The 56886-nt window shown below is 70.7% G+C and carries 47 protein-coding genes (2 of these 47 only partly in view); 14 read left to right on the top strand and 33 right to left on the bottom strand.

The window, feature by feature from the left end:
* Nucleotides 1–394 carry the 3' end of an HpcH/HpaI aldolase/citrate lyase family protein gene (locus tag ACZ59A_RS26490; RefSeq protein ID WP_470963004.1) on the top strand. 431 nt of this gene lie to the left of the window's left edge, so the window shows 394 of its 825 coding nt (coding positions 432–825); its start codon lies beyond the left edge, outside the window; its stop codon occupies nt 392–394.
* A gap of 11 nt (nt 395–405) precedes the next feature.
* Here the strand turns inward: ACZ59A_RS26490 and ACZ59A_RS26485 are convergent, their stop codons facing one another.
* Nucleotides 406–1362: a LysR family transcriptional regulator gene (locus ACZ59A_RS26485; protein ID WP_470963001.1), complete on the bottom strand. Its 957-nt coding sequence runs from the start codon at nt 1360–1362 to the stop codon at nt 406–408.
* Between the two features lie 107 nt (nt 1363–1469).
* Between ACZ59A_RS26485 and ACZ59A_RS26480 the strand changes: the two genes are divergently transcribed.
* Together ACZ59A_RS26480 and ACZ59A_RS26475 are read left to right on the top strand one after the other, a co-directional pair.
* Complete coding sequence (locus ACZ59A_RS26480) at nt 1470–2117, top strand: LysE family translocator (protein WP_470962998.1); 648 nt, start codon at nt 1470–1472, stop codon at nt 2115–2117.
* Nucleotides 2118–2215: 98 nt separating this feature from the next.
* On the top strand, nt 2216–2626 hold the full coding sequence (locus tag ACZ59A_RS26475) for a hypothetical protein (protein WP_470962994.1): 411 nt from the start codon (nt 2216–2218) through the stop codon (nt 2624–2626).
* Nucleotides 2627–2696: 70 nt separating this feature from the next.
* Here the strand turns inward: ACZ59A_RS26475 and rutA are convergent, their stop codons facing one another.
* Entirely contained in the window at nt 2697–3761 is a 1065-nt protein-coding gene (gene rutA / locus ACZ59A_RS26470) for a pyrimidine utilization protein A (RefSeq protein WP_468051867.1), read from the bottom strand.
* Nucleotides 3762–4098: 337 nt separating this feature from the next.
* Here rutA and ACZ59A_RS26465 point away from each other — a divergent pair, with 337 nt between their 5' ends.
* Entirely contained in the window at nt 4099–5142 is a 1044-nt protein-coding gene (locus tag ACZ59A_RS26465; protein WP_470962991.1) for a cytochrome P450 family protein, read from the top strand.
* Between the two features lie 89 nt (nt 5143–5231).
* Nucleotides 5232–6188, top strand: a complete 957-nt coding sequence (locus ACZ59A_RS26460; RefSeq protein WP_470962988.1) for a cyclase family protein — start codon at nt 5232–5234, stop codon at nt 6186–6188.
* A 22-nt stretch (nt 6189–6210) separates the two neighbouring features.
* Here ACZ59A_RS26460 and ACZ59A_RS26455 read toward each other — a convergent pair whose 3' ends face one another.
* A complete protein-coding gene (locus ACZ59A_RS26455) occupies nt 6211–7596 on the bottom strand; it encodes a serine hydrolase (protein ID WP_470962985.1) in 1386 nt (461 codons plus the stop codon).
* Nucleotides 7597–7776: 180 nt separating this feature from the next.
* Here ACZ59A_RS26455 and ACZ59A_RS26450 point away from each other — a divergent pair, with 180 nt between their 5' ends.
* Nucleotides 7777–8703, top strand: coding sequence for a GbsR/MarR family transcriptional regulator (locus ACZ59A_RS26450; RefSeq protein ID WP_470962982.1), 927 nt, complete (start codon nt 7777–7779; stop codon nt 8701–8703).
* A 46-nt stretch (nt 8704–8749) separates the two neighbouring features.
* Here the strand turns inward: ACZ59A_RS26450 and ACZ59A_RS26445 are convergent, their stop codons facing one another.
* Nucleotides 8750–8968 carry a hypothetical protein gene (locus ACZ59A_RS26445; protein ID WP_470962979.1) on the bottom strand — a complete coding sequence of 73 codons (219 nt, stop codon included), beginning with the start codon at nt 8966–8968 and terminating at the stop codon, nt 8750–8752.
* Between ACZ59A_RS26445 and ACZ59A_RS26440 the strand changes: the two genes are divergently transcribed.
* Nucleotides 8962–9585: a TetR/AcrR family transcriptional regulator gene (locus tag ACZ59A_RS26440; RefSeq protein WP_470962976.1), complete on the top strand. Its 624-nt coding sequence runs from the start codon at nt 8962–8964 to the stop codon at nt 9583–9585. The genes ACZ59A_RS26445 and ACZ59A_RS26440 overlap by 7 nt on opposite strands.
* On the top strand, nt 9480–9872 hold the full coding sequence (locus ACZ59A_RS26435) for a DedA family protein (protein ID WP_470963167.1): 393 nt from the start codon (nt 9480–9482) through the stop codon (nt 9870–9872). Before ACZ59A_RS26440 ends, ACZ59A_RS26435 begins: the two co-directional genes overlap by 106 nt.
* 23 nt (nt 9873–9895) lie before the next feature.
* Here ACZ59A_RS26435 and ACZ59A_RS26430 read toward each other — a convergent pair whose 3' ends face one another.
* Complete coding sequence (locus ACZ59A_RS26430) at nt 9896–10918, bottom strand: zinc-dependent alcohol dehydrogenase family protein (protein WP_470962973.1); 1023 nt, start codon at nt 10916–10918, stop codon at nt 9896–9898.
* Nucleotides 10919–10959: 41 nt separating this feature from the next.
* A complete protein-coding gene (locus ACZ59A_RS26425) occupies nt 10960–12201 on the bottom strand; it encodes an MFS transporter (RefSeq protein ID WP_470962971.1) in 1242 nt (413 codons plus the stop codon).
* Nucleotides 12202–12335: 134 nt separating this feature from the next.
* Between ACZ59A_RS26425 and ACZ59A_RS26420 the strand changes: the two genes are divergently transcribed.
* Both ACZ59A_RS26420 and ACZ59A_RS26415 read left to right on the top strand, forming a co-directional pair.
* Nucleotides 12336–13256 (top strand): helix-turn-helix domain-containing protein, encoded by a 921-nt coding sequence (locus tag ACZ59A_RS26420; RefSeq protein ID WP_470962968.1) that lies wholly within the window; start codon nt 12336–12338, stop codon nt 13254–13256.
* A gap of 142 nt (nt 13257–13398) precedes the next feature.
* A complete protein-coding gene (locus ACZ59A_RS26415; RefSeq protein ID WP_470962965.1) occupies nt 13399–14745 on the top strand; it encodes a S28 family serine protease in 1347 nt (448 codons plus the stop codon).
* A gap of 41 nt (nt 14746–14786) precedes the next feature.
* On the opposite strand, the gene ACZ59A_RS26410 is transcribed toward ACZ59A_RS26415, so the two are convergent.
* The 20 genes from ACZ59A_RS26410 to ACZ59A_RS26315 all read right to left on the bottom strand — a co-directional run bounded on the left by ACZ59A_RS26410 (nt 14787) and on the right by ACZ59A_RS26315 (nt 44625).
* Nucleotides 14787–15668, bottom strand: coding sequence for a peptidoglycan-binding protein (locus ACZ59A_RS26410; protein ID WP_468051863.1), 882 nt, complete (start codon nt 15666–15668; stop codon nt 14787–14789).
* Between the two features lie 104 nt (nt 15669–15772).
* Nucleotides 15773–17311, bottom strand: a complete 1539-nt coding sequence (locus ACZ59A_RS26405; protein WP_470962962.1) for a DUF6519 domain-containing protein — start codon at nt 17309–17311, stop codon at nt 15773–15775.
* Nucleotides 17312–17376: 65 nt separating this feature from the next.
* On the bottom strand, nt 17377–19545 hold the full coding sequence (locus ACZ59A_RS26400) for a hypothetical protein (RefSeq protein ID WP_470962959.1): 2169 nt from the start codon (nt 19543–19545) through the stop codon (nt 17377–17379).
* Entirely contained in the window at nt 19542–23381 is a 3840-nt protein-coding gene (locus tag ACZ59A_RS26395) for a putative baseplate assembly protein (protein ID WP_470962956.1), read from the bottom strand. The genes ACZ59A_RS26400 and ACZ59A_RS26395 overlap by 4 nt, the downstream gene beginning before the upstream one ends.
* A complete protein-coding gene (locus ACZ59A_RS26390) occupies nt 23378–26521 on the bottom strand; it encodes a putative baseplate assembly protein (RefSeq protein WP_470962953.1) in 3144 nt (1047 codons plus the stop codon). The genes ACZ59A_RS26395 and ACZ59A_RS26390 overlap by 4 nt, the downstream gene beginning before the upstream one ends.
* The gene (locus ACZ59A_RS26385) at nt 26518–26895 is read right to left on the bottom strand and encodes a GPW/gp25 family protein (RefSeq protein ID WP_468051854.1); all 378 of its coding nucleotides are present in this window, start codon (nt 26893–26895) and stop codon (nt 26518–26520) included. The genes ACZ59A_RS26390 and ACZ59A_RS26385 overlap by 4 nt, the downstream gene beginning before the upstream one ends.
* The gene (locus ACZ59A_RS26380) at nt 26892–27251 is read right to left on the bottom strand and encodes a hypothetical protein (protein ID WP_470962950.1); all 360 of its coding nucleotides are present in this window, start codon (nt 27249–27251) and stop codon (nt 26892–26894) included. The genes ACZ59A_RS26385 and ACZ59A_RS26380 overlap by 4 nt, the downstream gene beginning before the upstream one ends.
* 34 nt (nt 27252–27285) lie before the next feature.
* Nucleotides 27286–27819, bottom strand: a complete 534-nt coding sequence (locus ACZ59A_RS26375; protein ID WP_470962947.1) for a phage baseplate assembly protein V — start codon at nt 27817–27819, stop codon at nt 27286–27288.
* A 93-nt stretch (nt 27820–27912) separates the two neighbouring features.
* Nucleotides 27913–29052 carry a hypothetical protein gene (locus ACZ59A_RS26370; RefSeq protein ID WP_470962944.1) on the bottom strand — a complete coding sequence of 380 codons (1140 nt, stop codon included), beginning with the start codon at nt 29050–29052 and terminating at the stop codon, nt 27913–27915.
* A complete protein-coding gene (locus ACZ59A_RS26365) occupies nt 29045–29416 on the bottom strand; it encodes a LysM peptidoglycan-binding domain-containing protein (RefSeq protein ID WP_470962941.1) in 372 nt (123 codons plus the stop codon). The genes ACZ59A_RS26370 and ACZ59A_RS26365 overlap by 8 nt, the downstream gene beginning before the upstream one ends.
* Nucleotides 29417–29422: 6 nt before the next feature.
* The gene (locus ACZ59A_RS26360) at nt 29423–30109 is read right to left on the bottom strand and encodes a hypothetical protein (protein WP_470962938.1); all 687 of its coding nucleotides are present in this window, start codon (nt 30107–30109) and stop codon (nt 29423–29425) included.
* Complete coding sequence (locus tag ACZ59A_RS26355) at nt 30106–30807, bottom strand: hypothetical protein (protein WP_470962935.1); 702 nt, start codon at nt 30805–30807, stop codon at nt 30106–30108. The genes ACZ59A_RS26360 and ACZ59A_RS26355 overlap by 4 nt, the downstream gene beginning before the upstream one ends.
* Nucleotides 30808–30824: 17 nt before the next feature.
* A complete protein-coding gene (locus ACZ59A_RS26350) occupies nt 30825–37241 on the bottom strand; it encodes an eCIS core domain-containing protein (protein WP_470962932.1) in 6417 nt (2138 codons plus the stop codon).
* 4 nt (nt 37242–37245) lie between these two features.
* The gene (locus ACZ59A_RS26345; protein WP_470962929.1) at nt 37246–37536 is read right to left on the bottom strand and encodes a hypothetical protein; all 291 of its coding nucleotides are present in this window, start codon (nt 37534–37536) and stop codon (nt 37246–37248) included.
* Nucleotides 37527–39704: an ATP-binding protein gene (locus ACZ59A_RS26340; protein ID WP_470962926.1), complete on the bottom strand. Its 2178-nt coding sequence runs from the start codon at nt 39702–39704 to the stop codon at nt 37527–37529. Before ACZ59A_RS26340 ends, ACZ59A_RS26345 begins: the two co-directional genes overlap by 10 nt.
* A 36-nt stretch (nt 39705–39740) precedes the next feature.
* Complete coding sequence (locus tag ACZ59A_RS26335; protein ID WP_470962923.1) at nt 39741–40727, bottom strand: Pvc16 family protein; 987 nt, start codon at nt 40725–40727, stop codon at nt 39741–39743.
* Nucleotides 40728–40732: 5 nt separating this feature from the next.
* Entirely contained in the window at nt 40733–41458 is a 726-nt protein-coding gene (locus tag ACZ59A_RS26330) for a hypothetical protein (protein WP_470962920.1), read from the bottom strand.
* Entirely contained in the window at nt 41451–42200 is a 750-nt protein-coding gene (locus ACZ59A_RS26325; RefSeq protein ID WP_470962916.1) for a T4 family baseplate hub assembly chaperone, read from the bottom strand. Before ACZ59A_RS26325 ends, ACZ59A_RS26330 begins: the two co-directional genes overlap by 8 nt.
* Before the next feature lie 45 nt (nt 42201–42245).
* Nucleotides 42246–42770: a phage tail protein gene (locus ACZ59A_RS26320; RefSeq protein ID WP_470962913.1), complete on the bottom strand. Its 525-nt coding sequence runs from the start codon at nt 42768–42770 to the stop codon at nt 42246–42248.
* A 7-nt stretch (nt 42771–42777) separates the two neighbouring features.
* Nucleotides 42778–44625 (bottom strand): phage tail sheath C-terminal domain-containing protein, encoded by a 1848-nt coding sequence (locus ACZ59A_RS26315; RefSeq protein WP_470962910.1) that lies wholly within the window; start codon nt 44623–44625, stop codon nt 42778–42780.
* A gap of 962 nt (nt 44626–45587) precedes the next feature.
* On the opposite strand from ACZ59A_RS26315, the gene ACZ59A_RS26310 reads away from it, so the two are divergent.
* On the top strand, nt 45588–46757 hold the full coding sequence (locus ACZ59A_RS26310) for an aminotransferase (RefSeq protein WP_470962907.1): 1170 nt from the start codon (nt 45588–45590) through the stop codon (nt 46755–46757).
* Between the two features lie 12 nt (nt 46758–46769).
* On the opposite strand, the gene ACZ59A_RS26305 is transcribed toward ACZ59A_RS26310, so the two are convergent.
* Nucleotides 46770–48095: an MFS transporter gene (locus ACZ59A_RS26305; RefSeq protein ID WP_470962904.1), complete on the bottom strand. Its 1326-nt coding sequence runs from the start codon at nt 48093–48095 to the stop codon at nt 46770–46772.
* A gap of 136 nt (nt 48096–48231) precedes the next feature.
* The gene (locus ACZ59A_RS26300; RefSeq protein ID WP_470962901.1) at nt 48232–49452 is read right to left on the bottom strand and encodes a PucR family transcriptional regulator; all 1221 of its coding nucleotides are present in this window, start codon (nt 49450–49452) and stop codon (nt 48232–48234) included.
* Nucleotides 49453–49623: 171 nt separating this feature from the next.
* Here ACZ59A_RS26300 and ACZ59A_RS26295 point away from each other — a divergent pair, with 171 nt between their 5' ends.
* Nucleotides 49624–50421: an SDR family NAD(P)-dependent oxidoreductase gene (locus ACZ59A_RS26295; protein WP_470962898.1), complete on the top strand. Its 798-nt coding sequence runs from the start codon at nt 49624–49626 to the stop codon at nt 50419–50421.
* 166 nt (nt 50422–50587) lie between these two features.
* Nucleotides 50588–51199, top strand: a complete 612-nt coding sequence (locus tag ACZ59A_RS26290; RefSeq protein WP_470962895.1) for a hypothetical protein — start codon at nt 50588–50590, stop codon at nt 51197–51199.
* 4 nt (nt 51200–51203) lie between these two features.
* Here the strand turns inward: ACZ59A_RS26290 and ACZ59A_RS26285 are convergent, their stop codons facing one another.
* Nucleotides 51204–52403, bottom strand: coding sequence for an FAD-dependent monooxygenase (locus ACZ59A_RS26285; protein ID WP_470962892.1), 1200 nt, complete (start codon nt 52401–52403; stop codon nt 51204–51206).
* A 115-nt stretch (nt 52404–52518) separates the two neighbouring features.
* On the bottom strand, nt 52519–53211 hold the full coding sequence (locus tag ACZ59A_RS26280) for an HAD family hydrolase (protein ID WP_470962888.1): 693 nt from the start codon (nt 53209–53211) through the stop codon (nt 52519–52521).
* A 168-nt stretch (nt 53212–53379) separates the two neighbouring features.
* On the opposite strand from ACZ59A_RS26280, the gene ACZ59A_RS26275 reads away from it, so the two are divergent.
* Nucleotides 53380–53832, top strand: a complete 453-nt coding sequence (locus ACZ59A_RS26275; RefSeq protein WP_470962885.1) for a nuclear transport factor 2 family protein — start codon at nt 53380–53382, stop codon at nt 53830–53832.
* Nucleotides 53833–53850: 18 nt separating this feature from the next.
* On the opposite strand, the gene ACZ59A_RS26270 is transcribed toward ACZ59A_RS26275, so the two are convergent.
* The 3 genes from ACZ59A_RS26270 to ACZ59A_RS26260 form a co-directional block, all read right to left on the bottom strand.
* Entirely contained in the window at nt 53851–54963 is a 1113-nt protein-coding gene (locus ACZ59A_RS26270; protein WP_470962882.1) for a winged helix DNA-binding domain-containing protein, read from the bottom strand.
* 104 nt (nt 54964–55067) lie between these two features.
* Nucleotides 55068–55697: a sarcosine oxidase subunit gamma gene (locus ACZ59A_RS26265; protein ID WP_470962879.1), complete on the bottom strand. Its 630-nt coding sequence runs from the start codon at nt 55695–55697 to the stop codon at nt 55068–55070.
* A protein-coding gene (locus ACZ59A_RS26260; RefSeq protein ID WP_470962876.1) for a sarcosine oxidase subunit alpha family protein crosses the window boundary here: on the bottom strand, nt 55690–56886 show its 3' end. It continues 1698 nt past the right edge of the window; 1197 of the gene's 2895 nt are visible here — the last part of the coding sequence; its start codon lies beyond the right edge, outside the window; it ends in the stop codon at nt 55690–55692. Before ACZ59A_RS26260 ends, ACZ59A_RS26265 begins: the two co-directional genes overlap by 8 nt.

Genomic DNA, 56886 nt, shown 5'->3' with positions numbered 1-56886 from the left:
CGGCAACGTGGACCTCGCCGCGCAGCTCGGCGTCGCGCACGACGACGCCCTCCCCCTGACCCACGCCCGCTCCCGGCTCGTCCTCGCCTCGGCGGCCGCGGGCATCCGTCCCCCGGTGGACGGCGTCACCACTGCCGTACGGGACGCACAGGCCCTTGCCGCCGACACGGCCCACGCCCGGCGGCTGGGCTACGCGGGCAAGCTGTGCGTCCACCCGGCGCAGCTCGGCCCTGTGGCCGACGGCTTCGCCCCCTCCGAGAGCGAACTCCGCTGGGCACGGGCGGTTGTGGACGCCGGGGAGTCCGTCACGACCGTCGACGGCCACATGGTCGACAGGCCGGTGCTGGAGCGGGCCCGGGGCATCCTGGCGCGGGCCGCCACCCCGCCCCAGTAGTGCGACGACCGTCAGCCCTGGGCACTCGCGCCCTCGGGAAGCTCGCGCCAGGTGGCGGTGTGTTCGCTCGCGACGTCGCGCAGCAGCCCGAGGAACACCTCCACCAGTGGGGTGAGCGTGGTGTCGGCCTGGGTCACCGCATGGATCTCGCGGTGCAGCCTCGGCCGGACCAGTTCCCGGTGGGTCGTGCCCGGGATGCCGGTCAGCGCCAGGCGCGACACCAGGGCCACGCCGCTGCCCGCGCCGACCAGCGCCTGAGCCACGTCGTAGGACTCCGTTTCGAACCGCACCCGAGGGCTGAAGCCCGCCTCGCCCGCCGCCCGGTCGAGCTGTTCACGGGCGGCGTGCCCGGCCATGATGGCGACCCACGACTCGTCCCGCAGCTGCGCCAGGCGCACCGGGCCGCCCGGCGGCGACCCGGTGGCCAGCCGATGGTCGTCGGGAAGGACCACCACCATGGGATCGCGCAGCAGCCGGTGCGTGCGCACCCGCGGGGGCAGATCCGCCGGGGCACTCCAGGAGGCGACGACCGCCAGATCGAGCCTCCCCGCGGTGATCTCGCCGAGTCCTCGCTCCGACGTCAGGTCGACCACGGAGACATCGGCGTCCGGGTGGCGGTAGCGCAGGGCGATCAGCGCCCGTGGCAGCAGATGCAGGGCGGCGGCCTGGAAGGCGCCGACCCGTAGCCGCAGCGACAGGTGGCCCAGCAGCGCCGCCATGTCCGCCGCGGCCCGCTCCGTCGCCTCCTCTACGGTCCGTCCGTGCGCGGCGAGCAACGCACCGGCCTCGGTGAGCGTTGCCCCGCGCGGCCCACGCACCACGAGGGGGACTTGCCACTCGCGCTCGGCCCTGGCCACCTGCTGCGTCACGGCGGCGGGCGTGAGCCGCAGCGCGTGCGCGGCCGCGGTGAGCGAGCCGAACTCCTCGATCAGGGCGAGCAGCCGCAGCTGCCCGGGGTCTACCGGCATGTACTCAGCTTAACGCTGCACCGAAGTCTCTTAACTTCTCTTAAATGTGCTGGTCACGGGAGGCTGGACGGGTCCCGGCAACCGACATCCGCGGAAGGTCCTCCCCCGTGCCCAGCCATCTGCCCGCGTTTCTGCTCACCACATGGCTGCTGGCCATGCTTCCCGGGGCCGGTCAGGCCGTCATGATCCGCCAGGTGCTGACGGGAGGCATGCGGGCGGCGCGGGGCACGATCGCGGGCAACGCGACGGGACTGCTGCTGTGGTCCGTGGCCGCGGCGGTCGGCCTGTCGGCCGTCCTGCTGGCCAGCCCCCGTGCGTACGCCGCTCTCCGGATCGTCGGCGGGCTCGTGCTGCTGACGCTCGGGGTGAAGACCCTGCTGGCCGCGCGCCCGACGGCGCCGCGGGCCGAGTCCCCGGACTCCCCCACTTCCCCGGCCGGCGCCGGGAAGGGCCGTACCGGCTTCCGCGGCGGCTACGCGATGGGGCTCGGCACGAGCCTCGGCAACCCCAAGGCGGGCGTATTCGCCGTGTCGGTTCTGCCGCAGTTCGTCACGTCGGCAGGGCCCGTGCTCCTGTCCAGCACCGCGCTCGGCGGGCTCTGGGCCCTGGTCAACGCCGCCTGGTACCTGCTGTTCAGCTGGCTCGTCCACCGCGGGCGCGCGCTGATGACCCGGCCGGCGGTCAGCAGAAGGCTGGGGATGGCCACCGGAGTTGTCCTGCTCGCGCTCGGTGTGGCGGTGGCGGTGGGCGCCTGACGAAAATTAGTCCTCCCTTAACTGGACGCTGGAGCAACGCTGTCCCTGCCCTGAACCAGTGGCGACTAGCGTGTTGACATCGGCTACCAGGAGGAGATGTGGCACCCGACCCCGGAGCCCGATCACGCGTATGGAGCAGCAGTGACTCCGACGAGGAGAGAGACGACGACGCAGGCGTCCGGGACCGCTCGGGGAGCCGCAAGACCACAGCTCTCACCGCGGTTGCCGCGGCCCTGGTCCTGACCGGGTGTCTGCTGGCCATGTCGACGATCATCGACTCGGCTTCCTCGTCCTCCGGCAGCAGGTGGCCCTCGGGAGGAGGCGCCCCCTCGTACACCCCCGGAGGAACCCCCCCGGCCGCCTCCACCTCCCCGCAGCCGCAGCCCACCAGCGGCACAGCGAGCCCGTCTCAGGACGACGACGAGGACGAACGCGAAGACCGTCACGAAGACGAAGACGATGATGGAGACGAAGAAGACGACGGCTATGAGGACGACGACGGACGGTGATCCGCTGCCACTCCCCGCCGACCAGGTACGTGTTCCCTGGTCAGCGGGGCATGAGCGACCGTTGAGCCGGTCACGACCGGGACTTCATCAGCGGCTGGATGCGCGTACCGAAGTTCTCGATGCCTTCGAGGAAGTCGTCGAACACCAGCATGATCCCCTTGGTGCCGTGGACCCCGGCGACCTCGTCGAGCATCGCCGCGACGGTTTCGTACGAGCCGACGAGCGTGCCCATGTTGAAGTTCACGGCGCCCTCGGGCAGCGAGATGGTCCGGGCGGTCGAGGAGCCGTCGGAGGTCTTGTCCGTGGCCGTCTCGCCCGCCATGTACGCCAGCGCCGCGTGGTCGGCGTTGTCGTGGTAGTCCTTCCACTTCGCCTGGGCGGCCTCGTCGGTCTCGTCCGCGATGACCATGAACAGCGAGAGCGCTCCGACGTCGCGGCCGGTCTCCCGCGCCGCGTCCACGAGCGTGGCCGTGGTGTCCGAGAGCGCGAGCGGGGTGTTGACGCCGCTGCCCAGGATGAAGTTGTACTCGGCGTGTTCGGCGGAGAACTTGATGCCGGTGCTGCTCTGCCCGGCGGCGACGATGTCGATGTGGCCGTTCGTCGGCCGCGGGGACAGCACGCAGTCGTCCATGGCGTAGAACTCGCCCTTGAAGTTGCTGACGCCCTCGTGCCACAGCTCCTTCATCACGGTGACGTACTCCGCGGCCCGGGCGTAGCGGTTGCCGAAGTGTTCGTCGCCGGGCCACAGGTCCATCTGGGAGTACTCGCCGGGCGCCCAGCCGGTGACGATGTTGACGCCGAACCGGCCGGGGGCGATCGAGTCGACCGTCGTGGCCATGCGCGCGGTGATGGCCGGGTGCAGCGCGAGGATCGGTGTCGAGGCGTACAGCCTGATCCGCTCCGTCACGGCGGCCAGGCCCGCCATCAGCGTGAACGACTCCAGGCAGTGGTCCCAGAACTCGGTCTCGCCGCCGAACCCCTTGAGCTTGATCATCGACAGCGCGAAGTCGAGCCCGTGTTCCTCGGCTTTCTGCACGATGGCCTTGTTCAGCTCGAAGGACGGCATGTACTGCGGAGAACTCTTCGAAATGAGCCAGCCGTTGTTGCCGATGGGAATGAAGACGCCGATATCCATGCCGCTCCTGAACGGTCCCGTGGTGTGATCCGGAACAGCCACCGTGTCACGCGATGCCGGGTCATGATCAAGTCTGCCTCGCCGACGGCGGGGTGATTTCTCCTGCTCAGAGCATCTGCCATCCCCGTGGTCCCGTTCATGGCACGATCACGAACGACACCACGGACACGCCGAGTCGGGAGCCGCCATGCCGTCCCCGCAGGATCCCGTCCTCCTCGACGAGTCCTTCTTCGCAGACCCTCATGCCTCCTACGCGGGTTTGAGGTGCGAGGGCACCGTCCACCGGGCCGTCGCGGCGGATGGTGCGCCGCTCCACCTCGTCACCGGATACCAGCAGGTGCGCGACGCGGCCATGAACCCTGCCCTCTCGCTCAACAAGCGGCATTCCCGCACGGGAGGCCGGGACGGCGCCTCCATGCCGCCCGAGCTCAACGACCACCTGCTCAACGCGGACCCCGCGGACCACACCCGGCTCCGGGGTCTGGTCAACGGAACGTTCACGGCCCGCCGCACCGAGCTGCTGCGCGACGACGTTCAGGACATCACCGACCAGCTCTTGCACCGGATGTCGTCCCGGCCTCGCGCTGATGTCGTGGCCGACCTCGCCATGCCTCTGTCCATGGAGGTCATCTGTCGCGTGCTCGGGATTCCCCGAGGAGACCGTCCTGACTTCCGGGAGTGGACGAACACTCTGCTCAGCCCGGCTCCCCGAGCTGCCCAGGAATCCCGGGAAGCCATGCGGCACATGCATCGCTTCCTCGTCGCGTTGATCGACCGCAAGCGGGCATGCCCTGCTGACGACCTCCTGTCGGCACTCGTCCTCGCCCAGGAAAACGAAGACCGCCTCAGCTCCGAGGAGCTGGTGGCCATGGCCTTTCTGCTGCTCTTCGGCGGCTACCACAACACCGGAAGCCTGATCGCCACAAGTGTCATGGCGCTGCTCACTCACCCGGAACACCGCGTCGCCTTCGCCTCCGGGGAGTTGCCCATGCACGCCTTGACCGAAGAAGCGTTGCGCTGGAACTCGCCCACCATGCTCGCTGTCCGCCGCTTCGCCACACAGGACGTGCGGATCGGTGGCACCGGCATCGCTACCGGGGATCGCATCTGGCTTTCGTGGGCATCAGCCAATCGCGACCCGGAACGCTTTGAGAAGCCCGAGGTTTTCGACGCTTACCGGAAGGACAACACCCATCTCGCCTTCGGGCACGGGCCCCACTACTGCCCCGGCGCGGCGCTGGCCCGGCTGGAGAACAGCATCGCCGTGACCTCGCTGATGCGACGGTTCCCCGACGTGTCGCTGATCGGCCCCTCGGACGAGTTGCGATGGTTCGTCTCACCGCGGAGCCGCTGTCTGTCCGAACTTCCCGTATCTCTTTGAGCGTGGGTCACCGGGCGTCAACGGCCTCCGGCGCCACAGGTGTGCCGTACCCTACCTCCTGACCGACCGCCGGAGGAGTCGATGCTGGGATGACGACAGAGCGACCGATGCCCACACAGGACGACGTGCTCGGGTACTTCCACACGCTGTCGAACTGGGGACGGTGGGGCGACGACGACGAGCTCGGCACCCTGAACCACATCACCGACGACGTCCGGGTGGCGGCGGCGCGGGCCGTGCGCCACGGCAGGAGCGTGTCGTGCGCATGGGAGGTCGCCGTACCGGAGGACATGGAGCGGTCGACAACGACGTGCCCGTGCGCCGCCGACATGCCGGGGGCCGAGGACATGCCGGTGCCCGCGTTCCGCGCCGACCGGCGCTGGGGCTTTTCGTCCGAGCGGCTCGGCATCACCTTCCACGGCAACACCCTCACCCACGTCGACTCGCCGTGCCACATCTTCTGGGACGGCACGATGTACAACGGGCGGTCGCACTCGTTGGTCGACGCCGCGACGGGATCGGCGTGGGCGGCCGTCACGGCGGCCGCGAACGGGATCATCACGCGTGGTGTCCTGCTGGACATCGCGAGGGTCCGCGAGGTGCCGTGGCTGGAACCGGGGCAGGGTGTGTTTCCCGACGATCTCGAGGAGGCCGAGCGTCGCCAGGGCGTACGGGTGCGATCCGGCGACGCGGTACTCCTGCGGACCGGCTATGGCCGCGTCCGGCACGAGGCCGGTGAGGCCAGCGGTTTCACCCAGGCCGGCTGGCACGCGTCCTGCCTGCCGTGGCTGCGTGAACGGGGGGTCGCGCTGATCGGCGCCGACACTCCCCAGGACGTTCAGCCGTCGGGGTACGAAGACGTGTTGATGCCGGTTCACGCCGTGGGCCTCGTCGCGATGGGTCTGTGGCTGCTCGACAACTGCGACCTGGAGGCGTGCGCGACGACCGCTGCCGAGCTCGGCCAGTGGGACTTCCACCTCGCGGTCGCGCCGGTCCGCTTCGCCGGTACGTCCGGCAGCCCGGTCAACCCGATCGCCACATTCTGACCGCCGCCCGTTGGGCTGAGGATCACCCCGAACGTGGGTGCACCCGGCAGTTGGTGTGGAGGTAGCGGGCAGCGCCGTTGGTGAAGTCGTAGATCGCGACCGTCTGGGTGTCCTCCAGGGAATCCCTCGGCGGCATCAGGAAGTGTGTCTCGCTCACTGGGAGCAACTCGTATCTGATGCGGTCCGGTTTCTGGAGGAACTCCGCCTGCACCGGGTCGAGGTGCAGGGTCAGGGAGAGCTTTCCGTCTTCGGCCGTCACCTCGTATCGCGCGCCGGGGCGCTCGTAGACGCCTTCGTATCTGGACAGGTCGAGGTTGAGCGTGGTGTCCGGTGCGGGCAGGTCCGGGATGGTGACCGCGCCGAGGTCGGTCAGGATCTCGTTGAACACCTTGCGGTAGAGGCTTTCCCGGGGGCCGCCGTTCGTCAGCATCGCGAGGGCGGTGCCGGAGTCCGGCAGGATCCGTAGCCGGGCGTTCTGGCCGATCGTGCTGCCATCGGTGGCGTAGACGGTCTCGCCGTGCCAGTCGCACACGATGAGGCCGAGCGCCCAGTGGGGCCCGAACAGGTACGGGTCCGGTACCGGCACCCGCGAACGCATCATCTCTCGGATGCTTTCGGCCGAGACGATGCGCTTTCCGTTCGGCGCCATGCCCTCGTTGAGCAGGACATGCGCCATGGCGAGCACCTCGCGGGTCGTGGAGGTGACGTTGCCGCCGGGGCCGAAGGCACGTGGCAGGTAGTCGATCGGCGTGACGATGGGGCCCTCGTGGAGGGACCGGATCAGGTGCCCGGTCGCCGCCCGGCTGTCGTCCACCTGCTCGTGCCAACTGTTCGTGCTGGTCAGGCCCATGGGGGCGAAGAGGCGCTCCCGCATGACGTCGTCCCAGGGTTTGCCGTCCCGCACCTCCAGGATCCGCGCGAGTATGGCGTACCCGAGGGCCGCGCTGTACCCGTGGGTGTGGCCCAGTGCGGAGACCTGGGGCGCGTCGGCGATGTTCTCGACCATGCGCGCGTAGACGTCGTCGTCTTCGCCGGGATCGCCGTAGGCTTCCTCGATACCGCTGGTGTGGCACAGCAGGTGACGAGGGGTGACCTTGGCGCTCACCCCGGGATCGGCCACCGTGAAGCCGGGCAGACAGGTCCGCACCGGCTCGTCCAGATCGACTTTCCCCTCGTCGACGAGTTGCATGAAGGCCAGCGCGGTCCACGTCTTGGTCATGGAGCCGCACTGGTAGACGGTGTCCGTCGTCGCGGGTTCCCGCGTTTCCACGCTCGTGACGCCAACCGCGAACTCGGCCAGCTCCCCGTCGTGGAGAATCCCGATCGCGGCGCTCGGGATTCCGTACTCCACCAGGAGTTCGGCGACCCGGGCCCGGAGCCGCGGCTCATCGGTCCTCATCACGTGCATCGTTGCCCCTCCTTTTCCGAATGAGGAAAAGCTACGTTGCGTTTGATGTTTCATCAACATGACGGCATGAAAAATGACAGCTAGAAGACCAATCGTTGCAACAGGATTGTGAATGAATGCAACTACTTCCGCCGGTCGTTGCAATACGCTGTGGTTGAACGCAAGGGAGGAGGAGCGCCGGTGCCAGGAGGCAGGCTGACCCACGAGGACCGCCGACAGATCGCGGCTTGGCTGGCCGACGGGCTCGGGTACGCCGAGATCGGCCGACGGCTCGGACGGCCGACGTCCACGATCAGCCGCGAGGTCGCACGCAACGGCGCACTCGGCGACTACCTGGCCGACCAGGCCCAACAGGCCGCCGGTCACCGTGCCCACCGGCGCAAGCCTCCCCGACCGGCCGAGCCGACGACTGTCGGGCAGCCGGCCGAGGAGTCGCGCGGCTTCGTGGACGAGTTCGCGAGCCTGCTGGCCGCGACCGGCCTGCCCCGGATGACCGCCCGGGTGTTCGTCTGCCTGCTCACCGCGGACGCCGGTGGCCTGACGGCGGGCGACCTGGTGCGTCGGCTCCAGGTCAGCCCGGCATCGGTATCCAAGTCCATCGGCCACCTCGAGGCCATGGAACTGGTGGTGCGCCACCCCGATCCGGGTGGGCGACGCGAGCGGTACGTCATCGACGACGACGTCTGGCTCCGGGCGTGGCAGGCCGACACCAGCGCACACGGCGAGATCGCGACCGCCGCGCAGCGGGGCATCGAGATCTTCGGTACCGGGACGACCGCCGGGGCCCGGCTCGGCAGGATGGGCCGGTTCTTCGCCCGGCTCGCCGAGCAGATGGGCGGCAGCCGCGCCCTCACCGAGGCCGCCCTGCGCGACGCCCTGACCGTGCTCGCCGCCCTCGTGCACGCCGGTCGGCCGCTCACCCTGCGCACGCTGGCCACCGCGCTCAACTGGCCCCGGGACCGGGCCACCGCCGCCCTGGACACCCTCCAGCATCAACCGGACATAGCCGACCCCCTTGCCCTGCGGGCCATCGCCCCCGCGACGTACGCCCTCACCGCAAGAGCGGACCGCCTCAGCCCGGCACAGCGCCTGGCACTGGAGCGGTGAGTCACGTGAATCGCCGTCGAGCAGCCGGGCGTTGATGCCTGTCTTGTCAGACCTGGGCGGGGAGGGAGACGCCGGTGAGGCGTTCGGATTCGGCCCACAGGCGCGCGGCGACCGCCTTGTCCAGCGCGCGGCGCGGCGGGGAGGCGACCTTCGTCGGACCGACCATCGACCAGCGGGGGCCGTAGCAGCCGCCCGCCACCGCGGCCCGGCTGGTTGCCGCGTACAGCAGGGGCTCCGCACCCTGCTCGACCCCCTGCGATGGCACGAGTTCCACCAGCGTCCGAGACCGAGACGCCGGTCGCGAAGCTGAGCCTGAACGAGCTGAGCCGACGCGTGGGCCTGGCCAAGTCCAACGTGCTGCGGTACTTCGCGTCACGCGAGGCGGTCCTGCTCCAGCTGCTGGACGCGGAAGCCCAGGACTGGATCGCCGAGCTGGAGCGGTCGTACGAGCTCGTCGAGGGCACGCCGCGGGAGCGCGGCGACCGTCTTGCCGGGATCCTGGCCGAGTCGGCGGCGCGGCGGCCGGTGCTGTGCGACCTGATCAGCGCGCAGGCCGCGGTGCTGGAGCACAACGTGTCCACCGAGGTCGCGGTCCAGCACAAGAACGCCTCACTGCACACCATCCAGGCGCTGGGCCGGGTGGCTCGTCGGCATGTGCCGGAACTCGCCGCGCAGGATGCGTTCCGGCTGGTGGGGATGGCCTTGCTGGTGATCGGCGGGGCTTGGCCGTACAGCCGACCGCCGGAGGCCCTGCTGGCCGCCGCGCCGGTCCGGCGCTGCGCGAGACCAGGCTCGTCAGGAGGTACGGCGGGAAGGGCTGGGACAAGGCCGCGGCCATGCTCCGCGAACGTGGCCGCTGGGCCGTGTTCGTCGGCCGGCTGATACCGCTCGTACGGAGCTTCGTACCCACCGTCGCGGGCGCGGCGCACATGTCGTACCGCACGTTCCTGCCACCGATGGCGGCAGGGGCGGCCTGCTCGACGGCACTGCCACTTCTGGTCGGCATCGGGGTCGCCGCGGGGCTGAAGAGCGGCGGCAACCTGATGCTCGTGCTCATCCTCGGCTTGTTGCTCGCGCTGGTCGCGGTATTCGTGATCCGCAAGCGCCGCAAGTCCGCCGCCGTCGCCCCGGGCCAGGACCCGGATCCCGATCTCACGCCCATGCGCTGACGTCGACGACGGACGAGCACAGTTCAGAGCGTGAGGAGGACCTTGACGGCGCGGCGCTCGTCCATCGCCTTGTAGGCTTCAGGCGCTTGGTCCAGGGGCAGGGTGAGGTCGAAGACCTTGCCGGGGTCTATCTCGCGGTCCCAGATGAGTTGGATCAGGTCAGGCAGGAACCGGCGTACCGGGGCCGGACCGCCGAGAGTGTGGATGCCCGCGAAGAACAGCTCGATCCCGGGGATGGTCACGTCGTAGTTGACGCCGACGTAGCCCATGTGCCCGCCGCCGCGGGTGGCGCCGACGGCCTGGAGGAATGACTCCTGGGTGCCGACCGCCTCGACCACCGAGTGCGCGCCGAGCCCGTTCGTGAGTTCTTTGATCTTCGCGATGCCCTCGTCGCCGCGCTCTTCGACGATGTCCGTCGCGCCGTAGAAGCGGGCCAGCTTCTGTCGCGCGGGGTTGCGGGACATGGTGATGATGCGTTCCGCGCCCAGTTGCCGGGCGGCGAGGACGGCCATGACTCCTACCGCGCCGTCGCCGACGACCACGACGGTCTTGCCGGGTCCGGCCTGGGCGGCGACGGCGGCGTACCAGCCGGTGCCGAGCACGTCGGAGGCGGCCAGCAGGGAGGGGATCAGCTCGGGATCGGGCCGTCCCGGAGTGGCGACGAGGGTGCCGTCCGCGTGCGGAATGCGGGCCTTCTCGGCCTGGGTGCCGATCGTCTGCGCGACGAACTCGGCGTGCACGCACTTGGACTGGAACCCGGCCTGACAGATCTCGCAGGTGTTGTCGGAGATGACGAAGGACCCGACCACGAAGTCTCCGGGCTTGATGTTCTCCACCGCGGAGCCGACTTCCTCCACGATCCCCACGTACTCATGCCCCATGACCTGATGGTCGGCGGGCTCGACCCCGCGATACGGCCACAGGTCCGAACCGCAGACGCAGGTCGCGGTCAGCTTCACGAGGGCATCGGTGGGCTCGATGATCTTCGGGTCCTCACGCTCCTCCACCCGGACATCGCCGGCCGTGTACATCACTACTCCACGCATGGGTGGGTTCTCCTTGTTCTGTGTGTCGCCTGGCGTGTCGCCTAGGCGGGGGACGATGTCGGGCGGCGGCGCTGGGCGAGCGCGATGATGACCGTGGGGATCAGGGTCAGAGCCGCGACGGCAGCGCCAACCGCGGCGGGGCCGATGGCTCCCAGGCGGGATTCGAGGGCGAATCCGGCGATCCAGGAGCCGATGGCGGTGCCGAGGTTGAACGCCGACACGGTCAGTGCGGACCCCAGGGTGGGGGCGCGGCCCGCGAAGCGGACCCCCAAGGAGATGAGCACCGGGTTCGCGCCGAGCCCGAACAGCCCCAGCAGGGCGAGCAGCGCGATCGTGGGCGCGGCCCGGGCGGACAGCAGGCAGATCGCCAGCAGCAGGACCGTGGTCACCGCCGGGGCCACGATCGTCGTCATGTGCGGACGGCGGTCCCCCAGTCGGCCTCCCACGAGGAAACCCGCAAGGGCGCCGACGCCGAAGCCGACCAGGACCAGCGGCACGAGTCCGGCAGCCAGCTGGGCCCTGCCTGTCAGCAGCGGCGAGATGTAGGTGTACGTCGACAGCACGCCGCCCGTGGTGGTCGCGCAAGCCGCCAGCGCCAGCCACAGGCGCCCCGAGCGCACAGCGGTCAGCTCGGAGCGGAACGAGATCGCCTGGTCGCCGTCGGTGTCGCGCGGGACCTGGCGGGCGATGAGCGCCGTGGCGGCCGCTCCGAGGGCGGCGAGCGCCCAGAAAGGTCCCCGCCAGCCCACGAGCTGCCCGGCGAAGGCACCCAACGGCACACCGACGACGTTGGCGAGCATCGCGCCGGCGCCCACGACGCCCAAGGCACGGGAGCTCGCGGCGGGACCGGCCACACGTGCGGCGACCACGTTGGCCACCGCCCAGAACGCTCCGGTCGCCAAAGCGGTCAGGAACCGGGCCGCCAGCAGCAGCGCGAAACTGGAACCCAGAGCCACCACGACGTGGCCGACAGCGAAGACACCCAGGGCGAGGATGAGCGTCAGCCTCTTGGGCAAGCGCAGCGTGAGCATCGCCATCAGCGGTGCGCCGACGATCATCCCGACCGCGAAGACGGTGATCAACATCCCGGCCTGGGCCACGCTGACCCGCACATCACCGGCGATCTCCGGCAGCAGGCCCGCCACCACGAACTCCGTCGTGCCCATCAGGAACGTGCCCAGGGCCAGCGCATACACGACGGGCGGAAGCCGGGTGGGCGAAGGCGCGTGGGTTTTGGCGCCTACATCGGCGGGGGCGTGGAGGGTCGCTCCTCGCGTTGGCATGTCATCTCCGGAGGGATCGAATTCGGCGTGCACACTCCACGAAACCGTCCCTGCCGCGAGCGCGGGAGGCTGCGTTTATCGGGGGTACAAGCTCAACCCCCCTCCCCGACGGCGCGGGCCGTAGCGTGGAGAGCATGGAACGCCGCCCGGACAACCGCGCCGACATTCGTGACTTCCTCGCCCGTCGGCGTGCCCAGCTCACCCCGGAGCAGGTCGGACTGCCCACCAGCGGCCGACGACGGGTGCCCGGGCTGCGCCGCGAGGAGGTCGCCGTCCTCGCCGGGGTGAGCACCGAGTGGTACACACGGCTGGAGAAGGGCCACATCAGCGGCGTGTCCGAGGATGTCCTCGACGCGGTGGCCCGCACCCTGCAGCTGAGCGAGGACGAACGCACCTACCTGTTCGACCTGGCCAGAGCCGCCCAGCCCAGCCCCGCGACCCGGCGCCGCCGCAAGGCCGTCGACATCCCGCCCCGCGTGCAGTGGCTGCTCGACTCCATGACCCTGTCCGCGGCGTTCGTCAGCAACGGCCGCCTGGACATCGTGGCCACCAACGCGCTCGCCCGCGCTCTGTTCGCGCCGCTGTTCGACAGCCCTACCACCGGCGGACGCGGCCGCCCGAACTTCGCCCGCTACTACTTCCTCGACGACGACTCCCACGACTTCGTCGACGACTGGGGCGGCGGCGCCGCCCTCACCGTCGCACTGCTGCGCGCCGAAGCGGGCCGCTACCCCAACGACAAGGCGCTGCGCGAACTCGTCGGCGAGCTGTCCACGGCCAGCGCCGAGTTCGGAACCCTGTGGGCCGCCCACAACGTGCGCATCCACCACGGCGGCGTCAAACGCTTCCACCACCCCGACGCCGGTCGCCTGGAGCTCACCTACCAGCCTCTGGATCTGCCGATATCCGCCCGCGAGGCGCACTCGCTGACCATCTACACCGCCGAGCCTGGCACTGCCGACGAGGACCGGCTGAGGCTCCTCGCCAGCTGGACCGCCACCCCTGACGAGCGGCGCGACGAGAGGGCCTCCGGCCCCCGCGGTCAGCCCCGATAACGCTTGATGTCGCAGACCTCCCCCGCGCGGGGGAGCCGCTCCCCCGCGTGCGGGATCTTCCCATCGCGTCCTTCGGCTGTACTGGACCCACGGCCGGCGGCATACGGAACGACCGGCCGCCGTAACGGGGAGGTTGACCATCATGCGCAGCTGGACGAGACGACGTCTGCTCCTGTCGACGGCCACGGGAGCGGCGGGACTGGCCGCCACGGCCCCCGCGTCGGCCCACGCCGTGGGGAAGCGCGACGGCATCGTGGAGGCACTCCGGGCGCTGTCCGGGGTGCGGGTAATCGAGGAACGGCCCGGTGCCGACCCGGGATACCGCTTCTTCGTCCTCGGTCTGCGGCAGCCCGTCGACCACACCGACCGCGCGGCCGGGACCTTCGAGCAGCGCCTCACCCTGCTCCATGCCGCCACCGACCGTCCGACGGTCCTGTTCACCACCGGGTACGAGGCGGCGCTCACGCCGCGCCGTACCGAACCCACCGTCCTTCTGGGCGGCAACCAACTCCAGGTCGAACACCGCTACTTCGGCGTCTCACGCCCGCCGACGGGCGACTACGCCCACCTGACCGTGCGGCAGGCCGCCGACGACCATCATCGCGTCGTCCGCCTCTTCCGCACGCTGTACCCGGGCGCGTGGATCTCCACCGGCGGGAGCAAGGGCGGCATGGCGAGTGTCTACCACCGGCGTTTCCACCCGCACGACGTGGACGGCACCGTGGTGTACTCCGCCCCCAACAACGTCGACGACCGCGAGGACTCCGCCTACCTGCGCTTCCTGGCCAATGCCGGCACCGCCGAGACCCGCGCCGCCCTGGCGCGGGCACAGCGCGAGGCCCTGCTGCGGCGCGCGGAGCTGGTGGCACGCTACGAGGCGTGGGCGGCCGCCACCGGGGATACGTTCCGCCTGGTCGGCAGCGCCGACAAGGCCCTCGAAATCGCCGTCCTGCGGGCTCCGTTCATGTTCTGGCAGAACGGCGGCGCGGCGGCCCCCGCCACCATCCCCGCCCCCGGCGCCACCACGGACGCGCTGTACGCCTGGCTGGACGACACGGCCCTGCTGCCCGTCTACGCCGACGCCTTCGCCCGGCAGCAGATCCCGTACTTCTACCAGCTCGGCACCGAACTCGGATACTGGAACGCCCCCACCCGCCACCTGGCCGACCTGCTGCGGTACCCGGACGCCGGGCAACCGCGCAGTTTCGTCCCGCGCGACATCCCCCTGCGCTTCGATGCCACGGTCATGCCCGACATCGACCGCTGGGTCCGTCGGCACGGCGACCGCATGCTGTTCCTCAACGGCTCCCGGGACCCTGCCGTCGCCGAACCGTTCCACCCCGGCGGCCGTGACTCCCGCGCCCTCTGGGCCCCTGACGCGAACCACCACGTCACCTTCGACGACCTGTCCGCGGCCGATCGCGCCTACGCGACGGCCACGGTGAGCCGCTGGGCCGCCGCGGGCGGCCCACCCCCTCGGCCGTGGTGAATGTGCGGTAGCACCCGGTTCCGAGGGGGTGGGGCCGTGGGCTAGACGTTCGGGACGCGCAGCTTGTCCCAGCTCTTCTTGCCCGGGATGCCGTCGGCGTCATCGCCGGAGTAGCCCAGCTTCCGCTGCCACGCCGCGTACGACTTCTTGTCGGCGTCCGTCCACTCCGGGCCCGGGCCCTCCTCGTAGCGGTCGCAGCCCTCGGCCACGAGCCGCTTGCCCATGGCGGTGATGATCTTGCTTTCGCGGCCGTTGCGGAAGAAGTCGGCACCCGGGAAGGGCTCGTACGTGGCCGGCGGCTTCGGCTTGGGCTCGGTCGGGCCGTCCGGCTTGGCGCCGAGCCGCTTGCCGATGCGGGTGCGCATGGAGCTCATCGTGAAGCCCCGGGGGTCCACCTTGCCGGGCTGCCACTCCAGGTGGCCGATCACGGACCGCTCGCTCCAGCCGTGTACGCGGCAGATGGCGGCGGACACCTTCTCGATGGCCAGCTTCTGCGCCTCCGGCCAGGGGTCGTCGCCGTCGCCGAGGTTGACGCATTCGAAGCCGTAGAAGCGGGCGTTGCCGTCCTTGTCGGCCTCGTTGTCGGTCGGCAGCTTGGTCTCGTTGATGACCGCGTTCAGGACGTCGTTGTCGCCGAGGCCCGCGTGGTTGGCGCGGCCGTTGCCGACGAGGTGGATCTCGCCCTTCTTGTCGATGACGCCGTGACACAGCGGGCCCGGCAGCGACGCGTGGCCCTCGTAGCAGAGTTCGACGGAGCTCGCGGTGCCCGAGGTCACGGTGTGGTGGATCATGACACCGTTCACCGGACCCCACGGGCCCTTGGAGTTGCGGTTGTGTGAGCGCCAGTTGCGGTATTCGTGGACGGTCAGGCCCTCGTCGCGCAGGGCCTTCAGCAGTCTGTCGGCGCTCAGGGGTGTTGCCATGTGGAGTGCTCCTTCGGTGCCACTGATGTCTCGTCATATACGGATGCCACGAGGGCATGATTCAGTTGCGGTCGGTGTGTGACGCATCAACTACGGGACGGGCATTACTCCGCGGCCGCGTCGTCCGCTTCGGCCTCGGTCTGCGCCGCCGCCTCCGCCTCCGCGGCCAGCGCCGCCGTGTCCGCCGCCGGGACGGGCGCGGCGAGTGGCGCGAACGTCATGCGCAGGTCGGCCACCTCGCCCTCGCCGAACACCCATCCGAGTGGCGCGTAGTGCACCTGGATTCCGGCCGGTGCCCGCAGCAGCGGCTTGCGGGCCGCGTTGACCGGCCACTCCACGGCACCGGTGGCCGTACGGGCCGGAATCAGCCAGTGGTCGCCGGTCCGGTAGGTGCCGCCGGGCGCGAAGTACACCTCGACGCCGTCCTCCAGCAACACCCAGCGGCCCTCCTCGACCGGGATCGCGCCGCGCCGCAGCCGAGCCGCCGCGCCGGAGCCCTTGCGGGGGCGCCGGGACGCGTCCCGCTGGTCCCAGCGGCGCAGGTACGGGTGCAGCTCCGGGCGCCGTCCGACCCCCGGCTCGGGCTCGCCGGAGAGCCGTACCCGGCGGCCCGGCAGGTCCACCTCCTCCACGCGCAGCAGCGGCAGCGGCTCGCCGCGGCTGCTGGTGGCGGTGTCCGTGAACTCCACCCAGTCCCCCACGTTCAGATCGAGCTTGTCGTCGCCACCGAGCGACGCCAACTCCACCCATGTTCCGTCGAGTTCGTCGACCGGGAAGACCACCGAGCCGTTCTCCCGCGACCACTTGAAGGTGGCGCCCTTGGCCGGGCCGCCCTCGTGGATCTCCACCCGGTAGAGCTGGTTCTCCGGCCCCCGGTAGCGGGCGTCCGGCTTGACCAGGCACGGGTCCTCGTCCGCGTGGTCCGGGCGCTCGCTGCGCGCGGCGAGCCGGGACGCGGGCGCTCCGGCGGTCGCGGCCCACTTGGCGAACGCCTTGCGGACCAGGTCGCGCTGGTCCCCGGGGCCGTCCTCGACGTCGAGCCGCGAGCCCTCCAGCGGGAGCACCTGCCAGACCACCTTGAGCCGGGCCGCGGTGTCCGGCATCGCCGAGCCGAGGGCCACCTCGCGCAGCGCCGGGTCCTCGGCGGCGGTGACCGTGCGCTCCCACACCTTCAGATAGGCCAGGTACGGGAACTGCGTGGGCAGCCGGTCGGCCGGGCGCTCCGGGTCCCGGTAGGCGTCCGGCTGGTCCCAGTACGTCCAGGTGGCGGGCGGCGCGGGCGGCGCGTCGTCCGGTCCGGACTCGTCGTCGGAAGCAGGCGCCTCCGCCTCGTCGTCCACAGCCTCGCCGGGCTGCGGCCGGGTCGCGTCGCAGAGGATGCCGTCGACGTAGTAGCGGCCGCCGCCGATGAGCAGGTCGTCCAGCTCGCGGCTGCCGCCCTTGAAGTCGAGCGTGAAGCCGGTGTTCCCGGCCGGGCCGCCGTGCTGCCCGATCAGATCGGTGGCGAGCGTACGGGCCTGCTGGAGCTGGATCGCGGTCTGTTCGTTGGCGTCCGCGTCGAGCTGGACGCGGCCCTGCTGGGCGACGACCGCCGAGTAGTGGCGGTCGGGCCGGAAGGTGATGCGGGAGAGGTCTGCGTGCATCGGAAGGGTTCCCCCTCAGTGGTTCGTGAAGGCTTCGGAGAAGGCGCTGCGGGCGGCACTCGGCGTCAGGTCACGTAGACGACTCCCGCGTCGGTTCCGGCCGGTGCGTACTCGGCGAGGCGGGCGCGCAGACTGTCCTCGCGCTGTGGCTGGTAGAGGTCGTGGAAGGCGCCCAGCTCGGCCCCGTCCTCCGCGCCCCTGCGGATCTCGTCGGCGCAACCGGCGGCCAGCTGCCCGTACACCGGTGTCCCGTAGCGCCCGCCGCTGAAGTGCGGCCGCACCCGCCACGCCTCGTCCCCGCCCACCAGGTCCGGCTGGCAGCGGTGGCGGCGCGGGGTGCGCGAGCCCGGTGGGACGTAGGAGAAGCGCAGGCAGCCGATGCCGCGCCGGGCCACGTGCATCCGGCCGGTGAAGATGCTGTTCTCGCCCAACTGGACCGCATGCGTGTGGACTTCGCCGATGACGGTGGTGCGGTGGGCGTGCAGCACGGCGTGTGCGTGGCGGCAGTCCGGGGCGGAGAGGGCCGGGCGGTCGTGGCCGGTGGCGTCGAGGAGGGAGTCGCGGATGTGGAGGGCGAGCGGGTCGGTGTGCACCTCGTCGCCCATGACCTCGATGGTGCCGAGGATGGAGCGCTCGATCTGCACACAGGCGGTGGTGCGCTCCAGGACCAGGCTCGGCTCGTCCGGGGAGCGCGGTTCGCACTCCGGCTCCAGGGACCAGCCGGGTACGAGCGTGCAGTGACGCAGGACGACCGTGCCGACCGGGCCGGTGACATTGAGCCCGCGCCCGGCGATGAGCAGCCCGTCCAGCACGATGCGCGGCGCGTCGCGGCGTCCCGCGCACTCCTCCGGCGCCCGGATGTTGAGCGCGTCGGGCCGGTTGCTGTACCAGTCGAGCAGCCGGATCACGGGCCGGGTTCCCTCGGCGGCGCGCACCTGAAGCCGGTCGCCGGGGTCGAGGTCGAAGTCCAGCTGCTCCTGGTAGGCGCCGCTGTGGGTGATCTCGATGATGCCCTCGGGGCCGCACCGCCCGGCCCGGCGGTCGTTCTTCCACTGCCCGTACGCGTCCATGACGCGCTGGTACGCACACCCCGGCCCGACCCGGTAGATCTCGGCGTCCGGCGGCGTCTCGCGGTCGTCGCGCGCGTACTCGCCACCGCCCATGTCGTCGGCGAAGGCGTAGTGGTACGTCACCCACACGCCCTGCCGCGGCGCGGAGCGCGACCCGAAGGCGATCCGGCCGAGCACCGGATCGACGGCCACCTGCCCGCGCTTCGGGCGGTAGCGCCAGTCGGTCAGGTCGGCCACGACGAGGTCCGAGGGCGGTACGGGCTCCTCGTGTCCGTCGCGCCAGATGGCGAAGGATTTGCCCGGGCCGTAATAGTCGGCGAGCCGGTCCGCGAGCTGCCTGCGCCGGATGTACGCCGGGACGTTGCCGAGGGCGGCGATGTGCGAGGCCGACGGCTCCGGCTCGGGCCGGGTCACCAGCGGGGTGTCGTTGCCGAGGATGGAGAAGGTATACAGGTTGCGGGCCCGGTCGACGCAGTACGCGGGCGCCCGCGTCGCGGAGTACGGCTTCAGCCGCCACACGAACAGACCGACCCCGGCCGGGGTGTAACCGCCCTGCCCGCGCCGGGAGTCGGCGCGCCGTACGTCCACCGAGCGGGCCACCGTGGAGAACGGGCCGCCCGCGAGGTCGAGCGCCGAGCCGTCCCGCAGGTCGGCGAGGCGGCCACGGGCGAGCCTGCGCGCGTCGGCCTCCCCGTTGCCCTTCAAGAGCTTCACCGGCTGCTGGTGGGAGACGAGCCGGGACAGCTCGACGGCCCGTGCGGGCCATCCGGCGACCGACGCGGACAGCTCCTCCAGCAGCGCGAGGGTGCCCTTGCGGCGCCGGTGGCCGACGGTGGCGGCGACGTCCCGCCGCGGGGCGAGGGCCTCGGCGAGCCGCCGCCGGGAGGCGTCGGGGCGTCCGCCGTCGCGCAGGCCGGTGGCGAGCACCCGCTCGTAGCCGGGCAGCGGGCGGTAGCCCACCAGGTCACCGAGGTAGGGCAGCACCCAGTCGGCGGCGGTCTCCACGAACCAGTCCTCGTATTGCTGCTCGACCCCGTCGCGTACGAGGTCGGCCTGCTCGGCGAGGACCGCGAGCAGCGCGCGCAAGGGCTCGCCCGCCTCGGCGTCCCGGAGCCGATGCCACCCGGGGAGCAGCTCGGCGAGCCCGTCCGGCTCCCTGGTCATGATGTGACCTCCGTCAGAATCAGCGTGTCCGGGACGTCGGGCGTGAACAGCGCGAGCTGTGCGGGCCTGATGCCGCGGAAGACGAACACCGAGCGACCCTTGGGCAGGCGTGCGGTGTCGGTGATGTCGGGGTTGAGGCGCAGCAGTTCGGCGAGGGTGATGCCGCCCCGTGCCGCGATGTCGGTGAGCGTCTCGCCGTCGGACGCGGTGACGCGGTACGTGTCCTCGTCGTACGTGGCGGACCGGGCGGGGACGGTGTCGCGTGGCCGGTCCAGCTCGGTGGCCAGCCGGCTCAGCTCCTGCGGGGTGCTGGAGGCCGGTATGCCGGTGAAGGCGTCGACGTCGACGTAGTCCACGCCGGGCACGGACTGTGCGGTGGCCAGGACGTCGGAGAGCCGGGCGGGTTGGCCCAACTCCCGCCCCGGGTAGCCGAGTTTGGCGAGCAGCGCCGCGCGCACCCGCGGCTCGACGAGCGCCCAGGTGTGGTCGGGCGCCACTTTCACCCGCGCGACCAGCAGGAGGAGTACGAGTTCGCGCGACTCGACCCGGACCGGGAGCCGGGCGTCGCCGTATTCGGCGAGTGAGGCGCGCAGGGCGCGCAGCACGTCGGCGTCGTCGGCGATGGGCACGTCGTCCACTCCGGCGACCGTCACGTGCAGCACCTTGCGGCGTCCGTCGTGGAGTTCGGCGGCCCGGGCGCGGCCGATGCCCGCCCGCGAGCGGGCGAAGTCCTCGTAGTCCCGGACGGAGACGAGGCGGTCGAGCGCGGACACCGCGAGCGGGATGGTGCGGCGGGTGAGGCCGGGGCCGTCGCCCACGGCTCCGCCGGTGGCGGGCTGGGGGTTGGTGACGGCGGTGACGCCGAGGGGGCGGGTGAGGGGCTGGGTGATGCGGTGGGCGGCGACGTTGGCCGCGCCGTCGGGGCCGCCGGTGCCGAAGCGGTAGCGGGCGCGGACGTTCTCGTGTCCGGTGGGCAGGCGGGCGCCGTGCACGCCGTCGCCGAAGGTCACCGTCGTACGCCCGTCCGCGGCGGTGCCGGTGAGGTAGACCCGCTCGCGGGGGCCGCGCCCGGCGAGGCTGTCTGTCCGGTGCCAGAGCAGCCCGTCCACGCGGACTTCGAGAGCGGGGGTCGCGCCCAGTGGGTTGTCGGCGGGGAGCCAGGTCAGCGGGGACTGCCAGAGCGCGAAGGTCTGGTGGGCGCGCGTGGCGTCGCCGCTGCCGATCGGCTCGTCGCGACTCTCGCCGTGCGTGGCGGGGACGACGTTGCCCCGCACGCGGACGGTGTCGCGGCGGTAGCGGTATCCGAGGTCGGCGGTGAGCGTGAGGACCGTATGGACGTGGTCGCCGGGCAGATCCGGGTCGACGCGCTGCTCGACGGCCGCGATGACCGCGAGTTCGGTGCCGCCCAGGGCGGCGGAGCCCGGGAGGTCGGTGCGCTCGCCGGAGACGACGACGCGGCGGCCGGGGCGCAGCCCCTCGTACAGCTCGGCCAGTTCGAGTTCGTTGCCGTGCACGTCCTCGCCGAGCGGCTCGTCGGCGAGGCGGAGCGGTTCACCGCCCGCGTGCACGGTGGTGTCGCGGATCGCGGAGAGGACGACGTCGTGTTCGTCCAGCCAGGGATCGGCGAGGGTGAGTTCGGTGCCGCGTCCGGTGATGCCGTAGTTGGTGTACGCGGCGGTGCGGACGGCGGTGACGCGGGTGGTGACGAACGCCAGTTTCTTGTCCCCGGGCACACCGTCCTCGGCGCCCTTGCGGGGGCGCTCGATGGCGACCCAGCTGCCGACCGTGATGCCGCTGTGGACGGAGTCGAGCGCCAGGACGTGGCGGTTGGCGGGTTCGGGGACGGTCGCGATGCCGATCTCGACGGCCGGTGGCTCGCTGCCCGGGGTGTACCGGAGGGTCAGCTCGTACCGGCCGAGGGGGATCTGCTTCTGCTCGCCGCGCGCGAGCCGCCACTGCGGGGACTCGCCGCTGTCCACCTCCACCGCGATGTGCACCCGGCCGTCCTCGGCGGGGCGGGAGACGAACAGGGTGTAGGCGGGCAGGCCGGGCAGCAGCCTCGCGGTGAGGCCGGGCTCCTGGGTGTCGACGGGGCGGCGGCTCAGCCAGCTCAGATCGTGGTTCTGGCCGGTGCGGGTGGACAGTTCGATCCGGCCGGGCGGGAGGTCGAAGGTCTCGTTCTGTGGCAGGTTCTCGCTGCGCTGCACCGAGGTGCCGGTCTCGGTGTGCTGGAACTCGGCCTTCACCGGCACCTTGCCAGCCGTGTCGTACACGACGCGCATGCTGGTCAGCGCGCCGCCGGTGAGCGGCCAGTCGACCTGCCGGATGACGCGGCCGCGGTCGTCCTGCACGGCCTTCAGCGGCGCGGTCGCGCCGAAGGGCGCGGCAGTCACGCGCATCGCCAGCAGCTCGCGGAGCAGCGGGGTGGCCTGCTGGGGCGGGGCGGCCCGCCGCCAGGCGGCGTACAGCCCGGTCCCGAGGCGCGGGTCGAGGGCGGCGAGGAGCTGCGGGGCGAGGTCGGAGCCGGGCGCGAAGCGGTGCCCGGCGGCCGCGGCCCCGGAGGTTCCGGAGGCGGCCCCGGACGGGGGCCGTACGGCGCGGGTGCGCAGGGCGGGGAGTACGGCGCCGAGCGCACGTAGGGCGGCCGGGGCCTCGGGGCCGGTCTCCTCGGTACTGGTCCGCTCCGGGCGGTCGTGGGTGAGCTGCGACCGCGGGCTGATCTGCGCGGGCTGGGCGGTGTCCAGTTCCTCGGCGCGCTCGGCCAGTTCGCCGATCACCGCCTCCAGCCGCTCGAACCACGCCGCGACCTCCTCGTACGGGGCGGCGAGCGCCTGCGCCTCCGCGAGCCGGGCGTGCGGTTCGGCGAGTCGGCGGGCGAGCTGGGCGGGGCGGGTGAGGTCGTCGAGGTCGGCGCGGAGCGGGGCGAGGACCTGGGTGTCGAACTCCTCGATCAGCCTGCTGACGGGGCGGGGGTTCGGGTGGTCGGGGGTGGGTTCGGGGTCGGCGGTGCCGGGGGCCGTCTCCGGTGGGGTGATCCACTGCCGGAGTTCGTCCACCAGCTCCGTGAAGGACGCGGGCGGGGACTGCGGCAGCCCGATGGCGGTCACCTCGTCGTCCCGGTCGATCCGGATCCGGGAGACGGGCAGCAGCAGGCGTTGCCCGGGGGTGCCGTCGTCGGAGGCCGCGAAGACGAAGAGGAGCTGGTCGCCGGTGGCCAGGCCGGTCGAGGTTCCGGCGACGAGCAGGCCGGAGCGCTGCTTCAGGTCGTCCGGGGTCAGCAGGGCGGGGCGGCGGCGCCGCACCGCCAGCTCGTTCCAGGACCAGTGGGCGGTCAGGTCCTCGTCGGTCTCGAAGGTGTGCGACTCCTCGTCGGAGGCGGCGGGCACGCTGTGGCTGATCGCGCCGCGCGGGATGGTGACGTGGACGTCCTCGGCGCGCGGGTCGCGGTCCACGGTGTACGCGAGGTGGGTGTCGGAGGCGACGCCCGGGCGTGGCACATGGCCGACGAGGCGGCCGAGCAGCGCGAGCGAGCGGTGGTCGTCGGCGGTGCGCAGATAGCCCTCGTCGGCGATCCGCTCGGAGTGGAAGGTCAGCAGGTCGCCGAGGACGGCCCAGGCGTCCAGCAGCCCGACGGCCGGGTCGTCCGGGGTGCGGACGGTCAGGCCGCGCAGCGCGGGGTAGGCGGGCGAGGCGAGCCGGTCGAGCATGGCGGCGAGGAACGAGCCGTACTCCCCGACCCGGTAGTCCAGGGCGGTGCGGCCGGGCGGGTTGTAGAGGGCGTCGGGGGCGCGGCGCTCGTCGTGGCCGCCGCAGCCGCAGGTGCGGTCGCCGCTCATCGCGCACCTCCGTCGTTCAGGGTGATCTCGATGCGGCCGTTCTCCGGCCGGTCGGGGTCGTTGTCGCATTGGGCGACCTCCAGCGGGCCGAGCCGCAGCACGCCTGCCTCCCTCTCTCCGTCGTCGGGGTGGAACATCCGCCGCAGCCGGGTGACCGCCACGCTCTCGACCCCGGGCACGGCCGCGGCGACGGCCACCAGGCGGCTGAGCCGGACCGGTTCGCCGAAGGTGAGCGCGTCGGGGTGGAAGAAGCCGAGCCGCCGCCGCGGGAGGCGTCGACTGCCGAGCACGCGGTACAGCTCGGCCAGGATCTGCCCGTGCTGATGGCCGGGCGCGGCACACACCTCGACGGCGATGTCCAGCGGTACGGGCCGGGCGGGCCCGACGACCAGGTCGTGCCCGATCCGGCGGTACCGCTCCAGCGCGTGCGCGACGGCGTCGAGCAGGGCCTGCCGTGGTGCCCCCGTCCCGTGCGCGTCGATGGCGATGTGCGCTTCCTGCACACTGCCGGTCCAGCGGATCTCGGCCGCCGCGCGCTGTACGCCGGGGAGTTCGGCCGCGAGCGCCGCGTAGTCCTCGGCGGTGATGGCCCGCAGCCGGGTCCGCTTGAGGCCGAGCGGGGCGAGCTGGCGTACCTGCTCGACGGGCTCGGGCTCGGTGCCGCCGACGGCGGGCAGCGGGTTGCGCACCCCGGCGACGCGCATCGGGTCGGCGGCGTCGGGATCGTCCGGGTCGCGCGCGAGGACGAGGTGGTTGATGGCCTCGGCGCCCACGTTGCCCGCCGTGCCGCCGCCGAGCCGGTAGTGGAGACGCAGCCGGGACCCGGGGGCGGGCCTGGCGCCGTGGCGGCCGTCGCCGAAGCGCAGCGCGATACGGCCGTCGTCCTCCAGCTCGCCGACGAAGTGGCGGTCGCGGGGGCCGGATGCGAGCAGGTCGCGACGCGGGGTCCAGGTGTGGTGACCGTCATCGACGCGTACGGCGGGGAGCGCGACCCGGGGGTCGGGCGCGAGCGCGGCGGCGGGGCCGTGGAGCGCCGGATCGTCCGGGTGCAGCCCGTGCGCGTACGCCCGGCCCCAGCTGTGGCCGATCTCCCAGGCGATGTGTGGATCGAGCACCGTGCCCGCCCCGGCGCGTGCGGTCAGCACGGCGAGGCGGCGCACCTTCGCGGCCAGCAGCTGGTCGGAGCGGTGCAGCAGTTCGCGGAGCGCGCGTACGGGGTGCCGGGCCAGCTCCAGCCGTTCCAGCAGCCGCAGCCCGAAGAGCACGGTCAGCTCGGCTGTTTCCTCGTCCGTCAGCCCGTCGTGGTCGCGAGCGCTGCGCCACAGCTCCAGCAGGCGGTGCCTGACGCGGTCCGGGATGGCGGCCAGCCGCTCGGCCTGCCCCGCGGCGATGTGGCGCGGGTCGGGGAACGGCACGGTCTGGGCGACCGGCGAGCGCTCCAGCATCGGCCGGAACCGGGGCGCGATGCCTGGGTAGAGGCCCTGCGCCAGCAGCGTCCTGAGCGCCTCGGCCTGGGCGTACGCGGTGCCGGGCACGACCCGCTCCTGCCGCTGCCCGGCGCGCTCCAGGCCGAGCCCGGCGCGTTCGGTCGGGTCCTGGCCGACGACGGTGAACAGGTCGGTCACGTGGGCGGCGGTGAGCTGGTGGCCGTGGCGGGTCGCGTCGAGGAGGGAGTCGATGAGCCGGGCGGGCTCGTTGCCCGCGTCCTTGTCGAAGCATCCGAAGGCGGGCGGCGTGCAGGACCCGGCGACGGGCGGTACGGGCGGCACCGTGACGGTCTCGGGCAGGCCCGGCTCGCAGCCCCAGGTCAGCGAGCGGCCGTGGTCGGCCGGGGCCACGTTGCCGCGCGCCACGGTGATGTCCTCGACGAGTGCGCAGTCCGTACCCGCGCGGGTCGTGAGGCAGAGGGGGAACGGCAGCGCGTCCGCCGCGGCCCAGGTGACCTCCAGCACCGGTTGTTCGGCCAGCCGGTCGACGGCGGGGGTGACGGAGGTGAGCCGTACGGCGTGCCGGTGGGCCGGGTCGGCGTCGCCGGGGGTGCCGGAGCGGGGGCCGCGGACCTCCTCGAAGAGCAGCAGATCGCCGGGGCGCAGGTCGAGGGCCCGCTCCTCGCAGCCGTCGTCGGTCCACTCGTCACGTAACGTCGCGGCGCTCGCGCCCCTCGGCAGCGAGCAGACCTCGTCGCCCCAGGTCCACAGGCGGATCGCGTTGTGCGCGGGCCGCAGCCGCAGGGGGCGGGTGGACACCGGTTCGAAGACCTCCACCGAGCCGCGCTCGTCCAGCATGGCGAGGTCGCGGTCGTCGATGACGGTGCCGACCTCGGGCCGGTCGCGGGGCGCGAGCGTACGGACGTCCACGGCGGCGAAGCGGTACGTGCCGGGGCGCAGCGTCAGCCGCTCGGCGGTTTCGACGGCGATGTACGCGCGGGCGGCGCAGCCGTCGTGCATCGGGTAGTCGATGAGCCGGACATGGCGGCGTACGGAGACGCGGCGGCGGGCGGTGTCGAGGTACGCCTCGGTGGCGACGGCGTCCTGGTGGTAGCTGATCTGGTCGGCGGTGTAGGCGAGGAGTTCGACCAGGGTGGTGCCGAGGTCGGCGGCGTTGCGCTCGATCCAGTCGGGGGTGGTGAGGCGGAGCCGGTCGAGGACGACCGCGCGGAGGGTGTCGTAGTCGCGGGCGGTGTAGTCGATGACGGGGGCGGGCCGATAGGTGGCTCGTTCGCCGCCTTCCGGCTCCGTGCAGTCGAAGGGGGTGGGGCAGTCGGGCCGGAAGCGGAACTCGGCGTGATAGTAGCGCTGGTCGAAGCCGCGGAAGGGTTCGTCGCCGGGGCGTCCGAAGGGGTCGGTATCGACGATGGCGAGCCGGTAGGGGGAGGTGTCCCCGGTCCGGTCGAGGGTCACGTACAGCTTGTCGTCGAGTTCGGGATCGTCCTCGCGCTCGACGGCGATGTCCACGACGCCGATGCCGGTGACCCGGCGGCCGCCGTCGATACGTACGTTCTCGGCGCAGAGGTCATGGGGTGCCTTGCCGAGGAAGGAGACGGTGAGTGTGAGGCCGTCGTCGCTGACCTCGACGGCGTCGACGCCGTTGAGGTGGGCGGCGCGGACGCGGTGGCGCCGCGTTTCCGTCTGCGGGTTCATGCCGCGCCCCTCCCCTCGAACACCTCGTCGCGGAGGCTGGCGGTGGAGCGCACCACGTACCTCAGGTGGACCCGTACGACGTTCTCCTCACTCACCACGTCCAGCGCCTCCACGTCGATCAGCTCGCCGAGCCAGCGCTGAAGCGCGGCCTGGACGGAGAGTTCGAGGGCGGAGGCCAGCTCGGGGCTGTTGGGCGTGAACACGAGGTCCAGCAGCCCGCATCCGAAGTCGGGCCGCATGACGCGCTCGCCGGGGCTGGTGAACAGAAGTTGCTCGATCAAATCCCGTACGTGGTCGTCGTAGTCCGCGTGCGCGGTGCGCCCGCGTCGATCGACCCTGAACGGGAACGCGATATCCGTACGCTGTGCCCTCATCGGCACACCACTCCTTGTCGTCCCTGTCCTGTGGCGGCCACGACCGGCGGTCCCTGGGGGACCATGGCTGCGGTGAAGCACTGCGCGGCGGTGGTGTCGAGCAGCACGGGCTGGCCGTCGAGCAGCACGCCGTCGCGGTCCGGGACCCACCGGACGCTGACGCACGGCACGGGGAGCCCGTCGACGGTGTGCGGGCAGCCGATCACGGCGTAGGCGTCGGCGGCGTTCGGCACGGGCTGCCCGTCGAGCAGCACCCCTCCGGGCGATGAGACGGACACCGGCCGCGCCCGTCCGCCGTGCGGGCAGCTGATGGTGGTGGTGTGGCTGACGAGATTCCCGCGGTTTCCGGATGGCACTGCGTTCCCTCCCCGTTCTGCTGGTGCTCCGCGCTTATCGCTTCTTGGGCACGGTCAGTCGGCCCTGGTTGATGTCGACCTGGTCTCCGCGGAGCGACACGGACGCCCCCTGGCCGTTGTCCATGTGCACTCCGGTGGCGTCGATCCTCAACCACGCGCCGCCGGGTGCCTGAAGGAGAATCCCTTCGGCGGGCACGTCCGACATCACGATCTTGTGTTTGCCGGGCGTCTGGATGACGACGGGATGGGCGGTCGCGGGGTCGGTCCGCGCGTCCTCGGGCAACTGCTCCCGCGCCCCGAACCAACACCCCGTCCAGATGGGGAAGCTCGGATCCCCCTGCTCGAACTCCATCCACACCCCGGCCCCGATGGACGGCACGACGTACTGACCGGCGGGACGCTGCTGTTCCCCGGCGAAGGGGAAGCACGGCATGGCCCAGGTGCTCGGCTCGTCGCCGAGCACGTCCGGCACGTCGGCGGTGATCCTGCCGATGCCGAGGGGGTCCTGATTGTCGCGGACCCGTCCCCGGAACTTGCCGAGGAAGCGGTTGTTGGGCGCAACGGCCATGTGGTGCTCCTGATCCTTCCTGGCGGACTGACGACCTGCTGGGCTGACGACCTGGAGGGCTGACGACCTGGAGGGCTGACGACCTGGCAGTGGCTACGGTCGAACGGTGCTGTTGCGGGCGATGAGTCCTTCGCGGGAAATCGTGAAGTTCTGCTGGAACGACCCGGGCCGGATGGTGTGGGTGACGGACTTGACGTAGTACTCGCCGTCGTACGTCTTGCCCGCGCCCCGCACGCCGACCAGCTGGCGCGGCTGGAGGATGTACCCGTGCCGGTTGACGTCGAGCGATCCGGACCCGGAGATCGCGTCCGCGGATGTCGCCGCCCGCGCCATCGCCTCGGCCTCGGCCTGACCCCGGTCCAACTTGGCCGTCCCGGAGAGCGTCTTGCGTTTCAGCGCGGGCGTGGGCCGCTTGGCGAGGGGCGGCCGGAGGGGGCTGATGTCGGGCTGCGGGAGGAGGGTGGAGTCCCGGGTCCTGGGGTCCTGCCAGCGGGCCTGGGGTTCCTCGCGGGCGGTGCCGTCGTAGGCGAAGGTGAGCTGGTCGACGGTGGAGTTGACGTCCATGTTGACGTTGAGGGCGTGCTGCGGTCGGCCGATCCTGCGTTCGGGCCCCCAGTAGGCGAGGGAGACTCCGGGGCCCGGCCCGGGCACGAGGTAGAACGTGAAGCCGTTGGCGCGGGCCAGCTCGTTGAGGTACTGGAGGTCGGTGCCGGTCTGGTAGTCCACGCGCTGCTGGACGTTGGGCGTCTGCGGGATCTTCTCGTCGATGATCCGGGTGCGGATCCCGTAGTCCTTGTACTTCTCGAGGATCCGCTCGACGCGTCGGGCGGGGCGGAGACCGGGGTACCGGTCGGTCCTCTCCTCAAGGTCCATCAGCAGCGTGAGGTCCTCGCCGGTGATGGTGAGCGTGGTCTGGCCCGGCTGGTTGCTGGCCCCGACCTCCTGCCGCACGATCAGCCCGTCGAGCAGGACGATCGGCGTTCCCTTGACGGCCGCCGTCATGATCACCCTGGTCCGGGGGTCGAAGAACCCTTCCGGCAGCAGGTGATCGATGATCGCCCCCTTCTTGGTCAGGTCGAAGGCGATCTGAAAGCCGCTGCGTTCCCCCGCGGTCATGGTGATCTGCGCGGACAGCAGTGCCTCGGTCACCTCGGGCGGTACGGGGCGGGTGAGCTGGGGCCCCATCCTCAGCTCCAGGTGGATGGGCCCCTGCCCCACGGGCTCGTCAGCCACGGCCGCCCCCTCCCGTGAACCCGCCGGGCAGCGGAATCTCTATCTCCCGGCCGGGCTCGGCGGCCAGCTCCCGGGGGTCGAGGGTGGGGTTGGCATCGGCGATCCGCCACCACTGGCCGGGGTCCCCCATGTACCGCTGGCCGAGCTGGTCCGGCCGCTCTCCGCTGCTGACGGTGTGCGGTGCGGTCTCGTCTTCTGTTTCGTTGAGGGGTGGCAACAACCGGCGCTTGGCGTACCGCACTTCGGTCCCGTCGGGCTGGGTGTGCACGCCGATCTCGGCATCGTGATACCGGCTGGTCCGGGGGTATGGGTGCGACCCCGGTATCCCGTCCAGCGCGCTCTCGTACGGCTGTATCCCGGCCATCTGTCTCTACACCCTCCCCAGCCCGATGTCCCCGTTGTTCAGCCCCAGCGCGCTTAAGCCCCCGCCGCGTGCCGCCGCGGCCAGCCGCTCCTTCTGCGCGAGGTGCGCGAGGTACAGCTCCGAGCCCCGGTGCCCCGGGGGTAGGTCGCTGACGGTCAGCACCTTCAGCCCGATGCTGAGCGAGGCCCGTATGGGGTTGAGGTTCACATCGAAGGCCGACTCGTTGATCGACAGCTCGGTGATGCGGACCGGCATGACGCGCTTGCTCCCCCAGGTGAAGAGGGTCAGCGGCATCTCGATGGGGGTGATCTCGATGGTCCCCTTCTTCGACAGCCGCGAAGCCTCCCGTAATTTTGCCGTCGTCGGCTGCACGAGCATTTCGAGCACGGCGAGCTGAGGATGAATCCCGTCGGGGGCCGCCACCTCGAACTGATCGGTGGCGTCGATCTCCGCCGTGAACTTCCACGTCTCCTGCGCCGGCCCCTTGAGCCGCAGTGCCTCGTTTCTGTCACCGCTTCCACTGCCCCCTCCGCCGCTGTCGGCCTGATCACCGGCGGATTGGGGGGCGAGGGAGCGTTCCAGGGTGTCGGGGTTGAACTGCAGCACGATGATGCGTTGGGGGGTGCCGCGGTCGGGGTCGACGATGACGATGCCGGAGCGGATGGGCTTGGGGATGTCGGCGTAGCGAGTCACAGGCGGGCCTCCAAGCGTTGCTGAAGCTCGGCGTAGTCGAATTCAGGAAATATATCCGGGAAAGTGTCCAGCATGTACTTGACGTTGCTCCCGGCATCTTCGAGGAGACTGCCACGAAACTGCACGTCAGCGAACAGATACTGCCAACCCCAGGCCCCCTTGGTGACAAGCAATGTCTCTACGTATCGGCGGTATGTGAGGTCGAGCTTTACATAGCCATGGGGGTATGGAAATCCACCGGTCATGGCGAGGTCGTGCTGCCAAACCTCAAGGGGGAACCTACTCGGCATCATACGGATATATGTTGTGGAACCAGAGCCCGAATGGTAAGAGTGGTCGATATACCTGAGCTGGCGGACAAAATCCCGCTGGATAGCCTCAGAAAGGCCCTCGGTCAGGGGTTCAACGTCTTGCACAAGCACTTCGTAGGGGCTCGGGAGACGATACTCCCCGAAGAAGTCAGGAAGAGGCTCTCTCGTGCGCCAGTGCACCGCCACTTCATCCAGTCTCAAGGTTTCATCAAGGATTTCAGCATCCAGGACGACGACTTCCCAGTCTTGATTGAAATCAGACAGGGGAAGAAGCTCCGAGAAAGACTCACCGACTTCCCCCCGTCGCTCGTCGATCACTTCGATCAACGGCTGCTGCGCCAGTCCGTCCAGCGATGCAAAATGCGCTCTTTCAATGTCGTTCAGCATGGATATCCACCCTAGGTTCAGACCATGAACAGGCCGTCATCATGATTGGCCTGTATCTCTTGCAATTTCGCTTCAATCCCAGGGATCTTCCGTCCGGTCGAAGGGATCTTGTACGCGATCAATTGGCCCTTCATGTCTTCGATTCCATTGAAGGGACGTAGAGCCTGCACGGCGCTGACAATCTTCGCGTTGCGCGCCAGAAGCCTATACGCACGGATCCTAGTGCTCGGGTCCCTTAGGTTTGCACTATTCAAGTCCAGCACGGATAGGCTTCCTTTGGGGGGCGGCAGGAAGGTGACAGTATCCGGCCCCTTCCAGGAATTAGGCTGCCAGTCGTTTCGACTATTTCCGGAGCCCTGCCCCTTGTACTTGTACGTACGATAGATGGCTGTCATCCTCTTCGGGAACCATTTTGGATACCTGCCTCCGGGGTACCCTTGAGCCGATCCCTTCAGAAGTTCCAGATCGACGTGGTAATCGCCGGGGGGTTTGGTGTCCGTAGCATGTTCCGATGTGTACCCGAATTCCTTTGCTGCCTTGCTTTCGAATAAGTCATAGAACCCCTTATTCTTGCTATTTGGTGCAGGTACAAAATTTGTGGTTTTACTGGGGCCGCCGAGCTCCTTCGGGAGCAGATGCATCAAATCCCACTGATGGCTCTGAGGAGCCTTGTCCCATAGCTCATGCTTGTCGATGTACTGGAATCCAATTGAGTTATTTGTTTTCCAAGTACGACCACTGGCCGGAACTCGCCCATGGTCGCGCGCCCATTTCTGGTTGATGAATTTCTGACTAAACGACTTCGGCTCCAAATTTGCGCCATTCGCGAAGGGAGGCACAAGTGGATAGGGGTCGGGTCGACCTAGGCGCTTTAGTCGGTCTATCTCCGCTTGCGTCAGTCCAGAAATCACGGGCCCACTGGGGTTGAGCCAGGCCCAAACCGTGAAGTTTGGGTACCCAATCTTTCGCAGAGCCGTGAGTCGGTAGTGTCTGCGAATCTTGGCCAAGAGAGCCAAGTCATCTTCAACGGTGATCCCCTTTTCCAAATGCGTTTTTATAATGGGACGAATTCTGGCGATCACCTCCATGAGTCGAGCTCTCTTCGACTGTTCCGAATTCTCATCATTCTCCCTGTTGTCCTTTTCTTTGGGGCTCTTCGGCCTGCCGGGCCGACCGACATCCCCATGAGGTCTGGGCCTCCTTCCGTCGCTGCCCTTTTCAGGTTTGGGCTTTCGGGGGCCTGGCTTGTCGCCGCCTTTGTCCGGCTTGGGCTTCTTTGGGTCGCCCTTGTCGGGCTTGGGCTTGGTCGGGTCCTGGTCCTTAGGGTCCTTAGTCGCGGGCTTGTCGTCGTTCTTCGGCCTGCTCTCGGGGCCCTTGTCGTCCTTGGAGCTGCCCGGGGATTTGTCATCCTTGGGGGTGGGCTTGGTCTGCGGCTCGGGCTTCGGCTTTGCCGGGGGTTCCGGCTTGGGCTTGGGTTTCGGGGATGGGGTTGGGCGGGTGTCCGGGTGGTCTTCCTCGGGCTTGGGTTTGCCGTTCTTGTCCTTGGTGGTGGGGGCTGGGGTCTTGGTGTCGTGTGTGGGCTTGGGCCTGCCGGGGGTTTCGGGCCCGGGTTTGGTTGGGGGGTGCGATTGCATTGTGGGCTTCCTGGACGTCGGTTCGACACCCGGCTTCGTGGTCGTTGGTGTTGATGTCGGGCGCGTCGTCGTTTTCGGTGCGGTCGGTTGTCCGGGCTTCTCGTCGGGCTTCGGCTTGCCACCCCGCCCGTCCGCGCCGCCCTTCCCCTGACCCAGCTTCGCCGCGATGGCCTTGAAGCGGCGGCCCACCTTCGCCACGTACTTGCCGATCCCCGACAGCAGGGCCTCGTAGGCCAGTTCGAGGAGCGCGACGATGCCCGCAGCGACCGCCTTCGCGAAGAGGATGCCCGCGCCGCCGCTGCGGACGGCCTTCAGCCAGTCGAGGACGGCACCCATCGCGCGCAGGATCTCGCTGAGCGCGCCGATAGCGGTACGGATGGCGTCGATGACGGCCATCACCCAGCCGGCGCCCGGGATCAGCTTGGCGATGACCTTCGTGATGACGATCTCACCGATGATGAAGGGAAGTTGGGGGACGACTGCGTCCCACGTCTCCTTGACGATCTTCTCCAGGGTGAAGCCACCCTTGAGCAGCTTGTCCAGGATGGCCTTCGGGACGCCGATGATCTCCTCGATCTTCGACTGGAACCATTCCTTGACGGCCGACTTGACCTCTCGGAACAGGTGGTTCTTCGCGCCGTCCACGGCAGAGTTCTTGGCACCGCTCAGCCAGCCGCCCGGGTCGCTGAGGAAGTCGACCGCGATGAGCATGAACTCGCCCAGTCCGCTCAGCAGTTTGGACGCGAAGGCCAGGATGCCTTTGACCGCGTCCACGACGGCCTTGATCACGTCCTGCAGCATCTTCTTGAGCAGGTCCAGGATGCCGCTCAGCATCTTGGCGATGGCGTTGAGAAGGTCGGTGATGACCTTCTTGAGCTTGTTGGCCAGATCGGTGACGAACTTGATGGCCGCGTCGCGCAGCTGAATGATCAGCTTGCGGATGCGCTGGGCGATCTCGACGATGGCCTTGAGGAGCGCCTTGCCCAGCTCGATCAGGTCCGTGACGAACTGCTTGATCGCCTCGACGATGAACTTCCGCGCTTCGTTGATCCAGCGGAGAACGTCTGTCGCGAAGTTCTTGATCAGGTCCGTGATGAGCCTGCGAGCTTCCTTGAAGAAGCCGACGATGGCGTCACGGAGATCGAGGAACTTCTGCTTGATGTACTCATATGCCTTGCTGAGCCAGTTACCGGACTCGTCCTTTTTGTTCTCGCGCTCCCTGTGTGCGGCCTCCTCCGCCTTTTCGTGCTTCTCCTGGGCCTTCTTCTCGTCGTCCTCCTTCCGCTTCTCTGTGTCCTTGTCGGCCTTGTCTTCCCGCTCCTTGACGTCCTTGTGGATCTTCTTGTGCTTCTCGGTCTTCTTCGTGCCGAGACTCGCGAGTTCGTCGTCCTGTTCCTTGCGCCACTTCTCGCGGGAGTCGGACACCTGGGACATGACCTTGTCGCGCTCACCGGCCTGTGTCTTGGTGTTGGTGTCGACCTCACTCTGGACCTTCTGCTTGTGCTCCTGCTTCGACTGCCGGAAGCGCTCGTCCTTGGCCTGGTGCTCGTCGGACATGGACTTCTGGCCGTCGCTGAACGCGGCCTTGAGCTGCGGCCCTCGTTCGTGCTCGGCCACCTCGGACGCGGCGTCGGCCGGGACGCGGCCGGTGCTCGCGCCGCCGCCCGGGGCTCCGCCTGCCTGGCCCCTCGCGCCCGGCACCTTCGCGGTGAGCTGTTCCTTGGGCGCGTGCGGGTAGATCTGCTTCTCGCCCAGGGGGCGCCCGGCATCGTCCCGGCCTGTCGAATGGAGTTCGCGTCCCTTGTCGTCGACGTTGCCGCCCTGCTCGCCGGCGCGTTGTTCGGCGTCGCCCTGCATGCCGACCCCGGGGGCCGTCCCCAACTGGGCCTTCTTGAGGGCGTCATCCTTGGTCGGCAGGTCGAGGATCTTGGCGACAAGGGCATCGGAGTCGATGATGTCGTCGTCCTTGCCGAAGGCATGCCCGATCCCGTTGACGACGCCCGAGACAACCTTGGCGCCTGCGGCCAGTCCCAGGTCCACCTTGCTGGGCTCGGGGATGTCCGAACCCGGCACCTTGCCCTTCGGTTCGTCGGCCCCCTCAACCTTGGCGTCCTTCTTCTCGGGCGCGTCGACCTTCTTGGCCGGGTCGTTCGAGTACTGCCCGGGCGCGGCGGCGGCGGGGCTTCCGTTCAAGGTCTGGGGGGAGCCTGCGGGCCGGTCTCTCGTCGGCGGCGCGCCCGCGAGCGACTTATGTTCGTCGCCGACGGTACGGTCCACCGACTTGCCCACGCCGCCGAGGGCTTCGAGCGCCCGGTGCGGCTTCAGCTTGGACGCGCTGCCCAGTCCGGCTTCCGGCGACACCTGCGACAGGTTGGGAGCGGCCGCTGCCTTCTTGCCCTTGTCCTTGGCGGCTGCGGTCGCCTTGCCACCGCCTCCCCCGCCGCCACCTCGCGAGGCCCTCGCGGCGGGGGCCGACCTGGAGGCCCGGGGCTGAGGGGCTCGTTCGGCCTTGGGGGCTGGCGCGGGCTCGGGGGTGGATGCGGCCTTGGGAGCGGGGTCGGCTTTCGAGGCAGGCGCGGCCTTGGGCGCCGACGCGGCGGTAGCCGGGGCTTGGGGGGCCTTTGCGGGTTGCGGAGCGAGCTCCTTCGCGTCGAGGGCGGGAGACTCCGTACGTTGCGGCTCGCTCTGTGACGACTCGCTCTGTGACGACTCGTTCTGGGAGCCGCCCGAGGGCTGAGCATCCGCTTTCGGCTCGCTCTTGTTCGCCTTCTCCGCCGGAGCGGACTCCGTCTGCTTCCGCTCCTTCTCGGCGGCGGGCCCCTGCGCCGCGGCCTTGCCGCCCGCCGCCTGCTGCGAGGCCTTCTCCGGTGCGCCGCCCGACTTGTCGCCCGCGGCGGGGGTGCCCTTCTCCTCCTTGCCCGCCTGTTCCTTGATCTGGCCTTCCTTGGCTTCGCTGCCGCCCTCGGACTTACCCGGCGCGTCCTGCACCGTCACCTGTGCGTCGACCGGTCCAGCCTTCGGGTCGGCGCCGCTCTTCGGGTCCTTGGACGCCACGCCCGGTCCCTGCCGTGCCTCGGCGGCACGCTCCAGAGCGAGGCTGTCCTCCCGTGCCAATCCGGCTTCGTCCGTCTCGGTTGGCTGTTCAGTGTCGGCGAGCGAGTCGGCGGCGTCTTCCTCCGGCTCGTTCTCCGCCGATGCGTCCTCGGCATCCTCCGCGTCCCTCTCGGCCTGGACCTTGTCGGCCTTGGTGACCGGCGGCGCGGGGAACGACGGGACCGCGGGGGTCGCGGACGACGAGGGGTCCAGCTTGTCCGCGGTCGGCACGGCGGACACGTCGAGATCCTTCGCCGGAAGGAAGTCCTCCGGCTGAAGCTTGATGTCCCAGGCGCTCTGCTCCGCACCCCCGACCCCGACCTCCGACTGGCTTCCGGAGCCGAACGGGTCCTCGTCGGCCTTCTCTTCCGGACCTTCGATGTCCTGGTTGCGTACGGCGTCGAGCCGACTGAACGCGCCCGGCAGCTGGGTATCCTTGCCTGAGGGTGTTGGCGACCCCTTAGGGGGCTCCTGCCCGCGTTTGTCCTCCTGCTTGAGTTGCTGGCCGAGCGGATCGACCGCGTCCGGGCGGTTTTGGGCCTCCGCCTCTTCCTCGCTCTCGGCCCCGGCGTCTCGCTCTTCCTTGTCTTCCTCGCCGTCCTTGGAGCCGTCGGAGGCCTTGTCTTCCTTGGCGCTCTCGGACTGTTTCTGGCCCGAGGACGCGCCCTGGTCCGAGGACTGCTCCCGCTCCGCGGAGGACGGCTTCTGCTCCTGCCCACCGGCCTGTCGGGCGCTCTCGTTCGCCGGAGTGCTTCCCTCTGCACCGCCCGTCGTCGGCTGGGCCTTCTCCGGTCCCCCTGCCGCCGGGGGTTTCTGCTCCTCTTTCTTCCGCTCCTCGGTCGCCCGCCGCTCGGTCTCGCGTTCGGAGCGCACTTCGCCGGCCGTGTCCGGCTCGATGGCCGGAGCTTCGAGCGGGTTCTGCTCCAGGTCGATGTCGTACTGAACCTCGTCGACGAGGTCGAGCACCCGCTCGTGCTCCGAGCTGAGGAGCCTGGTCTCCAGGCGGTCGAGGACGGCGTCCTGCAACTCTTCGGACATCCGGGCCAGTTGCATACGGGTGCGCTTCGACCGGTCCTCCGGGTCGCCTCGCAGCGACCGTACGAGCGAGTTCGTCAGCCGGTCCACGAGGGTCGCCGGATCGATCTGCTCCATGCGGTTCCGGTCGGCGTCCACGGTGGCGTAGCGCAGCCAGCCGGGGGTGGCCTGGCCCTCTTCCACCTCCGCCTCGGGCCGCGTCTCCGTGCCCCGTACGGATTCCTGCGCCGCCGACTCCGCCTCGCGCTCGATCGGCTGTTGCGGCAGGCTCACCGCCCCGAGGTCGCGGCCCGCGTGCAGGGTGCCGAGGCCGTGCGGGTTCTGGATGGTGTGGAGCAGTTCGTGGGCGAGCAGGCGTTTGCCGTCGGTCGTTCCGGGAGTGTAGGCGCCCTCGCGGAAGAAGATGTCCTGGCCTACGGCGACGGCGTCCGCGCCCAGCATGTCCGTGAGGTGGCCCGCGTCGCGGTCGGTGTGCAGACGGACCTGGCTGAAGTCGTGGCCGAGCTGTTCCTCCAGTTCGCGGCGGACGCTGAGGTCGAGGGGCTGGCCCGCGCCGCTGACGATGGCCTTGGGCTCGGGCGCGCGATTCTTGGCGGCGCGTTCCTTGCGCTTGCGGCGGCGCTGTTCGGCGGACTGTTCGGAGCGGGATTCCTGGGACTGCGTACTGCTCATCGGGTCACCTCCCCCGTCCGGAGAGTCCGGCGTGCACGGCTCGGGCCAGGGCCTCGCCGAGGCGGGCCGGGGAGGTGGTGCGGGGCAGCGGGGGCAGGCCGGACAAGGTGTCCAGGGCCAGGCCGTCGCCGGAGGCGGCCAGCGGGACGCCGCGGTCCCGCAGCAGGCGGGTCAGCTCGGAGTGGAAGGCCGCCGAGACCCGGTCCGGGTCCAGGCGGGCGTCGAAGCCGTCGAGGACCAGTTCGCCGATGTCGACGCGGATCGCGGAGGTACGCGGTGTCTCGTTCAGACCCATCCGTGGACCTCCGAGGGAGTGAGCGAACGGTCCAGCTTCAGGTACTCCGTACGGGCCGCCGCCAGCATGTGGCGCATCTGGAGGCGGTCGCCCTCCTCCGCGGCGAGGAAGGCGCCGGAGAGGGCGATGTTGCGGATCGAGCCGCCCGCGACGGTGAGTTGGGCGAGGCGGCCCGCGTCGATGTCCTTCATGGGCGCCTGGGCGGGGAGGACGCGGCGCCAGATCTCGGCGCGTTCGGTCTCGCCGGGGAAGGGGAAGTCGACGACGAAGCGGATGCGGCGCATGAAGGCCGGGTCGAGGGCCTTCTTCATGTTGGTGGTGAGGATCGCCAGGCCCCGGTACGCCTCCATCCGCATCAGCAGGTAGCTGACTTCGAGGTTGGCGTAGCGGTCGTGGCTGTCCTTCACCTCGCTGCGCTTGCCGAAGAGGGCGTCGGCCTCGTCGAAGAGGAGGAGGGCGCCGCCCTGTTCGGCCGCGTCGAAGACCTTGCGGAGGTTCTTCTCGGTCTCGCCGATGTATTTGCTGACGACCTGGGAGAGGTCGATGATGAAGAGGTCGAGGCCCAGTTCCTTGGCCATCACTTCGGCTGCGAGGGTCTTGCCGGTGCCGGAGCCGCCCGCGAAGAGGGCGGTGACGCCGAGTCCGCTGCGCAGGGTCCGGGCGAAGCCCCACTCCTGGTAGACCGTGCCCCGCTGACGTACGTGTGCGACGACCTCGCGCAGGATGCGCAACTGCCGTTTGGCCAAGACCAGGTCGCCCCAGGACGCCTTGGGCTCGATACGCCGCCCCAACTCGTCCAGCCCCATCCGGGCCTCGGTGAGTCCGGCGCGCCAGGCAAGTTCGGTGGCGTCCAGCTCTTCCGCGTCGGGCAGGTCGCGGCGTACGGACGCGGCGGCGGAGCGTATGACGTGCGGCGGCAGCTGAAACTGCGCGACCAGGGAACGCAGGTGGGCTTCCTCGACCTCGGGGACGTCCGCGAAGGCGTCGGCCCAGAGGTTCAGCTGCTCCTCGTCGTCGAGCCGGGGCACGGTGACCCGCTCGCCGCGCGGCTGCCCGCTCTGACGCGGGTCCTGGCTGGAGACGACGAGGGGTACGGCAGCGCCTGCGATGAACGCGTCGGTGGCGGCGGCCTGTTCGCGGTCCATCTCACCGGCCTCCAGAAGGAGGGCGGCGGGCAGCAGGATCGCCTCGCGCTGCCAGAGACGGGCGAGCCTGTCGCGTTCAGCGGGGTCGGTGGGCAGGTCGTCGGCGGCGGCGGTGTACAGGCCAAGGCCGGAGCGGCGGGCAGCCGCGGCGGCGATGTCCGCCCGGGTGCGCTGGTCACCGCCGACCAGCTCGACGCGGAGCGGGGCGTCCGGGCGGGACTCGGCCCACCCGGCGGCCACCTGATTCGCGGCCAGGTCGTACGAGGTGGGCAGGGACCGCGGGACCGGAGTGCGGCGCAGCAGACCGTGCAGGCGGGCGTCGAGGTAGGGCGAACCGGCGAGGAAATGCAGGATGCGCTCGTCCAGGCGCAGCCGGGTAGTGGTCAGCCGGGTCTCATCCTCCAGCTCGACGAGCCGCCAGCGGCGCAACGGGGACACGGGGGTGAGCGCGCTCCAGTGCGGTTCTGTCAGCGCGGCCAGGGCGAGGGAGAACGTGGGGTACGTACGGGCCGGGTCCCCGCTCGCGGCGGCACACCGGGCGCCGGTCGTGGAGTCCAGCTCGGTGGCGGCGGTCAGCAGGATGACCTCACGCTCGAAGGTGCTGAGCCCGAAGCAGGAGACGAGCGCATCGAGGGTGGCGGGGCCGGGCGGTACGGCGGCGGGCGTGGCGGAGGGTGGCGCGGTGAGGGCCTCGGTCGCTTCTTGGCTCCCCGCCTTCGCGGAGTTTGCGTTCGCGGCGTCGGCGGGGTGCGTGGGCCGCTTGTCCGCAGCGGCGGGGGCGGGCGACGGGGCGGCGCCGGGGTCCGGGCGCCCGGCGTGCGGCGCGGCCTCGGCGTGGCCGTCCGTCTGGGGGGACGGCTGTCCTGCGGCCTGGTCCGCACTAGGCCCCGGGCGGGCGTCGTCGCGGGTGACGCGGTGCGCGTGGGCGCCCACACGAGCCAGCACCGCCTGGACGGCGGCGGCCAGCGCCGGGCCGTCGTCCCCGGCGGTGCCCCCGCCCGCGATGTCGTCGTGTGTACCCATGCTGTCCCCTGCCCCCGTACCTCGTCGCACCGTGTCTCAGCTCTCCGTGTCCCCGGCCGGCCCGGCACCGCCGGAGTCCGGGGGTGGTTTGCCGCCGGAGCGCGGTGCCGTGCGGCCGCCAGTGCTCGGTGATTTGCGGGTACGGGCGGGCGAGGCCGCCCGCTTGGAGCCCGTACGCTTCCTCGCTGCCACCGGAGCCTCGGTATCGGAAGCGGTGTCGGTGTCAGAGGCGGTGGCGGCATTCGCCGCCTGTTCCGCGCGATTATCCGCGGCTGCGGACGCCGCACCCTTCGAAGGGGCCGACGCGCGGGAGGCAGCGCGGCGCCTCCCCGGCTCGGGCGCCGCCTGCTCCGGCCCGGCCGCCTCCGCGGGCTCCGCCTCGCCGAGCGGCCCGGGCCGCTCCGGCGCGCCCGGGGCGCCGAACGGCGCCACCCGCACGGTGTGCCGTTCCACCGGCTTCGCCGGGACCGGCTTCTCCCGGCCCTCCACCAGGACCAGCGACCCCTGGTAACAGACGGACAGGGCGTACGGGGTCTGGTGGAGCATTCCCCACAGCTTCGAGGTCTCGTCCACGTCCATCTGGATGGGATTGAAGCGCACCCGCTGGATCGACTCAGCCAGGTCGCTGCCCGCCAGGTAGGGCCGCTGGGCCGCCTCCTCGATCACGTCCTTCGGGAGGACGGGGATCTCGTGCAGCGTGCGCACGACACACCCGATGAGGCGTTGTCCGACCAGCTCGGTCTCCTCCCCGTACGCGCTGATCAGGAAGTTGAGATCCATGGCCGCTGCCGGACGCTTGAGAAGGGTGCCGTCCGAGGCGCGCGTCGGCAGGTCGTTGTGGCGCATGGAGGCGTTCGGCGTGACCTGGTACAGGAACACGTTGATGGTCGGATCGAGCGGTGGCTCGGCCGGGGGTTTGCGGGTCTCGACCGAGACGGCCATGTCGATCTCGGGCCGCAGATTGTTCTCGATCAGAATCGCCAGGGCCTGCGTGACCGTCGCGAAGGCGAGTCCGTTGCTCATGTGCGTCAGTCCCTCCTCTCGCCATGCGACAGGTAGTCGTCCAGGCTCAGCGTGGGTGCGCGCCGTCCTACTTGTTCAGGGCGGGCCGCGCCGGTGCGGCCGGGGCCGGACGGGTCGGCGGCGCTGACCTCGAGCCGCCCGATCTGTACGTGGACGACGCGCTCGGCGGCGCGCGGCCGCCGGCGGTTGGCGGCGGCGGCCGAGCGGGCGGCGCGGTCGGTGCCGGTGTCGGCGGCGCGGGGCAGCAGCGACGCGGCGGACGGGTGGGCGGTGGCGGGCTTCGCGGGGGCACGCGCGGGGGCCGCGGGCCGCCGCGGCGTGTCGGGGGCGGCGGGCGAGGCGGCCCGCCGTTCCGGGCGCGCGGTGTCGGCGGTACCGGGACGCGGCCCGGGGGTGGGCTGGGCGGCGGGCCGCAGCAGCGGAGGGGCGGGGGGCGTCTCGACGGGCGTGTACGGCTCACCGCGCGGTGCCGGTTCGGTACGTACGACGGTGTGCCGGTCGGTGTGGATCTCGCGCTCGTGCCGGATCAACCCGTCGTTCCGGACGGCGGGCTGATCCGCCACCGCCAACAGCGGCGCGGGCTCATCCGGCAGCGGCGACTCGGTCCGCAGCGCCTCGATCCGCTCGAACGGGCCCGGCAGGCGGGGCCGGACCCGCGCGGTCCCGTCGGCGGCGCCCGCCGCCCGGGCGGGGGCGTGGCGCGCGATCAGCCGGTCGAAGTAGTCAGCCATCTGCGCAAAGCTCCAGGTAGTAGCGGCGCCGCAGGGGGCTTAGCGCCAGGATCTCCGGCTCGCTCCAGCCGTACGCGGTGGCGAGCAGGTGGACGTCGAGCAGCAGGTCCCGTGCCCAGGAGTCGAGTTCGGTCCAGAGGTAGGAGGCGATGTCCAGCTCCGCCCGGGTGGCTTCGCCGCATTCGGGGCAGGCGACGTTGAGTGTCACGTCGGCGGCCGGGTCGGCGGCTTCCGCGGCTTCGGCGAGCCGCCGCCGTACGGGCTCGGGCAGGGCGGACGGCAGCCGGTCGGCCGGGACCGGCTGGCCTGCCCGTACGGCCGAGACGGTGCAGCGGGCCAGCAGCAGGTGCGGGGCCTCGGGCCCGGCCGCGGCCGCCGCCTCGATGTCGGCGACGGTGGGCAGCCGGAACTCCACCACCCACTCGCCCTCCTCCACACGAAGGGGCCCGTCGGACTGCTCCGGCCCGACCGCGGCCAGGTCGCGCGCGTCGAGGTCGAATTCCATCGCCTCCCCGCACCCACCGCACTCCACCCGCGTCTGCATCCGCTCGCCGAAGAGCGCGCGGCGCAGCGCGAGAAGGTCCGCCTCCCGCTCGCCCACCGGCACCGACCGCAACGCGTCGGTGCCGGACTCCGGGCGGGCCGCCCGGTGCAGCAGCAGGGCGCGGTCCGGGCCGTGGTGCGCCAGGCCCGCTTCCCAGACGGCCAGCAGCTCCGCGGGCCCGGTCCCCGTGTTCACCATCCCTCAAGCCCGTTTCCGTTCCGTTCCCGTTGTCGCCTCGGCGCCTTACGCGGGGTGGGTGAAGGACGGTTCCTCCGGCTCCGGCACCTCGTAATCCCGTTCCCAGCCCTCGCATTCGAGCTTGAGGCTCTGAATGGCGACCGCGTTGGCGTTGGCGTCCAGCTCGCCGAGCACCTGGTATTCGCTGGGCCAGGCCCGGTAGAGCTTGTGCGAGACGGCGACCTGGCCCGCCTCGTTGAGGACCTGGACCACGATGTCCTTGCGGAAGTCGGCGAGTGAGACTTCGGAACCGAGTCCGGCGCCGACCTGCCACACCTTGTTGGCCCAGCGGTCGAATTCGGGATCGTGGGTGACCCCACGCTCCAGGGTCACTCCCTCGAATTCGGAGCGGCCCGGGGACTTCCGGGGTGAGCTGGGGTCGCCGCCGTTCCGGTGTTTGACCACCTCGGTGGTCCGCTTCAGCGGGCTGATCTTGCTGATGCCAGCGACCGTACGACCGTCCCAGAGGACCAGAAACTTGAAGTTCTTGTACGGGTCGAAGCGATGGGCGTTGATCTGAAACTCTGCCATCACATTCCTAAATCTCGAACTGTCCGGCCATCTGCTGGATCTTGACGATCACGAACTCCGCGGGCTTGACGGGCGCGATGCCGACCACGACGTTCACGATGCCGCCCGCGATGTCCTCGTCGGTCGTCGTGTCCTTGTCGCACTTGACGAAATAGGCCTGGCGCGGGGTGGTGCCCTTGAAGGCGCCCTTCTCGAAGAGCGTGTGCAGATACGCCGACGCGTTCAGCCTGATCTGCTGCCACAGCTGCTCGTTGTTGGGTTCGAAGACGACCCACTGCAGTCCGCGGCGCAGGCTCTCCTCGATGTGCAGGGCGAGTCGCCGGACCGGTACGTACTTCCACTCGCTGTCGGACGCGTCCGAGCCCTCCAGCGTGCGCGCGCCCCACACCAGCGGGCCCACCAGGGGGAAGGTGCGCAGGCAGTTGATGCCGAGGGGGTTGAGGAGCCCGTTCTCGCGGTCGGTCAGCTTGACGGTGAGCGAGCGCACCCCGGCGAGCCGCGCCTCGGTGCCGGCCGGTGCCTTCCAGACGCCGCGCTCGCCGTCCGTGCGGGCGATGACGCCCGCGAGCGCGCCGGACGGCGGGAAGGAGCGCAGCCGGCCGGTGAGCGGGTCGGTGAGCTGCAGATGCGGGAAGTACAGCCCGGCGTAGTTGTTGCGTACGGGCTCGAACGCGGCGATCCCGGCGCGCGCGGCGTCCACGCTGCCCCAGGCGGAGGGCGAGTCGACGAGCAGGAAGATCCGGCGTTCCTGGCAGAGCCGCTGGGCGGCGGAGATGACGGTGACCATGTCGTCGACGGACTCGTACGAGGCGAGTTCCGGCAGCGACAGCAGGTTGACGTCCTCGATGTCGCGCAGCGCCTGGAGGCCGGTCTTGCGGGCCTCGCTGCCGATCATGTCGCGGGGGCCGGGCAGGCCGCCGTCCTCGCCGCCCGTGAGCGGGAAGACGGGCGGATTGACGGAGGCTTCGAGGCCGAGGTCGTTCGCACACTCCCCCAGGAAGCGCACGACGTCGTCGGGGTCGACGGATCCGGCGACGACCTGGACGCGGCGGCCGAAGGCGGTGACCTGCGCTCCGGCGTAGGCGTGCTTGCCGGGGGCGTCGGGCAGCGCGCGCAGCTTGTGCTCGAGGAGCAGGGCGAGTTCGGTGACGTCGCAGGGCGCCTCGCCGTCGCAGTCGGGGTCGTAGAGGGTGAATTCGCGCTCGACTTCGCCGATCTTGACGGTCAGCTCGACGTTCAGGTCGGGGAGTTCGGCGGCGAACTGCTTGGACACGGTGCCGGACGGGTCCGGGCGGCCCTCGCCGACGACCTTGACGCGGATCAGGCCGGAGCCGGAGCCCACGACCGTCTCGACGTAGCGACCGTGGCTCGCGTCCATGGACAGGCCCGAGAAGGTCTCGCGAGCGGTGCCGCGGGCGTCGAGGACGTGGAGGTTGAAGGTCTCCTCCGGGCACCTGGTGTCGTAGTCGACGGCCAGCCGCAGCCCGGAACCCCACACTCCGGGCTCCTTGGCGTGCACCTCCAGTACGGGGCACTCGCTGTGCCCTTCGGTGGAGTGGAGCGTGACGCAGGCCGCCTTGCCGGTACCGGCCTTGGCCACGCGCACGATGACGGCGACGGTCCCGCCGTTACCGAAGAATTGGTGAACGGCGTACCCGACCGCGCTCTGCGAGGTGAGGCCGCCGAAACGGCGTTCGAAATCGGCGAAGCTGGTGATCCGCACGGGCGTGTTCAACGGTCCCCGGCGGGTGTGCCCTACGAATGCGGTGACCGATGTGGTGACCGAGGCGACGGTGCGTACGCTGCTGGGAAGCTCTTCGACGTACACGCCGGGATAGCCCGCTTGTGTCGGCATTCCCCCTCCATTCTCTGCGCGCATCAAGAGATGAGGAGAGGAAGTGAAGAAAGCGCGTGCGAAGTGCCGTCACGCACACACTTCCTCCATCGATTCCCCCGTCGCACACCCCCCGCGAAATCGGTATCGCGAGACCCGGCACGCCGCTTGCGGCTCCTGATGCATGAGTGCCACTTGGAGTTTCGAGGGCGACTGAATGAGGGTCAAGAAGACTTTCCGGCCATCCCCTACCGCACCGAGACGCGGCACATACTCGGCTGACGTCGCCCGAACCAGAACCATATAACCCGACGTATCCCGCTTCACCATGCATGATCAATTTTTTGCCAGGCGCGCCGGGGCGACAAGAACAAGCCGAATAACTCGCCCCTCGGCGCGCCAATTTGTGACCATGAAGAGGCCAGGATAAAGCTCCCTAAAGGATCATGGCGGAACCTGATTCGGAGAATGGGAACGCGCTCAGTGGTCCGACCAATGGCATACGGAAAATACCGCGTACGCACCGGCGGCGGTTTCCCCCGCGAGCCGATCCGGCGGATCGCCGCCGGTCCCGTTCAGCCTCGGGTCGGCTGGAGGTGGGGCGTGGCGCGCTGTGCGTCGGCGTTGTCGAAGCAGCACAGGGCGACGGTGTGCTCGGGGAAGTGGTCGGCGTAGAAGCGCAGGAGGTGCGGGGCGAGGCGGGGCGGCGCTTCGGTGGCACCCGCTGCAGGGCGGCGGGGATCGCGGTGGGGTCGGCGGCCAGGAGCACCGTGTAGACGTCGTGGTCGAAGACCTGGACGGGCTCCGGCTCCGCGCCCATCCACGCGATGTCGTCGGCCGCGGCGCTCGCGGGCTCGGCGGCGGCGACCATGCGGTCCAGGACGTCGCCGGTGCGTCCGACCGCCAGCGCTTGCCGGGCCGGGGATCTCGGTAGCATCGCGGTGAACCGACAGCAGCCGGCCAGTCCGTGAAGGAGTGCCCACGTGCGACTCAGCCCGCGAACCGTGCGCGAAATCGATTCGCCGATGGGGGCGACCTACGCCCTGCTGGCGGGCCGCAGTGGTGAGCGTGCGCTGCTCGATCTGGCCCAGGCCGCGCCGAGCTATCCGCCCGCGGACGAGATGATCGAGCACGTCGCCACGGTCGCGCACGAGCCGAACGGCGCCGCCTACGTACCGGCCCCCGGACTGCCCCGGTTGCGGGAGGCGTTCGCCGCGGACCTCGGCCGGGGTTACGGGAGCCCGGTGGGGGCCGACCAGATGGTCGTCACCGCGGGGTGCAACCAGGCGTTCTGCCTCGTGGCCCAGGCGCTCACCGAGCCGGGCGACGAGGTCATCGAAGTCCTGCCGTACTACTTCAACTACGACATGTGGCTGCGCATGAACGGCGTCGTGCCGCGCTACCTGGAGCCCGGGCCCGATCTGGTGCCCACTCCGGAGGCGGCGGAAGCGCTCATCACGCCGCGCACCAGGGCGATCGTGCTGGTCACCCCGGGCAACCCGAGCGGTGTCACCCTTCCGCCGGAGGTGCTCGCGGGGTTCTACGAGGTGGCGAAGCGGCACGACATCGCTCTGGTCCTGGACGAGACCTACCGCTCGTTCCGCGACACCGCGCAGCCGCCGCATGAGCTGTTCGCCGAGCCGGACTGGGCGGGGACGCTGGTGAGTCTGCACAGCTTCTCCAAGGACCTCGCCATCCCCGGCTACCGGGTGGGCGCGGTGATCGCGTCGCCGGAGCTGAACCGCGAGGTGATGAAGTTGCTCGACTGCGTGGCGATCTGCCCTCCGCGGGTCGGGCAGGAGGCCGCCTGGGCCGGGCTGGCGTCGGCCCAGGAGTGGCGGCGTGCGCGGGCGAACGAGGTGACGGACAAGCGACGTTGGCTGGAAACCGTGATGGCCGACCGGCCGGGCGGTTTCGAGCTGCTGAGCCGCGGAGGCTTTTTCGGCTGGGTACGCCACCCCTTCGCCGGGCGCGGCACCGACGAGGTCGTGCGCGACCTCGTCACCCGCTACGACACGCTCGTCATCCCGGGCACCGCCTTCCTGCCCGACGACCGTCAGGTGTTCCGGGTCAGCTTCGGCAACGTCGACCGGGCCGGGCTCACCGAGTTCGCCGGGCGGCTGCGGCTGATGGCCGAGGACGTCCTTGGCTGACCCGGCATCCCGTCACCCGTCGGTGTGTGGCCGCAAGGGGTCGTCTCCCAGGTCGCTCGTGTGCGTCTCCTTCAGGAACCACACGCACAGCGCGGACACCAGGGCGATCACCACGATGTAGCCGGACACCGGCACGGACGAGCCGGTGGAGGCGACGAGCTGGGTGGCGAGGAGCGGGGTGATGCCACCGCCGACGATGCCGCTCGCGTTGTAGGCCACGGACGCGCCGGTGTAGCGGTAGCGGGTGGCGAACATCTCGGGGAGGAAGGCGCCCATCGGGCCGTACAGCGCGGCGAAGGCGAGCATCCCGACGGCCATCGCGAGCCCGATGAGCAGCGGCTCACCCGTGTTGATCAAGGCGAACATGGGGAACGCCCACAACGCGGCCAGCACCCCCGCGCTCAGGCAGACGTTGCGGCGGCCGACCCGGTCGGACAGGACGGCCAGCACCGGGGTGGCCAGCCCCAGGACGAGCGCCGCCGCCATCGCGCACAGCAGCAGCATGTCCTTGTCGAGGTCCAGCACCGTGGTGCCGTACGAGAGCGCGAAGGTCGTGATGGTGTAGAAGAGCGTGTGCGCGAGGATGAACGCGCAGGTCGCCAGGGCCAGAGTGGCGCCCTGACGGCGGACCACATCGACGATGGGCGCCTTGGCCCGCTCGTGCTGTTCCAGCGCCTTCCGGAACACGGGGGTTTCCGCGATCCGCATCCGGATGTAGAAGCCGACGACCACCAGCGCCGAGCTGGCGAGGAACGGGATCCGCCACCCCCAGGACTCGAACGCCGCGTCGTCCATCACCCGGCCCAGCAGCAGGAACGAGCCGCCCGCGGCGATGAAGCCGATGGCGGGGCCCATCTGCGGGAAGCTCGACCACAGCCCTCGTTTGTCCCGGGGCGCGTACTCGGTGGCCAGCAGCACCGCGCCGCCCCACTCACCGCCCAGCCCGACACCTTGCAGGAACCGGCACAGGACCAGCAGTACCGGTGCCGCGATGCCGACGTCCCGGTAAGTGGGCAGCAGTCCGATGGCGACCGTTCCCGTCCCCATGACGAGCAGGGAGGTGACCAGCATCGTCTTGCGGCCGGTGCGGTCCCCGAAATGTCCGAAGATCACTGCGCCGATCGGGCGGGCGACGAAGCCGACGCCGAAGGTGGCGAACGCGGCCAGGGTGCCCGCGAGCGCGGAGAAGGTGGGGAAGAACAGCTTGCCGAGGACGAGCGCGGCAGCGGTCCCGTAGATGTAGAAGTCGTAGAACTCGATGGCCGTTCCGATGAAACTGGCGACCGCGATTCTTGTGGCGGACACCGTACGGACGGCGGGTGGGGCGATGGTGGACATGGCGGCGGCTCCCGGGTGACCTTGGACTGCCGTCGGAGTATGGGGCGCGGCGGCGGAGCACGCCACCGTTGCCTGTCGGGAATCAGCCGGGTGCTTTCCTCGCTTTGTCGAAAGCCGTTCGACCAGGGCAGGTGGCTCAGCGGATCAGCGCGTGGAGGCGCAGCCCCAGGTGGAGGGTGAGCCGGTTGTCGCCGTCGGCCAGGTCGAGCCCAGTGAGTTCCGTGATCCGCTGCAGCCGGTAGTAGAGCGAGGTGCGGTGGAGGTGGAGGGCGTCCGCCGTGCGCGGGGCCGACCCCGCGTGGTCGAGGTAGGCGGTGAGGGTTTCGGTGAGGCGGCCCGACGGGTCCCCCGCGAGGAGGGTGCGCAGCGGCGCGGGCAGCAGCGCGGGCGTCAGGCGGTCCGGCGGAAGCAGCGACAGGGGTGCCAGCGCGCCGAGTTCCTCCCACTGGACGATGCTGTCGCCGCGGGCCCGCACACCGGCTGTGCGGGCGGCGCCGATGGCCTGCTCGTACGACATCCACGCCGCTTCGGCGCCGCCGTCCACGGTCTCACCGATCCCCGCGACGCACTCCGCCGTTCCGGCCAGCACCGACCGTGCCTGTTCGAGGAGGGCCGACGCGCGGGCGCGCAGCGGTTCGTGCGGCAGGGGGCGGTCGGAGAAGGTAAGCAGCACCCCCTGCGGGCCGATGAGGCAGAACTCGGTCCGCCACGACCTGTCCCGCGATCTGTCGGCCGCCACCCGCTCCAGCCCCGTGCGCAGCGCCACCTCCACCGCTCCCCCGCGGTCGGCCGGTGGTTCACCGGCGGTCCGCGCGACGGTGACGGTGGCGTAGCGGGACGACGGCAGCAGGCCACCGCGTGCGAGCGCGTCCCGGCCGGTCTCGCGCACGGTGGCCGACGGGTTCAGCAGTCGGCTCAGCGCTCCCTCGCGGGCCATGCGTTCGGTGTCGTCGGCGGCGAAATCCTGGTACATCAGGGGCGCGAGGGTGTGCGTGGCGGCGGTGACGGCGTCGATGCTGGAGTCCGGGAGGGAGCCGTCGGGGTCGATGACGATGAGCAGGCCCAGCAGTTGATGCCGCCACCGGATCGGTGCGCACAGCCGGGCCCGCATGCCGAGGTCCTCGCGGGGCGGGATGACACCGGGTGCGGTCCAGCGGTCGACGCCCTGGGCGAGGATATGTCCGGCCGCGGCGCTCCCCGCGTCACGCTGGAGCACGGCGCGCACCCGCACCCGGTCCTCGTCACCGAAGTGGCGGCTCGCGCAGAGGATGTGCACGCGGGGATCGTTGACCGCGACGGAGCGGCCTATGCGCTCCGCCAAATCGTCCACGACGTCCTGGAGTCGGCCTCCGGGCATCGCGCGTCACCTCCCGCCGGGCGCTGCCACTGTCAGGGGAAGATCATTACGCATGTCCGCTGTCAGGTGAAGGGTTTTGACCTGCCGTTTTCTACAGATCGAGGATCCGGTACGGCAGGTTTGCGACGGCCGTCGGTGGTCCGGACACCTCTCGGCGCCCAGGATCGGGCCATGCGCAGGGGACGACGACTGGACGGCCGTACCGCACTCGTCTTCGGGGCCGGTTCCAGCGGTGGCGGAGTGAGCAACGGCAAGGCGGCCGCGCTCGCGTTCGCCCGGGAGGGCGCGCGCGTCGCGGCGATCGACATCGACGCGGACCAGGCGCGCCGTACGGCCGAGGCGATCACGGCCGAGGGTGGCGAGGCGCTGTCCCTGACGGCCGATGTGACGGTCGAGGAGCAGGTGGCCGACACCGTCGTGGCGGCCGAGCGCGCCCTCGGCGCGCCGACGCTGCTGCACAACAACGTCGGCGTGGCCCGCTTGGGCGATGTCACCGAACTCGACCTCGCCACGTGGCGCGCCGCCCTCGCGGTCAACGTGGACGGTGTCTTCCTGACCTGCAAGCACGTGCTGCCGCGCATGCGTGCGGCGGGTGGTGGCGCGGTCGTCAACGTGTCGTCGATCGCCGCGATACGCGACACCGGTTATCCATACCCCAGCTACAGCGCGGCGAAGGCGGCGGTCAACCAGCTCACGGTGTCCCTGGCGCTGCGCCACGCCGCCGAGGGCATCCGCGTCAACGCCGTCCTTCCGGGGCTGATCGACACCCCGCTGGTGGCCCAGCAGATCCTGGCCGGTGCCGACGACCCCGAGGCCGCGCTCGCGGCGCGCCACGCGGCGAGCCCGACCGGACGCATGGGCACCCCCTGGGACGTCGCGGCGGCCGCCGTCTTCCTCGCCTCCGACGAGGCGGCGTACGTCAACGGCGTGTGCCTGCCGGTGGACGGCGGTCTCACGGCCCGCTGCTGAACTCCCTTAGCAGGCATGCCAGTTGACCACGCCCATTTCCGCAACAGACCAACATTTTCGCAAACTGCGCATCGCCTTGACACGTCGTCACCCGTGCCTTCTCGTAATACCGCACAAAGTCGAACGCCCGCGCACAGCGGCGCACGGACTACGAGGAGTACGAAACATGAAGCTCTCCCGCCCCAGACGCCGGACCGTAGCTGCCGCCCTGGCGGCCGTCGCGTTCACGATGGCCGCACCGGCCGTGGCACAGGCAGCCGCCCCCGTGCAACCGCGCACCACGCAGGCCGAGTTCGCGACCATCACTTGGACGCTGCAGAAGGCCGGCAACCCCACCCCGGACCAGCAGGACGCCTACAACCGCATCACCTCGGCCATGAACGCCGCGGTGGCCCGCTACAACAACCTCAGCGATCTGGGCAAGAGCATCACCGTGCAGTACGACCCGGGCGTTCCCACCGCGGACGGCAACATCAACGGGACCATACGGTTCGGCAGCAACCGCTCCTACATGGCCGAGCGCACCGCGCTGCACGAGATCGCGCACACCATAGGCGTCGGCACGAGCGGCCGTTGGGCCTCGCTCACCAGTGGCGGCACGTGGCGTGGCACGGAGGCCACCAAGCTCGTCCGGCAGTACGACGGCGCCAGTGCCACGCTCTCCGCCGGGGGCGGCCACTTCTGGCCGTACGGCCTGAACTACGACAACGAGTTCTCCCAGACCGCCGCCGACCGGCACGTCAACATCGTCGCCGCGATGGTGCGGGACGGCCTGTAACCCGTCATTCGGCAGGGCTGTAGTCCGGCAGGACCAGGCCGGTGTTGGCGGCGCGGAACTCGGCTGCCGTCAGTTCGGCGGGGTTGAGCAGGGCCTCGTTCCGGGCGTCGAGCAGGGCCTGAGTGCCGGGGACCATCATGGCGGCGCCCGAGGTGGCCAGGGCCTGGTTCTGCTCGGCGAAGGGGCGTGTCGTCCGCTCGTAGGCGGCGAAGGCGGCGGCGTGATCGGCGTGGGTGGCCAGTTCCCCGGCCAGGATGTACGCGCCGACGAGGGCGACGCTGGAGCCCTGGCCGGAGAGGAACGAGGTGGCGTGGGCGGCGTCGCCGACGAGGGCGACGCGGCCGTGCGCCCAGGTGGGCATGTGGATCTGGCTGATGATGTCGAAGAACAGGTCGTCGGCCGCGCGCATGGCGGCCACCAGGCGCGGAAGGTGCCAGGTGTGCTCGGGGAACGTGGCGGCGACGAGTTCACGCTGGGCCTCGGGGTTGCGGAAGGCGGTGAAGGGCGGCTCCTCCTGCCGGAAGGCGAGGAAGCCGTGCACACGGTCACCGAGCTCGTGGCCGTAGAGGACGGCCGACCGGCCGGGGGCGTTCCAGATGACCCCCTCGTGTGCGAGGCCGAAGTCGTTGTCGAGGGTGAACCCGGCGAAGGTGTGGCCCAGGTAGCGGTGGAACCGGTCCTCGGGGCCGAAGACCAGGCCGCGGGTGTGGGAGTGCAGCCCGTCCGCGCCGACGACCAGGTCGAAGGTGCGGTGGGCGCCGCTGTCGAAGGTGACATCGACACGGTCCCCGCGGTCGTCCAGGGTGGCCATGGAGTCGTTGAACAGGAATTCGACCTCGTCGCGGACCGGAGCGTAGAGGGCGTCCGCCAGGTCGCCACGTCGCACTTCGAGGTCCAGCCCCTCCGCCCCGCCGGTGAGGGCTTCCGGGCGGACGGAGCCGATGAGGTTCCCGTCGGCGTCCACGAAGGATGCCTTGCGGGTGTCGACATGCGCTTCGCGCAGCCGCGGGAGCAGTCCCATGCGGTCCGCGACGTGGCGGGCCGTGCCACGGATGTCGATCGGGTAGCCGCCACTGCGGATCGTGGATGCCTTCTCGACGACGGTGACCTCGAAGCCGTAGCGATGGAGCCAGTAGGCCAGGGACGGCCCGGCGATGCTCGCACCGGAGATGAGGACCTTGCGGTGGGCGGGACGGACGCGCATACATACCTACCTTAGGTATCTTTTTTTCGGGGCGACCGCGATGCTACAGATACCTAACTTAGGCAGGCAAGTGGGATCCGACGGTGAACTCGGCAGCGCCGGGCGGTTCTTGCCCTCAGCCGAGCCGATCCAGGATGGGCGCGAGCCCTGCCGGACGCTGATCGACCGGCAAGTGGTCGACGAAGTGCACCGGACACCCCAGCGCCTCCGCGCCGCCGTCCGCGGTGCGGCTGTCGCCGACCATCAGCACGCCGGGGGGTGCCAGGCCGAGCGCGTCACAGGCGGCCCGGAAGATGGCGGGGTCGGGCTTCTGCGTGCCCAGCTCGTAGGAGAGCACATAGGCGTCCACCAGCCCGTCGAGCCGATGCGCTCGGAAGACCGGCCGCAGATCCCAGCCGATGTTGCTGACCACGGCCACCGGAATACCCCGTCGGCGCAGCTTCCGCAGCGTTGCCTCGGTGTCGGGGTACGGCCGCCAGGCGGCGGGCGTCTTGTGGCGGTCGTACAGCGCCCGGGTCAGCTCCGCCCTCGGCAGCCCGGCCTCTTCGATCAACGCACAGAAGGCCGCCCGGTGCTGGTCGGCACTCAGGTCCCGTTCGCGCCACACCCTTTCGAGGCGCGGGGGAATGTGCTGGGGCGACGGTCCGCCCGGCAGCGCTCCGCATTCCGTCAGCCGCCGCACCCAGTCGGAGAACTCCTCGCCGTCCACCGGGTCCGCGGCCTCCGCCAGTACCGCGCCGAGCCACTCCTCAACCGACTCGATGCGCATCAGCGTTCCGGAGAAGTCGAACATCACGCCGTTGACCATGTCCGTGATCGTAGGCCGTCGAGGCTGCCGCCGGAACCGGCACCGCGCCGTCCTCGAGCGCCGCTCATGACGCCTGAGGTAATCGACGCCCCTCCCCTCCCCCGGCAGGATCAGAGCCATCGACGCGACGTCACGCCGGGATCCGGCCACCACTTCGAGGAGAGCGCCATGCCCGTCAACTCCGCACATCTCGCGGCACGTTCAGCCACTTCCGTCGCCGAGGCCACCCGAACCGTGGTGCGGGAATTCCTTGCCGCCCGGGTGGCCGGGGACACCGGGCGGCTCCGTCAGCTCTTCGCCGACGAGGTCGACTGGCTGCTCGCCGAGAACCCCACGGTGCCGTGGATCCGCCCGCGGTCCACCGCCGCCGCATGCGCCGCCCAGGTCACGGAGCTGATGGAGCACACCGTGCCCGAGGACGCGCGCGCCTCCGTCGACACCTTCCTCGTCGACGGCACCGACGCCGTCCTGATGGGACACCTGTCGGGAACCGTCCGCGCGACGGGAAAGTCCTTCGCGGGCCCGTTCGCCCTGCGTCTCACCGTCGAGGACGGCCGGATCACGCGGCACCACCTCTACGAGAACAGCCTGTCGATCGCCGAAGCCTGCGCCCGGGGATGAGGCTCGCGGACAGGCCGGTCAGCGGGATGACGCGGCGATCCGTACGCGGGCGCCGTCGTTGTCGCTGGCGTCATCGGACAGGAACGACGCCAGGCCCTGGCCTTCCTCGGTGACGGCCGTGTGCTCGGCACGGGAGAAGCCGCGCAGCGGGGTGACGGTCACGGTGCCCGCGTCGGCCGTCCACGTCGCGGCGACCCGGCCGTCCACCAGCACGACGCGGGCTCCCGCGACGGACAGGCCGCGGTGGGCGTCGTCGATGATCCGGCCGCGGTCGTGGTAGCCGAGGATCGCGTTGTCGAACGCGGGCAGGAACCGCACCGGGGCGGGTGTGTCGGGGGCGGGGCGCGGCGCGTCGGGCAGGTCGAGCAGTTCGCGGCCGCGCGTGTCGCGGAAGGTGACCAGCTCTTCGCGGACGGCGGCCACCGCGGCTGGCAGTCCGGCGAGGCCGCACCAGGCGCGCAGGTCGGCCGAGGCCGCGGGGCCGAACGCGGCCAGGTAACGGCGCACCAGCGCCTCGCCGACCGGGTCGGTCCCCTCGGGTGCGGGCGGATCGATCTCGCGGCCCAGCCAGCGGGAGAGCGGGACGTTGCGCACCCCCGCCCTCATACGCCACAGCCCGCGCGGTGGCAGCTGCACGACCGGGACGAGGGCGGCTATCGCCATCTCGCCCAGCGCCCTCGGGCTCGGCGCGGGCCAGCGGTCGGCGAGCGCCCGCGCGACCTCGGCCATCGAGCGGGGCTCGCCGTCGGCCAGCACCGCGCGGGCCGCCGCGGCGAGTTCGGCGAGGTCCACCCCGTCCAGCTCACGGCGGTAGGTGCCCATCACCCGCTGGCGCAGCATAGGGTCATGGCGGGCCCGCCAGGCCAGGGTGTCGTCGGCGGTGAGGAGGTGGACGGTGCGGCGCATGAGGTGGGTTCGTACCACGTACCGCCCGGTCAGCAGGTCGTCCAGGGTCGCCGGGTCGAACGCGCGCAGCCGCGACCAGAGGCCGGTGAACGGTTCCTGTGGCTCCTGCGCCTGCAGCCCGCCGAGGTGTGCGACGGCGTCGAGGACCGGTACGTCGGCGCGATCGAGCAGCAGCTGCCGGGCGAGCGTCGCACGGCCCAGCGCCCGGTTGTCGAGAACGGTCATCGGCTCAGGTGTCCCCTTCGGTCCCGGTCGCTGTCGCTGTCGGGTGCGGGGACCACGATCGCAGGGGATGCGGTCAGGGTGTGACCGCATCCCCGCGCGCGTCGCTACAGCAGCGCCGGGCCGCGGTACTCGCTCATCGCGTCGATGAGCCAGCGCGCCAGATAGTCGGCGAACGAGGACCGCGGGAGCAGCCGGTACGTCGGGGCCTCGTCGACCTGCCAGAGCAGCACCGCGACGGGTCCCACCGTGGTCGACGCCGCCCGGCCGGGGCCGAACGCCCGGGGGTGCAGGTCCAGGGGGCAGCCCTTCTCCAGCACCTGCCGGGCGGCCGGGCCGCTCAGCTCCAGGGTGGTGCGGTTCGCCGAGACGTCCACCACCGATCCCGGGTCGTCCGCAAGCGCCTCCCGCAACTCGGCGGCCACGGCGGGTCCGTCGGCCGGGGACAGCACGAGCCACTCGTCGGGGCCGAGCCACAGGAGCGTGCACGGGCCGGACGCGGTGGTCTGGCCGCACTGCCGCGGCAGCGGCGCGCCCAGGGTCTTCTCGATGCGGTCGGCCGCTTCGGACGCGGGGTCGACGCGCAGGTTCACCATGGCGATGAACGGCCACTCGGCAAGCCGGACACCCCGCCCGCCGCTGACGGCGGCGGCGCGCATCGGCTCCTCCAGATGGGCCAGGGGGCTGGTGCGCAGGGCCACCGGGCCCGCGCCCGCGTCGATCGTCGGCTCAGCCATCGCGCTTGGTCCCTTCGGGGTCGTACAGGACGGTGTCGGCCACCAGGACGGGCACCAGGTCCTCGCCCACCGGGGCGAGCAGGGTCTGCCCGACCCTGGCCCGCCCGTCGGCGACGAGGGCGAGGGCGAAGGGGCGGCCGAGGGCCGGGCTGTGGTAGCTGGAGGTGACGTGGCCGAGCATCGGCACCGGCCCGGCCTCGGGGGTGATGGGCACGTCCGGCGCGACGAGCTGGGCGCCCTCGGGCAGCCGGGTCCTGCCGTCGCTCGGCAGCAGGCCGACCAGTTGCTTGCGGTCGGAGCGGGAGGTGTCGGGACGGGAGTAGGAGCGTTTTCCGACGAAGTCCTTCTGCTTGGAGACCACCCAGGACATGCCCGCGTCCTGCGGGGTCACCGTGCCGTCGGTGTCCTGGCCGACGATGATGTAGCCCTTCTCGGCGCGCAGGACGTGCATGGTCTCGGTGCCGTACGGGGTGATGCCGTACGGCCGGCCGATCGCGTACACCTCCTCCCAGACCGCCAGGCCGTACCACGCGGAGACGTTGATCTCGTAGGCGAGTTCGCCGGAGAAGGAGATCCGGCAGATACGGGCCGGGACACCGGAGGCCAGGGTGGTCTCGCGGAAGGCCATGAAGGGGAACGCCTCGGCGGACAGGTCGACGTCCGGTGCGAGGTGGGCGACGACGTCGCGGGACTGGGGGCCGACGACGGCGATGGTCGTCCACTGCTCGGTCACCGAGGTGCAGTGGACATCGAGTTCGGGCCACTCGGTCTGCAGCCACTCCTCCAGCCAGTCCAGGACCCCGGCGGCGCCACCGGTCGTGGTGGTCATGAAGTAGCGGTTCTCCTCCAGCCGCAGCGTCACGCCGTCATCGAAGATCATCCCGTCGGGCTTGCACATCACGCCGTAGCGGGCCATGCCGGGCTTCAGCTTCTTGAAGCCGTTGGTGTAGATGCGGTTCAGGAACTCACCCGCGTCCGTGCCCCGGATTTCGATCTTGCCGAGGGTGGTGGCGTCCATGAACGCCACCCCCTCACGGGCCGCGCGGCACTCGCGGGCCACGGCCGTGTCCATGTCCTCGCCGGACCGGGGGAAGTACCGGGGGCGCTTCCACTGCCCGACGTCCTCGAACACCGCCCCGTGCGCGACGTGCCAGCCGTGGACGGCGGTGGTCCGCTCCGGATCGAACAG

It is taken from the genome of Streptomyces sp. NPDC040405, from assembly GCF_055595765.1.
This window is presented reverse-complemented; position numbering and strand designations above follow the sequence as displayed.

What these genes read in the sequence shown, in the direction of transcription:
- ACZ59A_RS26485 (WP_470963001.1), bottom strand. Translation starts at nt 1,362, where the DNA reads ATGCCGGTAGACCCCGGGCAGCTGCGGCTGCTCGCCCTGATCGAGGAG.
- rutA (WP_468051867.1), bottom strand. Translation starts at nt 3,761, where the DNA reads ATGGATATCGGCGTCTTCATTCCCATCGGCAACAACGGCTGGCTCATT.
- ACZ59A_RS26460 (WP_470962988.1), top strand. Translation starts at nt 5,232, where the DNA reads ATGACGACAGAGCGACCGATGCCCACACAGGACGACGTGCTCGGGTAC.
- ACZ59A_RS26455 (WP_470962985.1), bottom strand. Translation starts at nt 7,596, where the DNA reads ATGCACGTGATGAGGACCGATGAGCCGCGGCTCCGGGCCCGGGTCGCC.
- ACZ59A_RS26440 (WP_470962976.1), top strand. Translation starts at nt 8,962, where the DNA reads ATGGCACGAGTTCCACCAGCGTCCGAGACCGAGACGCCGGTCGCGAAG.
- ACZ59A_RS26430 (WP_470962973.1), bottom strand. Translation starts at nt 10,918, where the DNA reads ATGCGTGGAGTAGTGATGTACACGGCCGGCGATGTCCGGGTGGAGGAG.
- ACZ59A_RS26425 (WP_470962971.1), bottom strand. Translation starts at nt 12,201, where the DNA reads ATGCCAACGCGAGGAGCGACCCTCCACGCCCCCGCCGATGTAGGCGCC.
- ACZ59A_RS26420 (WP_470962968.1), top strand. Translation starts at nt 12,336, where the DNA reads ATGGAACGCCGCCCGGACAACCGCGCCGACATTCGTGACTTCCTCGCC.
- ACZ59A_RS26415 (WP_470962965.1), top strand. Translation starts at nt 13,399, where the DNA reads ATGCGCAGCTGGACGAGACGACGTCTGCTCCTGTCGACGGCCACGGGA.
- ACZ59A_RS26410 (WP_468051863.1), bottom strand. Translation starts at nt 15,668, where the DNA reads ATGGCAACACCCCTGAGCGCCGACAGACTGCTGAAGGCCCTGCGCGAC.
- ACZ59A_RS26405 (WP_470962962.1), bottom strand. Translation starts at nt 17,311, where the DNA reads ATGCACGCAGACCTCTCCCGCATCACCTTCCGGCCCGACCGCCACTAC.
- ACZ59A_RS26400 (WP_470962959.1), bottom strand. Translation starts at nt 19,545, where the DNA reads ATGACCAGGGAGCCGGACGGGCTCGCCGAGCTGCTCCCCGGGTGGCAT.
- ACZ59A_RS26395 (WP_470962956.1), bottom strand. Translation starts at nt 23,381, where the DNA reads ATGAGCGGCGACCGCACCTGCGGCTGCGGCGGCCACGACGAGCGCCGC.
- ACZ59A_RS26390 (WP_470962953.1), bottom strand. Translation starts at nt 26,521, where the DNA reads ATGAACCCGCAGACGGAAACGCGGCGCCACCGCGTCCGCGCCGCCCAC.
- ACZ59A_RS26385 (WP_468051854.1), bottom strand. Translation starts at nt 26,895, where the DNA reads ATGAGGGCACAGCGTACGGATATCGCGTTCCCGTTCAGGGTCGATCGA.
- ACZ59A_RS26375 (WP_470962947.1), bottom strand. Translation starts at nt 27,819, where the DNA reads ATGGCCGTTGCGCCCAACAACCGCTTCCTCGGCAAGTTCCGGGGACGG.
- ACZ59A_RS26365 (WP_470962941.1), bottom strand. Translation starts at nt 29,416, where the DNA reads ATGGCCGGGATACAGCCGTACGAGAGCGCGCTGGACGGGATACCGGGG.
- ACZ59A_RS26355 (WP_470962935.1), bottom strand. Translation starts at nt 30,807, where the DNA reads ATGCTGAACGACATTGAAAGAGCGCATTTTGCATCGCTGGACGGACTG.
- ACZ59A_RS26350 (WP_470962932.1), bottom strand. Translation starts at nt 37,241, where the DNA reads ATGAGCAGTACGCAGTCCCAGGAATCCCGCTCCGAACAGTCCGCCGAA.
- ACZ59A_RS26345 (WP_470962929.1), bottom strand. Translation starts at nt 37,536, where the DNA reads ATGGGTCTGAACGAGACACCGCGTACCTCCGCGATCCGCGTCGACATC.
- ACZ59A_RS26340 (WP_470962926.1), bottom strand. Translation starts at nt 39,704, where the DNA reads ATGGGTACACACGACGACATCGCGGGCGGGGGCACCGCCGGGGACGAC.
- ACZ59A_RS26335 (WP_470962923.1), bottom strand. Translation starts at nt 40,727, where the DNA reads ATGAGCAACGGACTCGCCTTCGCGACGGTCACGCAGGCCCTGGCGATT.
- ACZ59A_RS26330 (WP_470962920.1), bottom strand. Translation starts at nt 41,458, where the DNA reads ATGGCTGACTACTTCGACCGGCTGATCGCGCGCCACGCCCCCGCCCGG.
- ACZ59A_RS26325 (WP_470962916.1), bottom strand. Translation starts at nt 42,200, where the DNA reads ATGGTGAACACGGGGACCGGGCCCGCGGAGCTGCTGGCCGTCTGGGAA.
- ACZ59A_RS26320 (WP_470962913.1), bottom strand. Translation starts at nt 42,770, where the DNA reads ATGGCAGAGTTTCAGATCAACGCCCATCGCTTCGACCCGTACAAGAAC.
- ACZ59A_RS26315 (WP_470962910.1), bottom strand. Translation starts at nt 44,625, where the DNA reads ATGCCGACACAAGCGGGCTATCCCGGCGTGTACGTCGAAGAGCTTCCC.
- ACZ59A_RS26305 (WP_470962904.1), bottom strand. Translation starts at nt 48,095, where the DNA reads ATGTCCACCATCGCCCCACCCGCCGTCCGTACGGTGTCCGCCACAAGA.
- ACZ59A_RS26300 (WP_470962901.1), bottom strand. Translation starts at nt 49,452, where the DNA reads ATGCCCGGAGGCCGACTCCAGGACGTCGTGGACGATTTGGCGGAGCGC.
- ACZ59A_RS26295 (WP_470962898.1), top strand. Translation starts at nt 49,624, where the DNA reads ATGCGCAGGGGACGACGACTGGACGGCCGTACCGCACTCGTCTTCGGG.
- ACZ59A_RS26290 (WP_470962895.1), top strand. Translation starts at nt 50,588, where the DNA reads ATGAAGCTCTCCCGCCCCAGACGCCGGACCGTAGCTGCCGCCCTGGCG.
- ACZ59A_RS26285 (WP_470962892.1), bottom strand. Translation starts at nt 52,403, where the DNA reads ATGCGCGTCCGTCCCGCCCACCGCAAGGTCCTCATCTCCGGTGCGAGC.
- ACZ59A_RS26280 (WP_470962888.1), bottom strand. Translation starts at nt 53,211, where the DNA reads ATGGTCAACGGCGTGATGTTCGACTTCTCCGGAACGCTGATGCGCATC.
- ACZ59A_RS26275 (WP_470962885.1), top strand. Translation starts at nt 53,380, where the DNA reads ATGCCCGTCAACTCCGCACATCTCGCGGCACGTTCAGCCACTTCCGTC.
- ACZ59A_RS26270 (WP_470962882.1), bottom strand. Translation starts at nt 54,963, where the DNA reads ATGACCGTTCTCGACAACCGGGCGCTGGGCCGTGCGACGCTCGCCCGG.
- ACZ59A_RS26265 (WP_470962879.1), bottom strand. Translation starts at nt 55,697, where the DNA reads ATGGCTGAGCCGACGATCGACGCGGGCGCGGGCCCGGTGGCCCTGCGC.